This is a genomic window from Pseudomonas sp. 05N431 (genome assembly GCF_056397005.1).
The window spans coordinates 1-54,172 of record NZ_JBFTMN010000009.1; the positions used below are offsets into that span (position 1 = coordinate 1).

61 protein-coding genes (1 of these 61 cut by a window edge) are annotated in these 54,172 nt (G+C 58.2%); 31 read left to right on the plus strand and 30 right to left on the minus strand.

Translation table 11 applies throughout. The features are described from left to right. Positions 1-449 precede the first annotated feature (449 nt). Complete coding sequence (locus tag AC1DIG_RS16440) at positions 450-1,109, plus strand: methyltransferase family protein (RefSeq protein ID WP_477768139.1); 660 nt, start codon at positions 450-452, stop codon at positions 1,107-1,109. 37 nt (positions 1,110-1,146) lie between these two features. Here AC1DIG_RS16440 and AC1DIG_RS16445 read toward each other — a convergent pair whose 3' ends face one another. Further along, positions 1,147-2,244, minus strand: coding sequence for a DUF1615 domain-containing protein (locus AC1DIG_RS16445; protein WP_477768140.1), 1,098 nt, complete (start codon positions 2,242-2,244; stop codon positions 1,147-1,149). A gap of 144 nt (positions 2,245-2,388) precedes the next feature. Between AC1DIG_RS16445 and AC1DIG_RS16450 the strand changes: the two genes are divergently transcribed. Continuing rightward, complete coding sequence (locus AC1DIG_RS16450) at positions 2,389-3,918, plus strand: FAD-dependent oxidoreductase (RefSeq protein ID WP_477768141.1); 1,530 nt, start codon at positions 2,389-2,391, stop codon at positions 3,916-3,918. Between the two features lie 19 nt (positions 3,919-3,937). Here AC1DIG_RS16450 and hemB read toward each other — a convergent pair whose 3' ends face one another. The 3 genes from hemB to AC1DIG_RS16465 all read right to left on the minus strand — a co-directional run bounded on the left by hemB (position 3,938) and on the right by AC1DIG_RS16465 (position 6,665). After that, on the minus strand, positions 3,938-4,912 hold the full coding sequence (gene hemB / locus AC1DIG_RS16455) for a porphobilinogen synthase (RefSeq protein WP_477768142.1): 975 nt from the start codon (positions 4,910-4,912) through the stop codon (positions 3,938-3,940). A gap of 163 nt (positions 4,913-5,075) precedes the next feature. After that, positions 5,076-5,918, minus strand: coding sequence for a PhzF family phenazine biosynthesis protein (locus AC1DIG_RS16460; protein WP_477768143.1), 843 nt, complete (start codon positions 5,916-5,918; stop codon positions 5,076-5,078). A gap of 48 nt (positions 5,919-5,966) precedes the next feature. Further along, positions 5,967-6,665: a glutathione binding-like protein gene (locus AC1DIG_RS16465; RefSeq protein ID WP_477768144.1), complete on the minus strand. Its 699-nt coding sequence runs from the start codon at positions 6,663-6,665 to the stop codon at positions 5,967-5,969. A 328-nt stretch (positions 6,666-6,993) separates the two neighbouring features. On the opposite strand from AC1DIG_RS16465, the gene AC1DIG_RS16470 reads away from it, so the two are divergent. Both AC1DIG_RS16470 and AC1DIG_RS16475 read left to right on the plus strand, forming a co-directional pair. Beyond that, entirely contained in the window at positions 6,994-7,668 is a 675-nt protein-coding gene (locus AC1DIG_RS16470) for a histidine phosphatase family protein (RefSeq protein ID WP_477768145.1), read from the plus strand. Positions 7,669-7,759: 91 nt separating this feature from the next. Further along, the gene (locus AC1DIG_RS16475; protein ID WP_477768146.1) at positions 7,760-8,815 is read left to right on the plus strand and encodes a permease; all 1,056 of its coding nucleotides are present in this window, start codon (positions 7,760-7,762) and stop codon (positions 8,813-8,815) included. A gap of 43 nt (positions 8,816-8,858) precedes the next feature. Here the strand turns inward: AC1DIG_RS16475 and mnmH are convergent, their stop codons facing one another. Further along, positions 8,859-9,956, minus strand: a complete 1,098-nt coding sequence (gene mnmH, locus AC1DIG_RS16480; protein ID WP_477768147.1) for a tRNA 2-selenouridine(34) synthase MnmH — start codon at positions 9,954-9,956, stop codon at positions 8,859-8,861. Further along, a complete protein-coding gene (gene selD / locus AC1DIG_RS16485) occupies positions 9,956-10,990 on the minus strand; it encodes a selenide, water dikinase SelD (RefSeq protein ID WP_477768148.1) in 1,035 nt (344 codons plus the stop codon). Before selD ends, mnmH begins: the two co-directional genes overlap by 1 nt. A 267-nt stretch (positions 10,991-11,257) precedes the next feature. Here selD and AC1DIG_RS16490 point away from each other — a divergent pair, with 267 nt between their 5' ends. After that, positions 11,258-12,214 carry a nucleoside-specific channel-forming protein Tsx gene (locus AC1DIG_RS16490; RefSeq protein ID WP_477768149.1) on the plus strand — a complete coding sequence of 319 codons (957 nt, stop codon included), beginning with the start codon at positions 11,258-11,260 and terminating at the stop codon, positions 12,212-12,214. 42 nt (positions 12,215-12,256) lie between these two features. Continuing rightward, positions 12,257-13,291 carry a purine-nucleoside phosphorylase gene (locus tag AC1DIG_RS16495; protein WP_477768150.1) on the plus strand — a complete coding sequence of 345 codons (1,035 nt, stop codon included), beginning with the start codon at positions 12,257-12,259 and terminating at the stop codon, positions 13,289-13,291. Between the two features lie 139 nt (positions 13,292-13,430). Here AC1DIG_RS16495 and AC1DIG_RS16500 read toward each other — a convergent pair whose 3' ends face one another. The 4 genes from AC1DIG_RS16500 to AC1DIG_RS16515 all read right to left on the minus strand — a co-directional run bounded on the left by AC1DIG_RS16500 (position 13,431) and on the right by AC1DIG_RS16515 (position 15,757). Then, positions 13,431-14,387, minus strand: a complete 957-nt coding sequence (locus AC1DIG_RS16500; RefSeq protein ID WP_477768151.1) for a quinone oxidoreductase family protein — start codon at positions 14,385-14,387, stop codon at positions 13,431-13,433. Between the two features lie 30 nt (positions 14,388-14,417). Continuing rightward, positions 14,418-14,591: a DUF1427 family protein gene (locus AC1DIG_RS16505; protein WP_081013678.1), complete on the minus strand. Its 174-nt coding sequence runs from the start codon at positions 14,589-14,591 to the stop codon at positions 14,418-14,420. A gap of 93 nt (positions 14,592-14,684) precedes the next feature. Further along, positions 14,685-15,473: an AraC family transcriptional regulator gene (locus AC1DIG_RS16510; protein ID WP_477768152.1), complete on the minus strand. Its 789-nt coding sequence runs from the start codon at positions 15,471-15,473 to the stop codon at positions 14,685-14,687. Positions 15,474-15,589: 116 nt separating this feature from the next. Beyond that, positions 15,590-15,757 (minus strand): metallothionein, encoded by a 168-nt coding sequence (locus AC1DIG_RS16515; RefSeq protein ID WP_019689605.1) that lies wholly within the window; start codon positions 15,755-15,757, stop codon positions 15,590-15,592. Positions 15,758-15,991: 234 nt separating this feature from the next. On the opposite strand from AC1DIG_RS16515, the gene AC1DIG_RS16520 reads away from it, so the two are divergent. Then, positions 15,992-16,804 (plus strand): hypothetical protein, encoded by an 813-nt coding sequence (locus AC1DIG_RS16520; RefSeq protein WP_477768153.1) that lies wholly within the window; start codon positions 15,992-15,994, stop codon positions 16,802-16,804. A 167-nt stretch (positions 16,805-16,971) separates the two neighbouring features. Continuing rightward, the gene (locus AC1DIG_RS16525; protein ID WP_477768154.1) at positions 16,972-17,550 is read left to right on the plus strand and encodes a DcrB/PsbP domain-containing protein; all 579 of its coding nucleotides are present in this window, start codon (positions 16,972-16,974) and stop codon (positions 17,548-17,550) included. Between the two features lie 9 nt (positions 17,551-17,559). Here the strand turns inward: AC1DIG_RS16525 and AC1DIG_RS16530 are convergent, their stop codons facing one another. From AC1DIG_RS16530 to AC1DIG_RS16545, 4 genes are all read right to left on the minus strand, one after another. Further along, positions 17,560-18,270, minus strand: a complete 711-nt coding sequence (locus tag AC1DIG_RS16530) for an alpha/beta hydrolase (RefSeq protein ID WP_477768155.1) — start codon at positions 18,268-18,270, stop codon at positions 17,560-17,562. A gap of 134 nt (positions 18,271-18,404) precedes the next feature. Next, entirely contained in the window at positions 18,405-19,235 is an 831-nt protein-coding gene (gene nadE, locus AC1DIG_RS16535; protein WP_477768156.1) for an ammonia-dependent NAD(+) synthetase, read from the minus strand. Between the two features lies 1 nt (position 19,236). Beyond that, positions 19,237-20,466, minus strand: coding sequence for a nicotinate phosphoribosyltransferase (gene pncB / locus AC1DIG_RS16540; RefSeq protein WP_477768157.1), 1,230 nt, complete (start codon positions 20,464-20,466; stop codon positions 19,237-19,239). 10 nt (positions 20,467-20,476) lie between these two features. After that, a complete protein-coding gene (locus AC1DIG_RS16545) occupies positions 20,477-21,124 on the minus strand; it encodes an isochorismatase family protein (protein ID WP_477768158.1) in 648 nt (215 codons plus the stop codon). Between the two features lie 189 nt (positions 21,125-21,313). Here AC1DIG_RS16545 and AC1DIG_RS16550 point away from each other — a divergent pair, with 189 nt between their 5' ends. From AC1DIG_RS16550 to AC1DIG_RS16560, 3 genes are read left to right on the plus strand one after another with little or no spacing between them, the layout of a single operon-like run. Next, on the plus strand, positions 21,314-21,859 hold the full coding sequence (locus tag AC1DIG_RS16550; RefSeq protein WP_427530972.1) for an adenylyltransferase/cytidyltransferase family protein: 546 nt from the start codon (positions 21,314-21,316) through the stop codon (positions 21,857-21,859). A 1-nt stretch (position 21,860) separates the two neighbouring features. Beyond that, positions 21,861-22,568, plus strand: coding sequence for an NUDIX hydrolase (locus AC1DIG_RS16555; protein ID WP_477768159.1), 708 nt, complete (start codon positions 21,861-21,863; stop codon positions 22,566-22,568). Positions 22,569-22,576: 8 nt separating this feature from the next. Continuing rightward, a complete protein-coding gene (locus tag AC1DIG_RS16560; RefSeq protein WP_477768160.1) occupies positions 22,577-23,089 on the plus strand; it encodes an NUDIX hydrolase in 513 nt (170 codons plus the stop codon). Between the two features lie 135 nt (positions 23,090-23,224). On the opposite strand, the gene AC1DIG_RS16565 is transcribed toward AC1DIG_RS16560, so the two are convergent. Next, complete coding sequence (locus tag AC1DIG_RS16565; protein WP_477768161.1) at positions 23,225-24,745, minus strand: nucleobase:cation symporter-2 family protein; 1,521 nt, start codon at positions 24,743-24,745, stop codon at positions 23,225-23,227. A 223-nt stretch (positions 24,746-24,968) separates the two neighbouring features. Here AC1DIG_RS16565 and AC1DIG_RS16570 point away from each other — a divergent pair, with 223 nt between their 5' ends. Together AC1DIG_RS16570 and AC1DIG_RS16575 are read left to right on the plus strand one after the other, a co-directional pair. Continuing rightward, the gene (locus AC1DIG_RS16570) at positions 24,969-25,250 is read left to right on the plus strand and encodes a BrnT family toxin (RefSeq protein ID WP_477768450.1); all 282 of its coding nucleotides are present in this window, start codon (positions 24,969-24,971) and stop codon (positions 25,248-25,250) included. Between the two features lie 3 nt (positions 25,251-25,253). Beyond that, a complete protein-coding gene (locus AC1DIG_RS16575; RefSeq protein ID WP_477768162.1) occupies positions 25,254-25,634 on the plus strand; it encodes a BrnA antitoxin family protein in 381 nt (126 codons plus the stop codon). 8 nt (positions 25,635-25,642) lie between these two features. On the opposite strand, the gene AC1DIG_RS16580 is transcribed toward AC1DIG_RS16575, so the two are convergent. From AC1DIG_RS16580 to AC1DIG_RS16590, 3 genes are all read right to left on the minus strand, one after another. Continuing rightward, positions 25,643-26,482 (minus strand): arylamine N-acetyltransferase family protein, encoded by an 840-nt coding sequence (locus AC1DIG_RS16580; RefSeq protein WP_477768163.1) that lies wholly within the window; start codon positions 26,480-26,482, stop codon positions 25,643-25,645. Between the two features lie 14 nt (positions 26,483-26,496). After that, a complete protein-coding gene (gene bla, locus AC1DIG_RS16585) occupies positions 26,497-27,396 on the minus strand; it encodes a class A beta-lactamase (protein WP_477768164.1) in 900 nt (299 codons plus the stop codon). A 63-nt stretch (positions 27,397-27,459) separates the two neighbouring features. Beyond that, positions 27,460-29,031 (minus strand): sensor domain-containing diguanylate cyclase, encoded by a 1,572-nt coding sequence (locus AC1DIG_RS16590; protein WP_477768165.1) that lies wholly within the window; start codon positions 29,029-29,031, stop codon positions 27,460-27,462. Between the two features lie 207 nt (positions 29,032-29,238). Here AC1DIG_RS16590 and AC1DIG_RS16595 point away from each other — a divergent pair, with 207 nt between their 5' ends. Next, positions 29,239-29,775: a demethoxyubiquinone hydroxylase family protein gene (locus tag AC1DIG_RS16595; RefSeq protein ID WP_477768166.1), complete on the plus strand. Its 537-nt coding sequence runs from the start codon at positions 29,239-29,241 to the stop codon at positions 29,773-29,775. Positions 29,776-29,828: 53 nt separating this feature from the next. Beyond that, on the plus strand, positions 29,829-30,482 hold the full coding sequence (locus AC1DIG_RS16600) for an HAD family hydrolase (protein ID WP_477768167.1): 654 nt from the start codon (positions 29,829-29,831) through the stop codon (positions 30,480-30,482). A gap of 220 nt (positions 30,483-30,702) precedes the next feature. Here the strand turns inward: AC1DIG_RS16600 and AC1DIG_RS16605 are convergent, their stop codons facing one another. Next, positions 30,703-31,365, minus strand: coding sequence for a ribonuclease T2 family protein (locus AC1DIG_RS16605; protein WP_477768168.1), 663 nt, complete (start codon positions 31,363-31,365; stop codon positions 30,703-30,705). 129 nt (positions 31,366-31,494) lie between these two features. Between AC1DIG_RS16605 and AC1DIG_RS16610 the strand changes: the two genes are divergently transcribed. From AC1DIG_RS16610 to arsH, 4 genes are all read left to right on the plus strand, one after another. Next, entirely contained in the window at positions 31,495-32,106 is a 612-nt protein-coding gene (locus AC1DIG_RS16610; RefSeq protein WP_477768169.1) for an RBBP9/YdeN family alpha/beta hydrolase, read from the plus strand. Positions 32,107-32,195: 89 nt separating this feature from the next. Then, a complete protein-coding gene (locus tag AC1DIG_RS16615; RefSeq protein ID WP_477768170.1) occupies positions 32,196-32,684 on the plus strand; it encodes a hypothetical protein in 489 nt (162 codons plus the stop codon). Between the two features lie 210 nt (positions 32,685-32,894). Further along, positions 32,895-33,365, plus strand: coding sequence for an arsenate reductase ArsC (locus AC1DIG_RS16620; protein ID WP_477768171.1), 471 nt, complete (start codon positions 32,895-32,897; stop codon positions 33,363-33,365). A 13-nt stretch (positions 33,366-33,378) separates the two neighbouring features. Further along, on the plus strand, positions 33,379-34,074 hold the full coding sequence (gene arsH, locus AC1DIG_RS16625) for an arsenical resistance protein ArsH (RefSeq protein ID WP_477768172.1): 696 nt from the start codon (positions 33,379-33,381) through the stop codon (positions 34,072-34,074). A 50-nt stretch (positions 34,075-34,124) separates the two neighbouring features. Here arsH and AC1DIG_RS16630 read toward each other — a convergent pair whose 3' ends face one another. Next, the gene (locus AC1DIG_RS16630; RefSeq protein WP_477768173.1) at positions 34,125-35,690 is read right to left on the minus strand and encodes an alpha/beta hydrolase family protein; all 1,566 of its coding nucleotides are present in this window, start codon (positions 35,688-35,690) and stop codon (positions 34,125-34,127) included. A 715-nt stretch (positions 35,691-36,405) separates the two neighbouring features. Here AC1DIG_RS16630 and AC1DIG_RS16635 point away from each other — a divergent pair. Continuing rightward, positions 36,406-36,534, plus strand: a complete 129-nt coding sequence (locus AC1DIG_RS16635) for a hypothetical protein (protein WP_347929516.1) — start codon at positions 36,406-36,408, stop codon at positions 36,532-36,534. Between the two features lie 303 nt (positions 36,535-36,837). Here the strand turns inward: AC1DIG_RS16635 and AC1DIG_RS16640 are convergent, their stop codons facing one another. Then, the gene (locus AC1DIG_RS16640) at positions 36,838-37,098 is read right to left on the minus strand and encodes a hypothetical protein (RefSeq protein ID WP_477768174.1); all 261 of its coding nucleotides are present in this window, start codon (positions 37,096-37,098) and stop codon (positions 36,838-36,840) included. Between the two features lie 35 nt (positions 37,099-37,133). After that, positions 37,134-37,433 (minus strand): DUF6124 family protein, encoded by a 300-nt coding sequence (locus AC1DIG_RS16645; protein WP_477768175.1) that lies wholly within the window; start codon positions 37,431-37,433, stop codon positions 37,134-37,136. Between the two features lie 483 nt (positions 37,434-37,916). Here AC1DIG_RS16645 and AC1DIG_RS16650 point away from each other — a divergent pair, with 483 nt between their 5' ends. Continuing rightward, positions 37,917-38,750, plus strand: a complete 834-nt coding sequence (locus AC1DIG_RS16650; RefSeq protein WP_477768176.1) for a DUF3313 domain-containing protein — start codon at positions 37,917-37,919, stop codon at positions 38,748-38,750. 154 nt (positions 38,751-38,904) lie between these two features. On the opposite strand, the gene AC1DIG_RS16655 is transcribed toward AC1DIG_RS16650, so the two are convergent. Continuing rightward, positions 38,905-39,372 carry a cupin domain-containing protein gene (locus AC1DIG_RS16655; protein WP_477768177.1) on the minus strand — a complete coding sequence of 156 codons (468 nt, stop codon included), beginning with the start codon at positions 39,370-39,372 and terminating at the stop codon, positions 38,905-38,907. A gap of 293 nt (positions 39,373-39,665) precedes the next feature. On the opposite strand from AC1DIG_RS16655, the gene AC1DIG_RS16660 reads away from it, so the two are divergent. Continuing rightward, positions 39,666-40,280, plus strand: a complete 615-nt coding sequence (locus AC1DIG_RS16660; protein ID WP_477768178.1) for a hypothetical protein — start codon at positions 39,666-39,668, stop codon at positions 40,278-40,280. A 102-nt stretch (positions 40,281-40,382) separates the two neighbouring features. Here the strand turns inward: AC1DIG_RS16660 and AC1DIG_RS16665 are convergent, their stop codons facing one another. Next, a complete protein-coding gene (locus tag AC1DIG_RS16665; RefSeq protein WP_477768179.1) occupies positions 40,383-41,045 on the minus strand; it encodes a hypothetical protein in 663 nt (220 codons plus the stop codon). A 241-nt stretch (positions 41,046-41,286) separates the two neighbouring features. Here AC1DIG_RS16665 and dusA point away from each other — a divergent pair, with 241 nt between their 5' ends. The 4 genes from dusA to tal all read left to right on the plus strand — a co-directional run bounded on the left by dusA (position 41,287) and on the right by tal (position 44,668). Next, positions 41,287-42,288, plus strand: a complete 1,002-nt coding sequence (gene dusA / locus AC1DIG_RS16670) for a tRNA dihydrouridine(20/20a) synthase DusA (RefSeq protein WP_477768180.1) — start codon at positions 41,287-41,289, stop codon at positions 42,286-42,288. Between the two features lie 256 nt (positions 42,289-42,544). Then, positions 42,545-43,015, plus strand: coding sequence for a type II RES/Xre toxin-antitoxin system antitoxin (parS, locus tag AC1DIG_RS16675; protein WP_019692710.1), 471 nt, complete (start codon positions 42,545-42,547; stop codon positions 43,013-43,015). Further along, positions 43,015-43,512 carry an RES family NAD+ phosphorylase gene (locus AC1DIG_RS16680; RefSeq protein WP_019692711.1) on the plus strand — a complete coding sequence of 166 codons (498 nt, stop codon included), beginning with the start codon at positions 43,015-43,017 and terminating at the stop codon, positions 43,510-43,512. The genes parS and AC1DIG_RS16680 overlap by 1 nt, the downstream gene beginning before the upstream one ends. A gap of 229 nt (positions 43,513-43,741) precedes the next feature. Then, entirely contained in the window at positions 43,742-44,668 is a 927-nt protein-coding gene (gene tal / locus AC1DIG_RS16685; RefSeq protein WP_477768181.1) for a transaldolase, read from the plus strand. A gap of 242 nt (positions 44,669-44,910) precedes the next feature. Here tal and rssC read toward each other — a convergent pair whose 3' ends face one another. Next, entirely contained in the window at positions 44,911-45,393 is a 483-nt protein-coding gene (rssC, locus tag AC1DIG_RS16690) for an anti-sigma factor antagonist RssC (protein WP_054593158.1), read from the minus strand. After that, positions 45,393-46,574: a two-component system response regulator RssB gene (gene rssB / locus AC1DIG_RS16695; RefSeq protein WP_477768451.1), complete on the minus strand. Its 1,182-nt coding sequence runs from the start codon at positions 46,572-46,574 to the stop codon at positions 45,393-45,395. Before rssB ends, rssC begins: the two co-directional genes overlap by 1 nt. A 276-nt stretch (positions 46,575-46,850) precedes the next feature. On the opposite strand from rssB, the gene AC1DIG_RS16700 reads away from it, so the two are divergent. After that, positions 46,851-47,150, plus strand: a complete 300-nt coding sequence (locus tag AC1DIG_RS16700; protein ID WP_477768182.1) for a PilZ domain-containing protein — start codon at positions 46,851-46,853, stop codon at positions 47,148-47,150. Positions 47,151-47,213: 63 nt separating this feature from the next. Here the strand turns inward: AC1DIG_RS16700 and AC1DIG_RS16705 are convergent, their stop codons facing one another. Further along, a complete protein-coding gene (locus AC1DIG_RS16705) occupies positions 47,214-47,903 on the minus strand; it encodes an MlaA family lipoprotein (protein ID WP_477768183.1) in 690 nt (229 codons plus the stop codon). Between the two features lie 203 nt (positions 47,904-48,106). Between AC1DIG_RS16705 and AC1DIG_RS16710 the strand changes: the two genes are divergently transcribed. Both AC1DIG_RS16710 and AC1DIG_RS16715 read left to right on the plus strand, forming a co-directional pair. Then, a complete protein-coding gene (locus AC1DIG_RS16710) occupies positions 48,107-48,727 on the plus strand; it encodes an HAD family phosphatase (RefSeq protein WP_477768184.1) in 621 nt (206 codons plus the stop codon). Positions 48,728-48,850: 123 nt separating this feature from the next. Next, the gene (locus AC1DIG_RS16715; RefSeq protein ID WP_054593163.1) at positions 48,851-49,114 is read left to right on the plus strand and encodes a DUF4404 family protein; all 264 of its coding nucleotides are present in this window, start codon (positions 48,851-48,853) and stop codon (positions 49,112-49,114) included. 170 nt (positions 49,115-49,284) lie between these two features. Here AC1DIG_RS16715 and queF read toward each other — a convergent pair whose 3' ends face one another. Continuing rightward, the gene (gene queF, locus AC1DIG_RS16720) at positions 49,285-50,115 is read right to left on the minus strand and encodes an NADPH-dependent 7-cyano-7-deazaguanine reductase QueF (protein WP_477768185.1); all 831 of its coding nucleotides are present in this window, start codon (positions 50,113-50,115) and stop codon (positions 49,285-49,287) included. A 61-nt stretch (positions 50,116-50,176) separates the two neighbouring features. Continuing rightward, the gene (copI, locus tag AC1DIG_RS16725) at positions 50,177-50,734 is read right to left on the minus strand and encodes a copper-resistant cuproprotein CopI (RefSeq protein ID WP_477768186.1); all 558 of its coding nucleotides are present in this window, start codon (positions 50,732-50,734) and stop codon (positions 50,177-50,179) included. 155 nt (positions 50,735-50,889) lie between these two features. On the opposite strand from copI, the gene AC1DIG_RS16730 reads away from it, so the two are divergent. Together AC1DIG_RS16730 and AC1DIG_RS16735 are read left to right on the plus strand one after the other, a co-directional pair. Beyond that, the gene (locus AC1DIG_RS16730) at positions 50,890-51,570 is read left to right on the plus strand and encodes a heavy metal response regulator transcription factor (RefSeq protein ID WP_477768187.1); all 681 of its coding nucleotides are present in this window, start codon (positions 50,890-50,892) and stop codon (positions 51,568-51,570) included. Continuing rightward, positions 51,570-52,931, plus strand: coding sequence for a heavy metal sensor histidine kinase (locus AC1DIG_RS16735; RefSeq protein WP_477768188.1), 1,362 nt, complete (start codon positions 51,570-51,572; stop codon positions 52,929-52,931). The genes AC1DIG_RS16730 and AC1DIG_RS16735 overlap by 1 nt, the downstream gene beginning before the upstream one ends. A 125-nt stretch (positions 52,932-53,056) precedes the next feature. On the opposite strand, the gene AC1DIG_RS16740 is transcribed toward AC1DIG_RS16735, so the two are convergent. Continuing rightward, on the minus strand, positions 53,057-54,172 hold the 3' portion of the coding sequence (locus tag AC1DIG_RS16740; protein ID WP_477768189.1) for a lipoprotein-releasing ABC transporter permease subunit. It continues 129 nt past the right edge of the window; only the last 1,116 of its 1,245 coding nucleotides appear in the window; the start codon falls outside the window, past its right edge; the stop codon is at positions 53,057-53,059.

Here is a 54,172-nt window from a genome sequence, read left to right on the forward strand (position 1 = left end):
CGCATTCTACAGCAGCCTCTGTTGCTGTCAAGYGGTTATTTTCAGAAGTTTTCAAAGTTTCCTTTGCAACTTCAACCACTTGCGCTTCCGATCTCTCGTTAGCGGGAGGCGAATTCTACAGCGTTACTCGCTGCTGTCAACACCTCTTTYTCTCCGCTTTCGACCGAGATGATCGAACCGTCAATAAGGCGAAAACACACTGCCTTACCAACTCCTTCAGGCTTCGATGAACTGAAGCGTAACCGCTGTCGAAAACTGCGTAACTCTTTGTTTACCAAGGAGTTTTCCGTTTCGACTGCGCCGGAAGTGGGGCGAATTATAGACTTCCAGAATCTGCCGTCAACACTTAATTTAGTTTTTCTATCCTGACGGGTGAAAGCAGCCGATCAGGCACCGTAATCCGTCTGGTCCCACTACTCTTAATAGAGTCGACCCAACGAGCACCCGCCATGAAGATCTCCCTGAAGCTGGCCGTGTTCAGCATTGCGGCAATCCTGATCTATCTCGGACTCGCCATTCTGGGACTGGGTAGCTTTGCTGCATTCTTCTCACATCCGGCCCTGGTGGTCATTGCCCTTGCGACGCTGGTGATGGTGGGACTTTCGCTGCTCACCGAAGCCAACTTGAGCTCCGGGGTACGTGAGGACCGGGCCAACCGTTGGGTGCTACCGGTATTTGGGGTGATCGGTGTGTTGTCCGCGTTTATTCCGGCCTATACCGACCGAATGGACTTCTGGACCTTCGGTGGCGAAGGCATACGCTGGGTCGGTGCGATCCTATTCATTGCAGGCGGGACGTTGCGGATCTGGCCCGTGTTCGTACTTGGCAAACGCTTCAGTGGCCTGGTCGCCATTCAGCCTGGGCATACGCTGGTGACTGACGGTATCTACCGAAGACTGCGTAATCCGAGTTATCTCGGTTTGCTGATCAACGCGCTGGGCTGGGCGCTGGCCTTTCGCTCCGGTGTCGGGATCGTGCTCATCATCCTGCTACTCCCCGCGCTCATCGCCCGCATAAACGCCGAAGAAGACCTGTTGCGCAGTGAGTTTGGTGCTGAGTACGAGGCTTACTGCGCGAAGACCTGGCGGTTGATCCCCGGGCTCTACTGAGATCAGCGCCCGGTACTTGCACAGCCAACGCTTACCTCTACCCCGCCGAAGCACGTGTCATGCAGCGCTGATAACGCTCATCGACGCGCTTGGCGAACCAGGCCGTGGTGAGCTTTCGAGTGATTTTCGGGCTTTGCAACTGGATACCCGGCAGGATTGCCCTGGGCAAAGGTTTGCCTTCAGCCGTTTCCGCCAGCTCAAACACCTTCTTATATAGCTTGCTGTCTTCAAATTCGAGGCGGTTACCCAGCTCCAGCTGATCCCTGATCGTCGTATTGCGCATGTCCAGCCGTTTACCCAACGCGCGCACCGCCAATTCCGTCGAACCCGGCATGATCGAGTCGTAGCGGATCAGATCACCATCCAGTGCCAAACTGCTTCCCGAAGCGCGATTGAGTGCACTCTGAAACGCGGCATTGCGACTGGCGTACCAGCCGGCATTGAAATCGGCGAAGCGGTACAACGGTTGGCGGTAACTCACCGGGTAGCCGAGCAAATGCGCAATGCCGAAGTACATGCCGCCACGGCGACTGAACACCTCATGACGAATCGAGCTGTCTACCGGATAGGGATAGTGCTGTGCGTGCTGCTCGGCAAACGCGACGCTGACCTGCATCGGGCCGGCGGTATGCACCGGATTGAAGCCACTAAACAGAGTCTTGCCCATCGGCACCCGGCCGATGAAATCGTCAAATATCGCGCTGAGTTCTTTCTCGCTGCGCGCCGCATTCAAGCGCTCGCTGTAACTTTTGCCGTTGGTTGAACTGACCTGCAAGGCTCCGCGCACCAAAAGATCGGGAATGTGTGCCCTGGCAGCACGTCGATCGATTTCATCCCGGGCGATCTTGCCCAGCCCCGGCACCGTCGGGTCTGTTTGAAAGGTCGACTCCTGCTCGGTTACCGCCAGCACCGAACACAGGTTCTGTGTGGTGGGCGGGATCGCTTGTGCCGCAAACGCTGCATAAATGTCGGTGGCCCAGCCTTCACGGTCTACGGTGTTGCTCGGCAACAAACGGGCAATCTGCGCTTTCACCTGTACGGGCGTCGATTGAGCCGCTTGCCGCGCAGCCTGATTCGCGCAACCGACCAGTACCAGCAGCGTAACTACACTTATGATCAATCGATGGGATCGCATTTTTTACATGGGTCCTTTTAAGCGCCCTGACCGCCGAGGATATCGCTTCTTGAGCCATTGCACCGGGGGAACAAGTACCTCGGTCAATCGGAACTAAACTGGATACACCCCTGTTCAGCGGGACTCTCGACCGAGGGCAACGACATGAACCGCAGCGATGTACTGATCATTGGCGCCGGCCCCACAGGACTGGTCCTGGCGCTTTGGCTCAGCAAGCTTGGCATCCGGGTGCGCATCCTCGACAAGACCAGCGCACCCGGCACCACTTCTCGCGCCCTGGCGGTTCAGGCACGTACGCTGGAGCTGTACCGCCAACTCGACCTCAGCCAAGCCGTGGTGCAGAACGGCCACAAAGTACCGGCAGTGAATCTGTGGGTCAAAGGCGAACCGGTTGCCCGGCTACCCTTCGAGGATATCGGCAAGGACCTGACCCCTTACTCGTTCCTGGAAATCTACCCACAGGACGAGCACGAGCGGTTATTGATCGAACGCCTGGAGAAGTTCGGCGTGGTGGTCGAGCGTAACACCGAATTGACCGGCTTTAGCGAACATGGCGGCACCATCACCGCGCAGTTACTCATGCCCGACGGGCAGGAGCATACCTGTCAGACCTGCTACCTGGCGGGTTGTGACGGTGCTCGCTCTACCGTGCGCAAGACACTCGACATCGATTTTCCCGGTGGCACCTACCAGCAAGTGTTTTATGTCGCCGACGTCGAGGCCTCCGGTCCAGTGTTCAATGGTGAATTGCATGCAGACCTTGATGAGGCAGACTTTCTGGCGATTTTTCCGTTGGCCAGCGAAGGCCATGCACGACTGATCGGTACGGTACGCGACGAACGCGCAGAGCAGGCCGAAACCCTGAAGTTTGAAGACGTCAGCAGCCGGGCCATCGAACACCTGAAAGTTCAGGTACACAAGGTCAACTGGTTCTCTACTTATCGGGTTCATCACCGGGTCGCAGATACTTTCCGTTTCGGGCGTGCGTTTTTGCTGGGCGATGCCGCACACGTGCATAGCCCAGCAGGTGGCCAGGGCATGAACACCGGCATTGGTGATGCGATCAATCTGGCCTGGAAACTCGCCGCGGTACTCAACGGCGCAGCCAACGACAAACTGCTCGACAGTTATGAAGTCGAACGCATGGCCTTTGCCCGGCGACTGGTGGCAACCACCGACCGGGTGTTCAATTTCGTCTCTGCTGAAGGCCCGATGGCCGACGTGATACGCACCCGCATTGCACCGTTCCTGTTATCAAAAATGGTCTCATTTGAATTGGCGCGCGAGTATCTGTTTCGTACGGTGTCGCAAATCACCCTGAATTATCGCGGGATGCCTCTGAGCGAAGGCCACGCCGGCCATGTTTTCGGCGGTGATCGACTGCCTTGGGCGCATGACAGTGAGACCGATAATTTCGACAGTCTGACAAGCCTCAACTGGCAGGTTCATGTGTACGGCGACACCAGCGAAGAAATGCTTGCCTGGTGCGCCGAGCATCACCTGGCACTGCACGTTTTCGACTGGCATCCGACTCACGAAGCCGCCGGACTGGCGCGCAACGGCTTCTATCTATTAAGGCCCGACAGTTACGTGGCCGTTGCCGACCTGTCCGCCGACCCGAAAGTCATCGAGCGTTACTTCCGGGACCACGGGATCAAACCGTTCCTCTGGTAGCAACGGCACGCCCGGCGGCTTAGATTCCGCTCAACGCCAGGTCCATCGCAAAGTAGGTGAAGATCAGGTCCGCGCCCGCCCGCTTGATCGCCCCCAGGCTCTCGCGCACCACGCGGTCCTCATCGATCGCACCGGCGGCGGCACCGAACTTGATCATCGCGTATTCGCCACTCACCTGATAAGCCGCCAACGGCAAACGCGATGCTTCGCGGATATCACGGATGATGTCCAGGTACGCACCGGCCGGTTTGACCATCAGCGCATCGGCACCCTCCTGCTCGTCGAGCAATGATTCGCGAACCGCTTCGCGGCGGTTCATCGGGTTCATCTGGTAACTTTTGCGATCACCTTTGAGCGCACTGCCGCCGGCTTCACGGAACGGGCCGTAGAGCGACGAGGCAAATTTGGTCGAATAGGCCATGATCGAAGTCTGGCTAAAGCCGGCTTCGTCGAGCGCCCGGCGAATGGCCTGGACCTGCCCGTCCATTGCCGCTGAAGGCGCAATCACGTCCGCCCCGGCCCGCGCGGCGGCGACGGCTTGCTTGCCGAGATTGATCAGGGTTTTGTCGTTATCGACTTCACCCGCATGCATCACCCCACAGTGACCATGATCGGTGTACTCGCAGAAACAGGTGTCGGACATCACGATCATCTCCGGCACCGCGTCCTTGCAGATCCGCGCCATACGCGACACCAGACCGTTTTCATTCCAGGTGTCGCTGCCGCTGCCATCCAGATGATGGGAGACCCCGAACGTCATCACCGACTTGATACCCGCCCGCGCATAGCGCTCGATTTCGCCTGCCAGCTTCGACTCTGGAATCCGCCGCACGCCAGGCATGCTGGTAATCGGCACGAAATCGTCGATTTCTTCTTCGACAAAGATCGGCAGCACCAGGTCATTGAGGGTGAACTCGGTTTCCTGAAACAGACTGCGCAACTGCGGATTACGGCGCAAACGGCGTGGACGGGCTTCGGGGAATTGGCTGGACATGGGGTTTCCTGGCAGGAGGCCAACGGCCTGGACAAGACAAAAGTCATAAAGGAAGGGAGCTTATGCCCCTCTCCCCCATCGACACAAACGTAAGTTGCGGAACAATTTGTTTCCGATTCGGTAACAGTATGGCGGCGAGCAACGGTTAAGAAACTCGCCAGCGCTACAGGTTCAAGCTGCCGTCAATACAGGTCACGGCCGAACCACCGATCCAGATGTCATCGCCGATCCGTTCGACCTGAATTCTCCCGGCGCGCCCCATCGTCAGGCCCTGGCTGACCACGTAAACATCCGGCGCCAACCCCTCGGCCAACAACCATTGGGCAATGCCGGCATTCAAGCTGCCGGTGGCCGGATCTTCGGGCATGCCGTCCCCGGAAATGAACGCGCGCACCTCAAACTGGGCCTCGTCGCCATCACGTTCGGGGTGCCACGGCGCAATGACGCCAACCGCCAGCCCGAGCATCTGTGAATGATCGGGCTGCAGCGCCAGCACTTGCTCACGGTCAGCGAGCATCACAGCCAACCAGTCCGCGCCGTTATCAACCCAATGCGCCCGGATAATCGCGCCGGCTTCCAGCCCGAGCCCAAGGCGCACCCGCTCCACCAGTGCCGCGTCCAGCGGGCCGGACTTGAGCAACGGTGGCGCGAGGAACGCAAGGTCGGTGCCACGGCGGCGGATGCGCACCAGGCCAACGCCACACTCCTGAATGATCTCCTCACCCTTGGGAATCCCGCCGGCTTCCAGCCAGGCATGACAACTACCCAGGGTCGGATGACCGGCAAACGGCAGTTCCTTCAAGGTGGTGAAGATTCGGACCCGATAATCAGCCCGCGAATCGCCGGGCTCCAGCAAAAAGGTGGTTTCGTTGAGGTTGGTCCAGATCGCAAACGCCGCCATGCGTTCGTCACTCAGTCCGTCGGCCCCCAAGACCACGGCCAACGGGTTGCCCTTCAGTGCAACACGGCTGAAGACGTCCACTTGTTTGAAGTCGTATCGAGGCATTGCTCTTCCTTAAGCGTGGTTTCGGCGAGGGAGTGGCATTGTTTGCCGTTACTTGGGAATTTCCAGCCCGCGAATCACTGCCGGCCGTGCCAGGAAGCGCTCCAGTACACGCAATACGTTCGGGAAGTTGTTGATCCCGACCAGGTCCCCTGCTTCATAGAAGCCGATCAGGTTGCGCACCCACGGGAACGTCGCGATATCGGCAATGGTGTAACGCTCGCCCATGATCCAGTCGCGGCCTTCCAGGCGACCGTCGAGCACTTTCAGCAAGCGCTTGCTCTCTTCGACGTAACGATCACGCGGGCGCTTGTCCTCGTAATCCTTGCCGGCAAATCTGTTAAAGAAACCCAACTGACCAAACATCGGTCCGATACCGCCCATCTGGAACATCAACCACTGAATCGTCTCGTAACGCGCAGCCGACTCCTGCGCCAGCAGTTGCCCGCTTTTGTCGGCGAGGTAGATCAGAATCGCTCCGGACTCGAACAACGCCAGTGGCTGATCATCCGGCCCGTGAGGGTCCAGGATCGCCGGAATCTTGTTGTTAGGGTTCAGCGACAAGAATGCTGGAGACAGCTGATCATTGGTGTCGAAACCCACCCGGTGTGGCTCGTATGGCAAGCCGGTTTCTTCGAGCATGATCGAGACTTTGACGCCGTTGGGTGTCGGCAAGGAATAGAGCTGTATCCACTCGGGAAACTGCGCAGGCCATTTCTCAGTAATCGGGAATGCAGACAAATCGGTCATGGTGAACATCCAGTGACAGTTGAATGGCGATGATGGGGATTGGTCGAGGCAGATGCCCGGCCTTCAAGGCGGTTAGATTATAAGCACGACGCTGATCGGGCCAGGTCAATTCAGAAACATTCTGTCGATAACCTTCCCGTCAGCCAACCCGATCCGCAGATAAAGTAATGCGCGCCGATTCGAATCGAACCAAAGGGTGCCCTTGGACTCCAAGGCTGCCCTTGCGTTAGACGAATCGACCCCACGACATGAAAAGCACTTGAAGCCGCGAGCTCCCGGTGTGATGTTTTGTCAGCCTTAAACGAATGCGCTGAAGAATAATAACTCAATGAAAAAGCTCCTGAACTTCGTTAAAACCCTGAAGCCACGCACCCTGGTGTTCTGTGTGGCCTTGCTCATGACCTGCGTCCTGTTCCTGGTGCTGGAAGCCCGCGAGAGGCGCGCCCAATCGGCTGACGGCACCCAGACCCTGGTGTTTTTACGCCACGCAGAAAAACCCGCCGGAGGTCTCGGTCAGTTGAACTGCCAGGGTCTGAACCGCGCGATCAAACTGGCAGAGCTCCTGCCAGAAAAGTTCGGCAAGGCCAATTATGTGTTTGCCGCCAATCCGACGCGCAATGTCGAGGAAGGCGAGTTCGACACCTCCTACAGCTACCTCCGACCGCTGCTGACCATCAGCCCCACCGCAATCAAACTCGGGCTGCCGGTGAACATCGAGTTCTCTGCCAACGACATCAGCGATCTGGCCGACGAACTGCTTCACAACAAGTACCGCAACTCGATCATCTACACCGCCTGGTCCCACGGCTATCTGCCGGATTTGATCAACAAGGTGGCGCAAGAGGCCACCGGCGAAAAACGCGCCCTTCTCGACGACTGGCCATCCAACGATTTCGATTCGCTGTACGTACTGACTCTGACCTGGCACAACGGCAAGGTCACCTTGCTCAGCCATAGCTACAAACAAGGGCTGAGCAATGGCCCGCAGACGTGTCCGACATAACGCGTCGGCTTGTGCCCACCGTTTCCAGACCTCTGGACTAAACTGCACTGGAGTATGATGCCCCACTGTCCTTATTGTCCGGAGCCTCTGTATGTCCAACTCCCTAGCGGTCCCCAACCGGGGCCTGGCGCTCTGGTGGAAACCCGCCCTGTTCCTGCTGGTTGCCTGTATCGGCCTCTACTACGTCAAGTGGTCGCCCTACTACCTCAAGGCATTCGTGGCTGCCGACAGCCACAGCATCGGTACCTCGATCCTCAACGATGAACAAACCTCGCCGCTCACCGCTGCACTGGTGTATGCCAAGGTGTACTTCCTGGCAATCTGGAAAGCGGCCGTACTGGCGGTGATTCTGGGTTCGCTGTTGCAGGTATTGATTCCGCGAGACTGGCTGCTGCGATTGTTCGGCCGCGCCGGTTTTGCTTCGACCTTGCGCGGCGGGTTGTTCGCCTTGCCAGGCATGATGTGCACCTGCTGCGCTGCGCCCGTGGTGTCCGGCATGCGCCGTCAGAACGTCTCGGTGGGGGCGGCGTTGGCTTTCTGGATTGCCAACCCGGTACTCAACCCGGCAACGCTGGTGTTCATGGGTTTCGTACTCGGCTGGGGCTTTACCGCACTGCGGCTGGTGGCGGGAATTGTGCTGGTACTGGGTGTTTCGTTGATCGCCCAACGCATCTCGCGACCCGATTACATGCCGGAGGCGGCGCTGGAAGCGGTGGCCGAAGTAACCCGCACAACCGATGAAAAACCCTTCCTGAGCCGCTGGGCACTGACCTTGTGGCAACTGTTCTGGACCACTATTCCGATCTATGTGCTGGCAGTACTGGTTCTGGGCGCCGCCCGGGTCTGGCTGTTCCCGCATGTTGACGGCGCGATGGCCAACAGCTTGCTATGGCTGATACCGCTGGCCATCGTCGGCACGCTGTTCATGATCCCCACCGCCGCGGAAATCCCCATCGTGCAAACCATGATGACCCTGGGTTTGGGCACCGCACCGGCCGTGGCGCTACTCATGACCTTGCCGAGCATCAGCCTGCCGTCGTTGCTTATGCTGCGCAAGGATTTCGATACCCGGGTGCTGGTGACCGTGGCTGTGCTGACCATGCTGGTTGGCGTGATCTGCGGCCTGATCGGCGCGATGGTGCTCTAACGGAAATTGCAGGCGCTGGTTAACCAGCGCCCGCGTCTCGGTCTTAACGATTACCACGCTCACGCAAGTACTCGAGCACCGCAGCTTCCTCGCCCACAAACTCGATTCGGTCGCCTTTCTTCTCGCGCTGGAAGGCGTACATCGGGTCGTAATACTCGTTCAACAAGCCTTCAATCCAGCCACGGTGCAAGTCCACTGCACCGCTGCGTGCCTGCTCGGCCAACGCAGCCTCCATCAAATCGAACATGCGCTGATGACGCTCGCCACCCAGGCGTTTGCTGATGTTGTTGAGGCTTGCCAGCATACGCTCGGAGAACTGTGCGAACCCCTCGTCGCCATGTACCGCGACGAATTCCGCGCAGAGATTCACCACGTAATCACGCAGGATCCGCTCGACCCGGTCTTGCAGGCTGTCTTCGAGCCAGACCATCGGAAAACGTTGCATGCCCTGATACAGCGGCAGCGGCAAGGCACAGCTGCCGACCATACGGCTTTCATCTTCGAGCACGAACTGTTCAATGCCACGGGCTCTCTTTTTCAACACGTCCACCGCCAGGCGGTTCTCGAAGTCGATGTTGCCGGGCTGACCGGTCGCACGCTTGCCAAAGCTGGAGCCGCGATGATTGGCGTAACCTTCAAGGTCCAGACCATTGCTCAATTGAGTGAGGACATCGGTTTTGCCGGTGCCGGTCATGCCGCCGAGCAAGACGAAGTCGCACTGCTCGACCGCCTGGTCGACCGTTTCCAGCAGGAAAGTCCGCATCGCCTTGTAGCCGCCACCGACCCGAGGGTAGTCGATGCCCGCCTCGTCCTTGAGCCATTGCTGGACGATCTGCGAACGTAAACCGCCGCGAAAGCAATACAGGTAACCGTCGGGATTGGCCCGGGCAAAATCAGCCCAGGCCTGGATGCGCGCGGTCTTGATCTCGCCCGAGACCAACTGATGCCCGAGCACTATGGCGGCCTGCTGACCGTGCTGTTTGTAGCAGGTGCCGACCCGCTGGCGCTCGTTGTCCGTCATCAGCGGCAGGTTGATCACCCCTGGGAACGAACCCTTGGTGAACTCGACTGGCGCGCGGACATCCATCATCGGCCGGTCGTTGAGAAAGATGTCGCGGTAATCAGTGAAATCGATAAGCATCAAATCACCTCTACCGCGCTGCTCTGTCGCTCAACCAGTTCACCGATCGGCGCCAGGTTCAGGCCCAGTTCGGCAGCAACGGCAAGAAACTGCTCGTTGCCCTCAGGCGTCACGGCAACCAGCAAACCACCGCTGGTCTGTGGATCGCACAGCACGCGCTTGTGCAGTTCCTGTATGCGTCCAACCTTGTTGGCGTAGCTGTCGAAGTTACGCAGAGTACCGCCCGGCACACAGCCTTGATCGAGGTAGTACTCAACGCCCGGCAGACGTGGCACGCGGTCGTAATCAATACGCGCGGTCACACCGCTGCCATCGGCCATTTCCACCAGGTGCCCCAGCAACCCGAAACCGGTGACGTCGGTCATGGCGGTCACGCCGTCGAGTTTGCCGAAATGGCTACCGGGTTTGTTCAGGGTGCACATCCAGTCACGGGCCAGGCCGATGTCGCTGGCGCGCAGTTTGCCCTTCTTCTCGGCGGTGGTGAGGATGCCGATACCCAGCGGTTTGGTGAGGTACAGCAAGCAACCGGCGGTGGCCGTGTCGTTGCGCTTCATGTGGCGCTTTTGCACCAGCCCGGTAACCGCCAGGCCGAAGATCGGCTCCGGCGCATCGATCGAATGCCCGCCGGCCAATGGAATACCCGCTTCATCGCAGACCGAGCGGCCGCCGCGAATCACTTCCCGGGCAATCTCTGGCGCCAGCACGTTGACCGGCCAGCCAAGGATCGCAATCGCCATCAACGGATCACCGCCCATCGCGTAGATATCGCTGATGGCATTGGTGGCGGCGATGCGACCGAAATCGAACGGGTCATCGACAATCGGCATAAAGAAGTCGGTGGTCGACACCACGCCACGCTCGTCGTCGATGGCATACACCGCTGCATCGTCGCGCGATGCATTGCCCACCCAGAGTTTTGGATCGAGATTCTGCGCGCCGCTGCCGGCCAGAATCACCTCCAGCACCTGAGGTGAAATCTTGCAGCCACAACCTGCGCCGTGGCTGTACTGGGTCAGGCGAATCGGCTCGCTCATGGGTGCACCTCCGGAATTCAAGTTCAACAATTCTAACAGAGCACGACGCAAGCGCTGGCAGAGCCTGCCCCGCTTTCGAGCAGACACGCTCGCCGAAGGGGCAAATTGCTAACCAAAACGTCAGCTAATTCACAAAATCTCCCTTTATTTCAATCGCCTGTTCCAAGTTGGTCCGCAACATGCAAACGTTTGCGTCAGTAACGTGAACGCTTGATCGATGCATGAGCGCTCACGTTCGGCCAACCACTGCACGAACAGGGATTTTCAATGCACGCTACTTCCAGACGCACCGCGTCCTGCCCCACCGTTGCTGTTTCCTTGCTACTAAGCGCCGTTACGGGACTACTCAGCCCGTTTGCCCTGGCGCAGGAAAAAACCATTGATGAATCCGCCCAGGGCGAGACCTTGAGCGCTGAAGCCAGCCCACCGAAAAAAGGCGCGTACCTGTCGGACTGGTTCAATCAGGACCTGACGCTGATCGGCAGCAAGGACATCAGCTTCGGCCCGCAACCGGCCGACGACGTTTACCTGGAATACGAGTACTTCGGGCGCAAGGGGCCGTTCGAACTGTATGGCTATATCGACGCCCCGAAGATCCTCGGCATCGGCAACAGCCATGACAAAGGTGCCTGGGACCACGGTTCGCCGTTGTTCATGGAGCACGAGCCACGTATTTCCATCGACTACCTGGCCGGTCGCAGCCTGGCGGTCGGGCCGTTCAAGGAATGGTATGTCGCGTTCGACTGGATCTATGACCACGGCAGCAGCACCGCCAATCGCGCCAACACGCTTTACAGTGGCCTGGGCACCGACATCGACACCCATTCACGGGTCAACCTGTCGGCCAACTTCTACGGGCGCTATCAGTGGGAAAACTACGGCGCCAGCAACGAGTACTCATGGGACGGGTATCGTGCCCAGTTGAAGTACATCGTGCCTATCGACCACTTCAGCAATGGCGCGTCACTGACTTACATCGGCTTTACCAACTTCGACTTTGGTTCGGATCTGCATAAAGACAACCCGGCACGCACGGCCAACGCCACCGTGGCCACCAACGTATTGCTCTATTCATTCACGCACCTGCGCTTCACCCTGGTCGGGCGTTATTTCCATAACGGCGGCAACTGGGAGGATGGCAGCGAGTTGAACTTCGGTGAAGGCAACTTCCGCGCTCGCTCCAATGGCTGGGGTTACTACGCGGGTGTCGGGTATCAGTTCTGAGTGGCAAGCTGCTTCGCTATCAATATCTACCAAGGAGGTTCCATGCACACCGTCACACGCCTTTCTCTATCAGCCGGTCTGGCCTGCAGCGCCCTGCTCTCTTCCAGTGCCTGGGCGGTAGAAGCGCCGATCACGCCGAAAGTCATGCTGATCAGCATGTTCGCCCCGGAAGCGCAAACCTGGATCGATCGCCTGGAGCTCAAGCAGGAAGTCCGCGTACCGGGGCTTTCTGCCGAGTACCCAAACATTCGCTGCAATACACAGCAGGTGTGCCTGATGGTCACCGGCATGGGCCAGACCAACGCCGCAGCCTCCACGCTGGCATTGGCCCTGTCGCCGAAATTCGACCTGCGCAAAAGCTATTTCCTGATCGCCGGAATTGCCGGCATCAACCCGCACCGCGGCACTATCGGCACCGCCGCATGGGCGCATTATCTGGTGGAGTTCGGCACGCAATGGGAACTGGATTCGCGCGACGCTCCCAAAGAGTGGCCGACCGGTTACATCGGCATCAACACCAAAGGTCCGAACGAAAAACCACCGCTGGACTACAAGACTGAAGTCTTCGAGCTCAACCCGAAACTGCAAGCCAAGGCCTTCGCCCTGAGCGCGAAAGTCGCACTGAGCGAAAGCAAAGAGTCCGCCGCGTGGCGGGTGAAATACCCCTACGCCCCGGCCAACCAGCCGCCAGTGGTCACCCAGTGCGACACGCTGGCGGGCAATACCTGGTTTTCCGGAACACGCCTGAGCGAACGCGCCGAAGTCTGGACCCGCTTGCTGACAGACAGCCAAGGCGTTTACTGCACGACTCAACAGGAAGACAACTCGACGTATGAAGCGCTGCTGCGCGCCAGCCGTGAAGGCCTGGTGGATATCCAGCGCCTGGCAGTGGTGCGCGCCGGTTCCGACTTCGACCGCCCGTATCCGGGTTACAGCGAAGTCGACAACCTGCTCAAGTACGCCGACCAGGGTGGTTTTGTGCCGGCCCTGGAAAACCTCTTCCGCACAGGCAACCCGCTGGTGCAGGAGATTCTGAAGAACTGGTCAGCGTGGGAGAACGGTGTGCCTGAGGTGTAAATCAGCGCGGTCTTCGATGACGCCAATCGCGGGCAAGCCACGCTCCCACAGGTATTGCGTAGATCTTGTGGGAGCGTGGCTTGCCCGCGATCGACTGCGCAGCAGTCGCAAAGTCCACCAACACCGCGCTATCGATTGATCACGGCAACAAAATCACCTTGTCGCCGCCGCCCCGATTGACCTCGGCATAACGCTCAAGCCCCTCAGCCAGTGGCGACTCCAGCAGTCCTTCCGGCAACGGCAACAACCCGTCATCGAAGAACCGACCGAACTGCTCAAGCATCGCCGCGCAGGCTTCGACGCCGTACAGCAACGAGTTGATCCCGACCACCGAACCGCCACGGCGATACAACGCCAGCGCCGGCAACTGCACCAGGCCGTCGACCGGCGCGGCGATGATTGCGATGCGACCAAAGGTGGCCAACGCCGCTACCGCCGCAGGCAGCCAAAAACCGGTGGTGTCAAAAATCACGTCGGCACCGCCCGCGAAAACCGCATTGACCTGAGCGCCCAGCGCTTCCGGGGTTTCCAGTTGAATCGTGTTATAGCCCTGGGCCTGCAAGGCCTTGACCTGCTCGGGACGTCGCGCCGCCGCCAATACCTGGGCACCGCGAATTTTCGCCAGCGCCAGCGCCGCACTCCCTACCGCGCCACCACCGATCACCAATAAACGGGTTTGCGCGGTCACCAGGCTGCGCTCCAGCGCATCCCAAGCCGTGGTGTAGGGCACGCCAAGGCTCGCGGCCTGGGCAAAGCTCAAATGCGTTGGTTTGAGAGCAACGCCCTTGGCCGGCAACTTCACGTATTGCGCATGCGAGCCATCGGCGAAAAAACCCAACTCGCGGCCCGTGCCCCAAACTTCCTGACCGATCAGCGCCTGCGGGCCTTCAACCACCACGCCGGCGAAGTCGCGACCGGGAATCCGTGGCAGCGTGGTGTAGGGAAAACGTCCAAGTACGTTCTTCACGTCGCTGGGATTCAGGCCCGCAGCCTTGATCTGCACCAATACCTCGTTGGCGCCCGGAACCGGGGTTGGTACCTCAACGTAACGCAGCGCCGCCAGATCACCGGTTTTATCGAATTGCAGTGCTTTCATGGGAGTTTCCATCTGACAAATGAAGGGATTTCAGGAGATCCAGCCAGCGACCAGCTGCCGCCCCATCGGCCACAGCTGTTCGCCGGCCAACATGCCCAGCAACCCCACCAGTGCAATGGCCGGTGGCGCGGGCGAACGAAAATCCAGCGCGCCGTAGAGCAGGCCGACGCCAAGACCAATAGCCACTGAAATGAGGTAGTTCATGCTGAACTCCGTGTAATTGGGGATACACAGAGTCTAGAGAATGGTCGCCACAGCGATCGGCCAAGTACTTCAGGATTTCGGCCAAATGCCCTGCTACGGCGCTGAGCTGAAATCGCCTTCGCGGGCGAACTGTGAGGGTGGAACACCCAGCTCGCGGCGAAACATGTCGCTGAAGCTGCTCGGCGAATAGCCCAGTTCACGGGCGATTGTGCTGACCGGCACGCCCTGGATCAGCTCGGCGACTGCAATCGCCAATTGCACCTGACGCCGCCATTCGGCAAAGCCCATGCCCAATCCATCCTTGAACAACCGCGCCAGGGTGCGCACGCTGGCGCCGGCATTTTCGGCATGTTGTTCGAAGGGGATGTCCAGCGACGGTGCGGCCATGACTGCCTGACAGAGATTGACCAGCCGCCGCTCGGCGTTGTCCGGCATGGGAATCTTCAACAGCGAACGTTTCGCCCGTTTCAGCTCCAGCAACGCCAGCCCCACCAGCGCTTCGTAGTACTCCGCCGGTCCACTGTCACCCTGCTCCACCAATCCGAGAATCAACTCGCGCAGCAAACCGCCAACCTCGATCACCTGAACGCTGCTGTCCAGCGTCGCGGCCAACGCGGGGCGCAGGTAGATATTGCGCATCTGCAGGTCCGAGACCACCCGAATCCCGTGCACCACCCCCGGTGGCAGCCAGACCGCCCGTTGCGGCGGCACGACCAGTGCTTCGTCGGGTGTCTCGACCCACATCACCCCGCTCATCGCATACAGCAACTGGCCCCACACATGCTCGTGCGGCTCGATGTACAGGCCGCGCGGATAGGTGCGCGCCAACGGTTGCACCGGCACATCGGTGTCGCTGAGATCAGGTGGAGCGGCAAGGGCCATGGACGGGATCGTTAATAAAGGAGAAGGCCTCATGGTAACGAGGCACCACGAATGCCGCCAGTTGACGCACCTGCCCAACGTGGAGCACAAACGGCTCCACGTTCAGGCAGATGTTTTCAGCCGTGAGCCCCCTTGGCGCATTGGCAACCCGCCGAGGTGCAGGCTTCGCCGTGCTCATGATGCTTGGCGCAACCCTCACAGCAATAGTGTTTACCGTGGCGGACGATAGAGTGCTCACCCAGTTTACAGTTGCAGTTGGGGCAGGCGCAGGTCGTTGCTTTCATCTAACTGACTCCATATGTGTGGTCGTCCAGAGGCGGCACCAATGCCGCACCTGAAGCAATGACCGCACATTGAAAACCGGTTCCGATGACGTGACAGGCGGCCTTCGCTCATTTCTTAGGGTAGTCGATGCACTCGCAACCATGACCTGCGATTGCAATCTGCGTACCCAAGCCCGAAATGGCATGACGAAGCCGGGTATGCTGTGGCGCCTGCCATAGACCAAGGATTTGTCCGTGCTGCTTCTGAAACTGTCGCTGATCCCCGGGTTTCTTTTACTGATTTCTCTCGCTGGCAAACGCTGGGGACCGAGCGTAGCCGGTTGGCTGTCGGGATTGCCGGTGGTGGTGGGGCCGATACTGTTTTTTCTGGCCGTCGAACAAGGCCCGGTCTTTGCGACACAAGCAGCGACCGCAGCCCTGTCGGCAATGTTTGCGATGATCACCTTCTGCGTGGTTTACGCCCAGGCGGCACAAAAACTCGACTGGCCTGCAGCGATATCGATCGCCCTGCTGAGCTGGGCCACGGCGGCCGTGGTGTTGTCGCTGATTCCGGCGTCGCTAGTGTTTTCGACCCTCGCTGCGGCCACGGCGTTGCTCGCGGCACCTTATCTGTTCCCGCAGGTTCAGCCCTTGGCTTCAGGCCCTGCGCCGAAGTCCGACAAACTCTTGCTGCGCATGCTGGCCGGGGCCCTTCTGACCCTGGCGGTGACTTTGCTCGCCAGCACCGTCGGCGAACGCTGGAGCGGCTTGCTCGCGGTGTTTCCGGTGCTCGGCAGTGTCATGGCAGTGTTCTCTCAACAAACCCGGGGCCCCGCATTTACCGCCGCGTTACTGCGGGCCACGGCCACCGGCATGTACTCGTTCGCGGCGTTCTGCCTGACGCTGGCATTGGCACTGCCGCATTGGGGGTGGGGCGCATTCGTCCTCGGCGTGGCGGTGTCCCTTGGCATGTTGCTGATCACCAAGCGGCTGGCCGCACCATCGCGTGGTAATGCCCGGCAAACGCCTGAAGTGACGATCGAGCCAAGCGACCCGCAACCACGGTAGCCCGCGAACGCCCAGCCGATTGTGCCGGGCAAGGATCTTCGAACCCACGCTCGCGGGTCACATGACCTCACGTCGCCTCTCGCGCCCTGACTCAAGATCGCGCTGGAGTGATCAAGGTTGGCCGTGGGATGATCGCCGCCACTGCGCGATTACCCCGGAGAGTTTGCATGTCGTTGAGTAAGAAAGCCGTTGTCCTGATCCTGACAGCGGTCACCAGCTTCGCTGCCGTGAGCGTTTACGCCGCCAAGCAACCGGCCGCCAAAACCGCACCCGCGCAAAAAATCTCGGCGCTGGGCGGGAAATTCGCGTTCACCCTGCCCCAGGGCTTCATCGCCAACCCACTGCCCGGTGGTGATGCCGCCAAGGGCACCGCTGGCGCAACGGGCACCATGTACACCAATCAGGCGAGCAAAACAGTCCTGATCATTGCTGAAAACACCCTGCCCAATGGCCTGAATGTCAAAGACAACGACACTGCGTTTCTGGATGAGTCAGTGTCCGGTTTCGCCACTCAACAACGCGAAGCCTTGCCTGACTTCAACAAGCAAAGCGAAAAAAGCCTGACCGTCAAAGGCCTGGGCCTGCGCCAAATCGACAGCACCGCCACCCAGGGCGGCGGTCTGACGCTCGACACCAGCCTGCTGGCCGGTTCCGGTACGCGCATGATGCTGATTCAGATCATCTCCCGCGCCGACGACAAGGCCGGGCATGCGGCACTGGTCAAACAGATCCTTGGCGATAAATAAGCCTTCAGGCTACTGATTGATCCGCAGCAACCAGGCGTTCAAATCCTGCATTTCGGCCGCACTGATGGTGTGGCCGACGCCTGGATAGGCATGAAATTCCGGCGTGAGCGCAATGCTCTGCAACAGGCTATTGGCCTCGCTGCCATCGCTGTAGGGCAGTTTCATGTCGGCCGTCCCGTGACCAATGAAAATCGCCAACGGCTCAAGCGCCTTGTCGGCCTTGAGCTGCGACCTCAACACAGGCAAAACCTTGCCGCTCAATGCCGCAATCCCGCGTACCGTCTCGGGATGACGCAAGGCAACTTCATACGACATGATCGCGCCCTGGCTGAACCCCACCAGAAATACCTTATCGGCCTCGGTGTGATACTTCTTCGCCGCCTGCGCCACGAAATCGACAATCAGCGCGCTGCTGCTATTCAGGTCATCGGTATCACCGTCATAAGCGCCTTCGCCCTTCTTGCGAAACCACTGATAACTGTCCGCCTCCACCGCCTGCGGCGCCCGCACCGACAGGTACGTGTACTGCGCCGGCAACTCGTCCTTGATGTCGAACAGGTCCTCTTCGTTACTGCCGGAGCCGTGGAGAAAAATCACCAACGGCTGGTTGCGTGAATCAGGGTTGGACTGCTCAAGGTACGGCAACGGCAAATCATCATTGAGCGCCGCATGGGCAACGGAGGACACCATCAACATCAACACAGCAAAAAATCGCAACATGGGCCTTCCTGGAAATACATCGAATTCGCGCCAAAGCCTAACACCACAAGACGCCCTTTCGAAAACCAACCCCAACCGTTCAGACCGGCTGTCAAGCCGCCAAGATCAAAAGATCGCAACCTGCTGTAGCTCGTCTATGGCTGGGGGACGCGAGGCAACTCGCGTTTGTGAGCGGTTTTGATGTAGGCACTTTCGATGATCTGCTGCGCCTGCAGCGACACCGCTTCGCCCATCAGATACGCGTCGATTTCCTCGTAACTGCAACCATACGCCGCCTCATCCAGCTTGCCCGGTGCCAGGTCTTCCAGGTCTGCGGTCGGCGCCTTGTGCACTAGATGCGTCGGCGCGCCCAGGGCGTCGGCCAGCAGCCGCACCTGGCTTTTGATCAGCCCGGACAGCGGCGCCAGGTCGCAGGCGCCGTCGCCGAATTTGGTAAAGAAACCCATCAGCGCTTCCGCACCATGATCGGTGCCGACCACCAACCCGTTGCAGAAGTTGGCGATGGCGTATTGCGCCAGCATCCGCGCCCGGGCCTTGACGTTGCCTTTGGCAAAGTCGGTGAGCTCGGCCGAAGGTTGCAAGCCGTCGATGGCGATATTGGCCATCAGGCCGTCGACACAGTCGGCGATGTTGCTGGTGGTGATCAGGTCCGGCTGGATGAAGTCCAGGGAGGCCTGGGCGTCGTGCTCATCGGCCTGGGTCTTGTACGGCAGGCGCACGGCGATAAAGCGCGCCTCATGGTCCTCGGCGCGCAGTTGCTCCACCGCCAACTGGCACAGGCGGCCGGCGGTCAAGGAATCGACACCGCCGCTGATACCGAGCACCAGGGCCTTGCAGCCCGACTCGCGCAGCACCTGTTTAATGAAATCGACACGACGGACGATTTCAGCGACCTCGCCGCCCCGGGCGAGTTGCCGGTCAATGCCCAGTTCCCGGGCGATGCGTTCTTGCCGTTGCATAGTCATATCAGGCTCCCAGTTGTGGATTGATCAGGCTGACGTTGAATACCTGGGCCGCGTACCGCAGGAACGAGGCGTCTTCACAAACGTTCTTGATCGGGTCGTCGGAGAACTTCACCACCGGCTCGCCATGCACCCGCACCAGCTTCATGACGATGCTCAGCGGCTCGACGCCCTCGACATCGCAGGCCAGGCTGGTGCCCATGCCGAAACCGAATCTGGCCTTGCCACGCACATGGCGCAGGATCGGCAGGCACTTCTCGAAGTTGAGACCGTCGGAGAACATCAGGTCCTTGGCTCTTGGATCGATGCCCAGTTCCTTGTAACGCCCCAGCACCTTGTCGGCCCAGACGATCGGGTCACCGGAATCCTGACGCAGGCCGTCATAGAGCTTGGCAAAGTACAGGTCGAAATCCCTGAGGAAGAAGTCGGTGCTGATGCAGTCGGTGAGCGCGATCCCCAGCCTGCCACGGTACTCGCGCACCCAGTTTTCCAACGCGGCGTTCTGGCTCTCGCGCAACCGCCCGAGTTGTTGGTGGACCATTAGCCATTGGTGGGCCATGGTGCCGATCAGCGGCAGGTCGAACTCGTAGGCCAGGTGAGCATTGCTGGTACCGACGAACACCCCGGGGAAGTCACTGCGCATCACATTGACCACTTCGCGCTGGGCCCTGAACGACAGGCGCCGGCGGGTGGAGAAGTCCGAAACCCGAAACTCGGCGAGCTCTTCGCGGCTGGCGTTTTTTTCCAGCCATTCGAACTTCTGGTACAGCTTGCGGGTAACGTCGGCCAGCTCGACTTCCGGGTACTTCTCGCGGTTGCGCAGTTCACTGACCATCGCCAGCACCGGCTGCTCGAACATGATGCAGTGCAACATCGGACCACGGACGCGGATGTGCAGTTGGCCGTCGACTTCCGACACGTGGATGTAGCGCAGATTGAAGCGAAACAGACCGAGGAACTGTTCAAAGTCCGGTGTCAGGTATTCACGGAAACGCTTGTTGAACAGAAACCGCTGCTCACCTTCGCGCAACTGCAGGCCGGCGAGCTTTTCCAGCTCATTGCGAATGTCCGGGATCAGATGCCCGAGCCGCTCTTTTGAGCGCACGATGAACTGGTATTCAACCTCGACGTTCGGGTGCTGGTGCAGCACCGCCTGCATCATGGTGAAGGTGTAGTAGTCGGTATCCAGAAGACTCTGGATGACGCCGTTGCTGCTATCGAATGCACTTTCCATGTTTTCTTCCTTATGCGCTTGCCAGACTGGCGGTTTCTTCGCGGGTCGCGGTCACCGAGATTCCCGCTTGCTGCATGTCTTGAATGGCTTGAGTGGCGCCCTCTTCACTGATGGCCCGGCAGGCTGGCAAGTGGATGATTACCTTGAAACCGGCGGCGGCCAGTTGCAGGGCGGTGGTCTTGACGCAAAAGTCCAGCGCCAGACCGCCGACGATGACCTGCTTCACACTCTGACTGTTCAGGTACTCGATCACGCCGGTGGACAGCTTGCCGTGCAGGTCGTGGTAGCAGGCGCCGTACGGGTGCAGATCCGGCTCGACGCCCTTCCAGACGAAGTAGTCGTAGTCGTACGGAGTCGGCAACTCGTCCAGCAGGGTGAAGCCTTCGGTGCCGGGGACACAGTGACTGACCCAGGTGAGGTCGGCGTGTTCGAGGCCAGTCGACTGGAACATTTGCGAGTGCTCGGTCACCACCCACGGGGCCTGAGCCGTATGAGCGTCCTTGCTGCCGACACGCAGGCTGGCGAGGGTGGCCATGAAGTTCAGCTCGCTGCCGATCTGCTCACCGCCCGCCACGGGCAGCTCATCAGGGCACAGCGGCGTGAAGCTCTTTTGCGCATCGACATCGAAGGAAGCGGTTTTCAGGGTCTGGCTGCTCATGTCAGGTCTCTCCTCTGCATGGATCTAAAAGTACATGTCATGTACTTTTGTTGCAATACCTGACCATACAAATATTTCTTCCGGACACTAATCCGCTTTAACACTATCGATACAGGGTCTTAGGCGATTGTTTCGTCTGAACGATTTCGATGATAAGGTACACGTCATGTACCAATAGGGAGATCAGCCATGTATGAAATAGCCCTCTATGGCGGCGCCTTCAACCCTCCTCACGCCGGGCACGCCCAGGTGATGATCGAGGCTTCATGTCAGGCCAGGCGTCTGCTGGTGGCCCCCAGCTTCAGGCACCCTTACGGCAAACGAATGGCCGACTATGAACTGCGCCTGAACTGGCTGGAATCGATCGTCGAGCACGTACAACCCCTGTGCTGCGCCGAAGTGCGTGCCAGCCGGGTCGAACAGATCGTGGCGCGCGGCGTCGAAGGGCCGATCTACAGCTACACCCTGCTCGCCCATCTCGCCGACAGCCTGGCCATGGACGGTAAACAGATTGCTCTGGTGGTCGGTCAGGATGTGGCGGACCTGTTGCCGACCTTCTATCGCGGCCCGGAGTTGCTGGAACGCTTTTCCATCATCTGCGTCGAGGAACAGATCCATGTCCGCAGTACGGTGCTGCGCGAACGGCTGGCCTTGGGCGAACCGCTGCCCACCCACTGGATGGCACCCGGCATGGATCCGGTAAACTATGACCTCTACGCTGCCCACGGAAGCTGACATGCCAGACCGCACTCCCCATCCAAGCGCCTACCTGCACACCATCGACCTTTGTGTGCTGCGCTACTGCCGGGAAACCCAGGCGCTGGAAATCCTCCTGAACCGCCGCGAAGCCGAACCGTTCGCCGGCCATTGGGCGCTACCCGGGATCGTGGTCAATGGCGGGGTCGAAGACCTCACACTGAACGACGCCGTGGAGCGCCTGCGCGCCTCGAAAAAAGTCGGCATGCCGCTGGCATGGATCGAGCAGGTCGGCACTGTCGGCGACGCGTTCCGCGATCCGCGCTGCTGGTCGTCGTCAACCTTCTACCTCGCCATCGTCAGCAATGCGGTCCAGCCGGCCGCACACCAGGGATTTTTCCCGCTCAAGGACGTGGCCGAAGCCTCGACCAAACTGCCCTTCGATCACAACAGCCTGGTGGCCTCGGTGCAGGAGCGCCTGTTCTCCAAATCGCTGTACAGCAGCCTGCCGCTGATGTTCCTCGGCCTCGAATTCAGCGCGCCAGAAGCGGTGAGTATTTTCTCCCTGGTGCTTGAACGACCGGTGCTCAAGACCAGCATCCGCCAGCGCCTGCTGAAGATGATCGAGGCCGGCTACCTGCAAGAGACCGGGCGCAAGAAAAGCGGCGACGGCGGCCGCCCGCAAGCCACGGTGGAAAACCTCAAACCCGCTAACCTCTACCTTTTCGATCGCTGCTTTCTGGAGTAATACCGCGCATGAAGCCTGTCACCGAATCCCAGTGCCTGCTGGAAACCCCATACTTCAACGTGGTCCGCGAGAACGGCTACTTCATCATCAAGGAAGCCCGGGCTATCAATGGCGTGGTGGCCGTACCGACCCTGGAAGACGGCCGGTTGATGCTGGTCAACCTCAAGCGCCGGGCCATTGGCGGGATGTCCATCGAATTCCCGCGGGGCGCCATCGACGAGGGCGAATCCGCCTGCGATGCGGCGGCCCGCGAGCTGCTGGAGGAAACGGGCTGGCAGGCGCTGGAGGTCAAGGAGTTGGGCTTGCTGCACAGCAACACATCGCTGATTGCCAGTGCGGTTGCGGTGTGCCAGGTCTACCTCGATACACAGGCCACCGACGCAACCGATGGCGAGGTGGATGATCTTTTGTTCATCACCCGCCAGGAACTGATGGCAATGATCACCGCCGGCCAGATCACCGACGGCCATACGCTCTCGGCGGCAATGATGCTGATCGCCAGCGAGGCCGGCCGCCCCTAGCGCCACCACGGCGGTTTGTCGACAGTCAGTCGGAGCGCGCCATGCAAAAAGGGCAGAAGGGATGCGATCCCCTCTGCCCTTCTGTTTATCGCTTGTGAGCGTGCCGTCGGTCAGACGCCGCTCTGCGCAGTGTCGTCAGACATGCTCACTGCTTTTGGCATGCCCCGCATGATGCTCCGCCGGCCCGTGAGACGAATCCACCAGCACCGGAACCTCATTCCCGTCACAGTCATGCAGTTTGCCGTGACTGAAGTAATCCCCTTCGCGCAACGCCGCCAGATCCTGGAAGCGCAGGGTCCGTTCGGTGCCAGCGGCGAAGACCGATTGCTGGTCCGAGTTGCCGGCGGTGAAGTGGTTGAAAGTCAGGTTGAGCACGATCGCCATGATCGCCGACGAGCTGATGCCGGAATGGAAGATGGTGGCGAACCAGCTGGGGAAATGATCGTAGAAGTTCGGTGCTGCGATGGGGATCATGCCGAAGCCGATGGAGGTGGCAACGATGATCAGGTTCACGTTGTTGCGGTAATCGACTTTGGACAGGGTACGAATACCACTCGCCGCCACGGTGCCAAACAGCACGATACCGGCACCGCCGAGGACGGAAGTCGGCACGGCGGCGATCACTCGCCCCATCACCGGCAACAGGCCTAGCACCACCAGGAACACCCCGCCCGTGGCCACCACGTAGCGACTCTTGATCCCGGTCACCGCCACCAGCCCGACGTTCTGCGCGAAGGCACTTTGAGTGAAGGACCCGAAGATCGGCGCGATCATGCTCGACAGCATGTCAGCTCGCAGCCCATTACCCAGGCGCTTGGAATCAACCTTGGTACCGATGATTTCACCGACCGCCAGGATATCCGCGGAGGTTTCCACCAGCGTCACCATGATCACGATACACATCGACAGGATCGCAGCGAAATGGAAGGTTGGCATGCCGAAGTGGAACGGCGTCGGGAAGCCCAACATCGGCCCTTGAGTCACCGTCGAAAAGTCAGCCATGCCGAGGAACACCGCAATCACGGTGCCGATCACCATGGCCAACAGGATCGACAAACGGGAAATCGTGGCGCTGCCGATCTTGCTCAGCATCAGCACCAGCACCAACGTCAATCCCGCCAGACCGATATTCGCCATGCTGCCAAAGCTCTCGGCGTGGCTGTTACCGCCCATGGCCCAGCGTGCCGCCACTGGCATCAGTGTCAGGCCGATGGTGGTAATCACAATACCGGTGACCAACGGCGGGAAGAACTTGGTAATTCGGGAGAACACCGGCGTGATCAGCAGCCCGATCAACGAGGCTGCAATCACTGCCCCCAGAATCGACTGAAAACCACCCTCACCACCGCTGCTGACAATCGCCACCATGGTTGCGACGCCCGAGAACGAAACGCCCTGTACCAGCGGCAGCTGACAGCCGAAAAACGGTAATCCGAGGGTTTGCAGTAATGTCGCCATGCCCCCCGCAAACAGTGACGCCGCAATCAACAGACCGATGTCGGCCGGAGAAAGCCCGGCCGCCTGGCCGATGATCAGTGGTACCGCAACGATACCGCCATACATGGTCAGAACGTGTTGCAGGCCGTAAGCCATATTCGCGCCGACCCCGAGGTTTTCATCCTCAGGCCGTTGGTGTGAAACAGAGGGCGTTTTCATCGTGGGGGGTTCCCTGGTTTTTTGTTATGCGCACACTGTATTCAATACTCAAGACAAATGTCCATAGAGTTGTATACAGTTTTCCGACCAGTATTTGCAGCCCCACATCAAAACCTTGAAATAGTTCTTCCCTCGGCCCCTCCCCCACGACGACTAACCTTCAGGTCTCTCCAGCGATCAACGGTTCACTCGCTGCCTTTTTTATACATATAAAGTATGCATAATTAAGACGTTCGACATTCAGTACGACGAAGTAAAAAACGCTGCAAACAAAAGGAAACACAAGGGCATCAGTCTCGCCGACACAGAACCGGTGTTCTACGACAACAATGCCCTGACGCCCCCGGACAGCGACCATGATGAGCAACGGTGGATCGTTATGGGTAAGGATGCTGTGGGCCGGGTACTGGTGGTTGTCTACACCTACCGCGATCCGGACTTCGTTCGAATCATTTCCGCTCGCATCGCCACCCACAATGAGCGCCGCCAATACCTGGAGGCTTGAACCATGAAAGAAGAATACGATTTCAGCAGCGCCAAACGTGGGCCGGTTGCCGCCAGCAAAGGCAAGACCCGCATCACCATCATGCTCGATGACGCCGTGATAGAGGCAGCACGCGAGCTCGCAGAGAGTGCGGGATATGGCTATCAGACCGTGATCAACAATACCTTGCGCCAAGCCTTGCTGAACGCAAAAGGTCAGGGTTCGACGCCTGCCTCCGCCATTGACGCAGGCATCAAACACCTGAAGAAGGGAATCACCGCTACTGAACTGAAATCACTGGAGCAGACGTTGAGTGCCGCAGCCAGTGAAATCAACCGGATGCTCAAAGCCGAGCACAGCCCGAAGGCAAAACCCAAAACGACTCGAACACTGAGCCATGCCTGACGCACCGCTCAGTCAGGCCTTTCGCTTGAGCCGACCAACTGCGCCAGCACCCGCTTCAACTGCGGATGCTGCGGCACGCGAATGTCAAACTCGCGCTCCAGCACCGCAATGATTTCATCAGCGTCTGCGAGCTGCCGACGTTCACTTTCCTGGCCCATCCGGTGAATCGCATAGCTGCCGTTGTTGAGCGTGCGGCGCATCCCGGGCCCGGTGCGTGCCACCTTCAATTGCCCCCGAAACGGAGAGTCGGGGTGGGTCGAGACGTACCAATTGCCGATCTGATAGTCGATGTCTGACTGAACCTGCAGATCGAACACATACATCGGCCGCCACTCGTCCGCGACCTTCGCACGCAAAGCGTAGCTGCTGTCCTTGCGAACGATGCGGTACGGTTCATGGCCGGTCGGCTGCTCCTCTTCAGTATCAAGGCGCAGCGGCGCCGTGGGCACCATGCCACCGAAGCCGACATCCGCGATGTAACGAACCCCGTCCAGGGTGACCAGGCTCAAGCGGTGAGTGCGCGCAGTCAACGCGTCTTCAGGACCGCCCATCACCACCCGCCCGCTGATCCCTCGGGCTTCGAACCCCAGTTGCTGAAGCAGGGCAAGGAACATGTTGTTGAGTTCGTAACAGTAACCGCCTCGCCCCTCGTGCAGGACTTTGCGCTCGACCGAAGGCAGGTCGATGGGCACCGGGACCCACAGCATCGTCGACAGGGTTTCAAAAGGGAACGTTGCGGTATGACGCGACTGCAACTCGCGAAGGGTGTCGAGCGTGGGCGACGGCGGCGTGTCGTAACCGAGGCGCTTCAGATAGAGCTCAACATTCGACAGTTCAGTCTGAATCATCAATGACTCCTTGCTCAGGACACGTGCGCGATCACCAAACGGGTGGCAGCCGCCAGCACATCACGCCGCGCTTCAGCGTCTTTTTGATGTTGAGTGAAGTAAACCGCGAGCACCACGGGTGCGCCTGTCTGTGGCCAAAGCACCGCCACATCGTTTGTGGTGCCGTAGTCGCCGCTACCGGTTTTATCGCCAACGACCCAACCCTTCGGCGTGCCGGCCCGAATGCTCGCATCGCCAGTGGTATTGCCCTTGAGCCAGGTCGCCAATTGCTCACGCTGCGGCGCTGCCAATGCATCACCCAGCACCACTTTCTGCACACTGGCGGCCATCGCGGCCGGGGTCGTGGTGTCACGAGGATCATCAGGAATCGCCGTATTCAACTCCGGCTCCTGGCGATCAAGCCGGAACGCCGGATCACCCAGGCCTTTGGCGAACTGGTTAACCGCTGCCACTCCACCTAACGCCTTGATCAACAAGTTGGCGGCAGTGTTATCGCTGTATTGCAACGTGGCGGCGCACAGCTGCGCGATGCTCATGCCCTGTTTCAAATTCTGTTTGGCGATGGGCGCGTAAGAAAGCAAGTCAGCTTCAGCATAGGCAATATGCTTTTCCAGCAACCCCGGCTCAGCCATACTTTTGTGCAGCACGGCTGCAGCCAACATCAACTTGAAAGTACTGCAGAACGGAAAACGCTCCCCGCCCCGATACTGAATCTCGTGACCATTGGCAGTGTTGATCAAGGCAACGCCCAATCGACCTTTTGCACCGTCCTCCAACTCGGCAAGTTTCTTGTACAACTCGGCCAGCGGTTTATCCGCAGCTGAAGCGTTAGCCCAGGCTGGAACTACCAGTGTGATCAATGGCAGTGTCAGACCTGCCTTCAACAATGAACGTCGCGAAGGTGAATATTTCATGCGGTGCCTCGTAAAAAAATAAACATTACAGACGGGGCCGCTCTGCAACCGCGCCCCCCCTCATCACACTTCTGGATGCACGACCACTTCAGGACTTCCTTCCATCGATACCACCACCGTACGGTTTCGACCAAAATTCTTCGCCTGATACAACGCCGCGTCTGCCCGCTCGATGAACACTTCGATGCTATCCCCGTCCTTGGGCACAAACGCATAACAGCCCAGACTCACCGTCAGATACCCCGAAGGCGCGCCTGAATGGATGATGTGCTTGTCCTTGACGCTGTGGCGGATCTGCTCGGCAATCGTAAAGGCACCGTGAATGTCAGTGTCGGGCAACAGCACCGCGAACTCTTCACCGCCGTAACGCACCGCCAGGTCGGACTTGCGCAGACAACAACTTTTTACCACGCGCGCCACTTCCGCCAGGCACTGATCCCCTGTCACGTGACCGTAGGCGTCGTTGTAGCGTTTGAAAAAATCGATATCGAGCAGGATCAGGCCCAACGAACTCTGTTGGCGGGCACCCCGTGCAAACTCGATGTCCAGCGCACGTTCGAACAGCCGACGATTCGCCAACCCGGTCAGGCTATCGTGAGTCGCGATCACTTCCAGCTGCTCTTGCGCCGTCCGCAAATCCGCCTCGATAAGCTCACCATTGCGAACCTGCAGCACAAATACCCAACCGAACAAGCCCACACCGAGCACCACCAGCGCGACGACGACGCTGGATTGATAGGCGTTGGCGTACCAGCCCCGAAGAATCGTCTCCTTCGGGGTCGCCGCGGCAACCACCAGCGGGTAGGCGTCCAGCTGACGATAGCCATACAGCCGGACCACGTTATCCACCACCGAACGGATCATCCCATTGCCGAAACAGGCATTAGGCAGGTACTTCTGGAAAATATCCCCGTGTGCCAGCGACTCGCCTATTCGCGCTTCCTCGAACGGTCGCCTGGCCAGTAACGTACCGTCTGACAACGCCAGAAACATCACGCCATTGTCATCGAGGCTGAAGCTTTTGAAGAACTGATCGAAGTACGACAGCTTGATCCCGGCCAGCAGAACGCCCTGGAACTCGCCATGCTGGTCGTTTATCCGCCGGGAAATCGGAATGATCCACTCGCCATTCTGCCGGCTACGAATCGCCGGCCCGATGTGCGCGAGTAACGAAGGGTTTTGCTGATGAAACATGAAGTAGTCGCGATCAGCCACCCCCCCGCGACGCGGCAAGTCGTCAAACGATGTCACCACCCATTGACCGTTCTTATCGAACAGAAACAGCCCGTGTAACTGCTCAAGCGCCTGCACCCGCCGCGCGAAGGTCTGTTGCAGCCGCGGGTTCTTCACCACGCCAAAACCTTCTGCCTGAATCCAGTCGACCAGGCTGGTCATCACCAGGTCCGCGCTCAAAAACGTGTCCTGCGCCTGCTGCGCCATCGCCCGGGTCAGGTTCGACGACGCCACCTCAGCCAACGACAAATCGTAGCGCCGGGACTGTTCCAGTTGCAGATAAAGCAAGCCACACAAACACAGACAAACCGCCGCAACAAACATCACTGCAGCCTTGCGCAGCGGCAAGCGTTTAAGAGGGCCGCCGGGGGTGTAATGAGGGTCGTGAATGGGGGTAGGCAAAAGCGTCATCCTTGAAGGGTAAGGCATGAGCAAAAGCCCAAATCCCTTAATGCCGGGGAGCTTAGCTTACGGGGTGATGAGGGGCAATTGTGCTGCGAGTCATAAACTCGCTGCGCCTTTTCTCCTGTAAGGTTCAACACACTCGTTGATGCTCGTTTGAAACGTCAATGTTTCCCGTCAATACAGCCCTGTGAATGTCCACATCCAATGAAATACCAAGACAGCACCGCATCGCTGGACACCGCCAGAAAGATTCTCAAGGTGAACCACGCCGGGGAATTCGGCGCTATCAACATTTACCGATCGCAGATCTTTGTATCCCGGCTGCTGCGCAAGGAGTACGTCCCCCTTCTGGAAAGCTTCATGGAAGACGAAAAACGTCACATGAACCGGTTCTGGGAAGAGATACAGCGCCGTAACGGCATCAAGTGCAAGAGCTATTGGCTCTGCGGCGCCGGGGGCTGGTTCATGGGTTTTATCTCGGCGCTACTCGGGAAAAGCGGCGTCATGGCCTGCACCTGGGCCGTGGAGTCGGTCGTGGTGAGCCATTTGAAAAACCAGCTTGCCTACCTTGAAAGCCGGAACGATTCGGCGGCCTGGGAAACGGTCCAGTCGATCCTGGAAGATGAGGAAAACCACCGCGATACCGGTCGAATCGAGGGCGGCAGCACGCTGCTGTATGGGCCGTTCAGATGGATGATCAGTTTGTTTACGGAGGGTGTTATTCGGTTTGGGATGCGGTAAAAACAGAGGGCTCCCTAAAACCGTCTACACAAGCCAATCCATGGAGGAAAAGCATGAACACTCTGAACCGCCCGACAACCATCGACACCGTTGTGTTCGACCTCGGTAACGTCCTGATTCGCTGGAACCCAAGAAACCTTTTCCGAAAGATCTTCGGCAATGACGTACAGGCCATGGAGACCTTTCTGTCCGAGGTCTGTCCTCCCGAGTGGAACGAACGCCAGGACGCGGGCCGGTCGTGGCGGGAAGGCGTTGAGGAAGCCATCGCGCGGCATCCGTCACAAGAGGCGCTGATTCGTGCGTACCACGAGCGCTGGGAAGAAACACTCGGCGGAGTGATAGAAGAGACCGTGCAGGTCCTCGATGAACTGCACGCCAAAGGTGTTCGCCTGCTCGCCCTGACCAACTGGTCCGCCGAAACCTTCCCGATTGCCCTTGAGCGCTTTCCCTTTTTGCACACGTTCGAGGGCATTCTCGTGTCCGGCGAAGAAGGCCTGATCAAGCCTGACCCGGCGATCTTCCAGCTACTGAAATCGCGCTATCGGTTTGAGGGCAGCCGTGCGGTGTTTATTGACGATCACGCGCCGAATATCGAAGGTGCACGCAAGGAAGGTTTCAATGCGCTGCAGTTCACCAGTGCGGCGCAACTGCGCAAAGACCTGGCAGCGTTGGGGTTGCCTGTGCAGGCACTGAGCGAGCCGGCGTAACGAACACACAAAAATGGGCGACTTCGGTCAACACCAGTCAGTTAAGCGAAATCCATGTGGGAGCGAGCTTGCTCGCGAAGGCGGAGTGCCCGGCAACACTAATGTCGACTGACACTCCCTCTTCGCGAGCAAGCTCGCTCCCACAGGTTCCGCACCTAAACTGACTGGTGTTGACCGAAGTCGCCCATTTTTTATGCCAATAGATCTACAACGATCCCCATCAACGCATTGGCGGAACCCGAATATCCCCCGCCCGACACTGACTCTTCACGCCCTTACCGCAAGACCCGAACGACAAGTCCTTACCCAGGCACACGCGAACTTCCGACAACTCAGGTCCGCTGCAGACAATCGCAATACCATCCTCTGGAATCCCGGGATTGCTCTGACGGAACATCTGCGCAATTTCCTGCGCCGGGAAGTAGATCTCGGTGCTCAAGGGCTTCAGCTTGTCCGGGATTTTCACCGTACCAACCGCCTTGTCCGCCAAATCCAGATAACCCGAGGCGCCAAGGCCACTGCACGTGCCGTGCTTGGACCATTCGTGCTGAAGCAATTTTGGCGTCACAAACAGTGTCAGCCCTTGCTTCTGCTCCGCGGGCGACAACGGCACCATCGGCGGACACGATTCCGGCCAACCGCCCTTGGCGTACTGCGGCCAGAGACCGTGAAGGACAAAGCCGTAACCTTTGCCCGAGCATTGCGGGTTGTTCTGATGAGTCAGGCAAAACGTCGGTGACCAGGACAGTGTCAGCAGGTAGTAATCAAACACCCCCGCCACCGACTCGGTCTGCTGCTTATCGCGATGGGACCGAGCGTCGCTCATACCGACGCTGCCAATCGTCAGCGCAAAGAGCGCAACCAGTGCATACAGTTTTTTCATAATCCCTCTCCTTTGGGGCAAATCGGCTGGTTGTCTCATTCTGGTGATTGGCCGGTCAAGTACTGTCTGAGGCGACCTTGCTGAATCCGCGTTGAGGCTTCTATGCTCAATAGCTTTTGAGGTTGCCTTATGTTCTCTGTTGATCAACGAAGCACCCCAAACGCCGGCGATATTCAGGTGTATGTCGTCCATGGCTACAGCGCCTCGCCGCAGGCCCATTGGTTTCCCTGGCTGAAAGACCGCCTGGAAACCCAAGGGATACGGGTCGACATCCTGGAAATGCCCAGCCCCTTGCAACCGAACGTCGAGGAGTGGGCGCATTACCTCGACGAGCACATCAACCGTCACGACCCAAACACCTATTTCGTCGCCCACAGCCTGGGCTGCATCAGCCTGCTTGCGCACTTGGCCAAACAAGCAGCGTCGACCCGATTGGGTGGGCTGGTGTTGCTCTCGGGCTTCGTAGAAACGCTGTCTGTGCTGCCAGGCCTCAATGGCTTTGTGGAACAGGGTTTCGATCCTCATCAGATCATCCAGATGTCGGCGCAACGCTCCGTCATCGCCGCGAAAGACGACACGATTGTGCCATTCAGCCACACTGAAAAACTGAGCCAGATACTGGAGGCGCACTTCCACGCGCTAGAGCATGGCGGACACTTCCTGGCCAGTGACGGGTTCACCGAACTGCCGCTGGTGGAAGAGATTCTGCTGGCCATGATGAACGGCAAAACGAACCGCTGATGGCAAAGGATTGCGACTGGTCATCACCCGCCAAGGTGAATTTCCTTGAAGTCGCTACGCTTACACTCACGTCACGATAGGACATCGAAATGAGTAAGGCAGATGAGCTCGCTGCAAAACTGAAACAGAAACAACAAACCCGTGCGGACGCGGCAGCCTGCGCAGACACGGCGATTGAGCATTGGCCGATACAGGTCTATGAGATGTACCACCAGCTTGAAACATGGCTGGAGCCACTGACCGAAGCCGGCTTGAACATTCGCCGCATCCCCACACACGTTTTCGAAAGCCTCCCCTCCGGCGAGACCTTCAACTACGCCATCGACAAACTACTGATCGAGGGCAATCACCACAGCATCACCCTCGACCCGATCGCTCGCTTCGTCATTGGTAGCATGGGCCGTGTCGATATCCTCTCAAAAGGCCAAGAGCGGTATTTGCGCCGGACCGAGACCGAACACGGTGAAACGCATTGGCAGATGCAGACGATCCCGCGCAGCGGACAACCTCGACCGGATCCGGTCGAGCTCGATGAGGACAACTTTCTCTCGGTGATACAGGAAGGCCTGGAGCTCTAAAGCAGAGCGCCACGCGGGGAAGCATCGTGGTGTGTCACCCTTCCCTGCCAATCCCGAAAAATGGGCGACCCGTTACGGTCGCCCATTTTCGTTTCGGCCATGAAGTCCGCCCCCCATGCCACTCACCGCGCTTTACCTGATATCCGACAATCCGTATATTCGACAATCCATATATCTATCCCCCCGGCCCGGCGCCCTACGGAGAAATCGATGAAAGTCCTGTTCATGTGCACGGCCAACAGCTGCCGCAGCATCCTGTCCGAAGCCATGTTCAACCACCTCGCCCCGGCCGGTTTCGAAGCCGTGAGCGCCGGCAGCTTTCCCAAAGGCCAGGTCCTGCCGCGCAGCCTCACCACCTTGCAGGCCGCTGGCATTGCCACTGACGGGCTGAGCAGCAAGGGCAACGACGCCTTTGCAGACAGCCCGCCAGACATCGTCATCACCGTGTGCGACAAGGCGGCCGGTGAAACCTGCCCCGTCTATTTCGGCCCCGCGCTCAAGGCCCATTGGGGGCTTGAAGACCCGTCCGACGTCAAAGGCAGCGAGGAACAAATCAACGCCGCCTTCAACGCCACACTGGCGACCATCGAAACCCGTTGCCGCGCCTTCCTCCAGCTGCCTTTCGAACGCCTCGACGCCGCTGCACTCCAGCGCGAACTCGAGCGCATCGCCACCCTTTAGCCTGGAGCGCCGCATGAGCGATCATCTGCCAAACCTCGACACACTGCTGTCCGACACCCTGCACCGCGCCGCAGTCGACAACCCCAAGCCGCGCATATTGCTGCTCTACGGCTCGACCCGACCGCGCTCGTTCAGCCGCCTGCTGGTGGAAGAAGCGGCCCGGTTGCTGGAGCACTTCGGCGCCGAAACGCGCATCTTCAACCCATCCGGCCTGCCGCTGCCGGATGACGCCCCAAGCGACCACCCGAAAGTCCAGGAACTGCTGACCCTGATGCAGTGGTCCGAAGGCCAGGTGTGGTGCTCGCCCGAACGCCACGGCTCGATGTCCGCCGTGTTCAAGGCGCAAATCGACTGGGTGCCGCTGGCGATGGGCGCCGTACGCCCGACCCAAGGCAAAACCTTGGCTGTGATGCAGGTCTCGGGCGGCTCGCAGTCGTTCAACACCGTCAACCAACTGCGCGTGCTCGGGCGCTGGATGCGCATGTTCACCATCCCCAACCAGTCCTCCGTGCCGAAGGCCTTCTTGGAGTTCGACGATCAGAACCGCATGAAACCTTCCGCGCTCTACGACCGCGTGGTCGACGTGATGGAAGAACTGGTGAAATTCACCCTCCTGCTACGCGACCGCCCCGACCTCGTCGACCGCTACTCGGAGCGCAAGGAAAGTGCGGAGGAACTGAGCAAGCGGGTTAATCAGCGTTCGATATAACTGGCTTACGGAAGCCCCCTACAATACGAATATGTTGTGGCCTTTTTTATTTACTTTTTCGACCATACGACCTCATCGTCGACCGCGTAAGGCCGACAATCTCGATGGGCTTTTTTACATTCATCCAAAGAAACTTGCAGTGGTTCGTTGCCGCCGGCCGCGGCATACCACGCGCCATCGGGGGCAATGGTAAAAGCGCGCGGTTTTTTAAGTGCCAGAAACTTTCGATACCCCTCTCGAGCCGCTGTGCTGAGGTACGGAATAGCCGTCGCATCCTCTAGTGCCGCAAAATGTGTGGGTGGTGGAGTTTGTGCGGGTTTAACCCAGACCACGTCATTGTCCACGGCGTAGGGCCGGCAGTTCCGCCTCATTTTTTTACATTCGGCTAATCCCCTGCCAAGCGGATCAATACCACCTTGCGTTGAAACCGAGGTGCCATCGCCAGCAATCAGAAAGGCGCGAGGAGGCCGTTTTGTTAAAAACTGCTGATAGGTTTTACGGCCCTGATCGTTGATATATGGCACGGCATTCGCATCATCGAGTGCCGCGAAATGCGTCGGTGGCGGAACGGGTGTCGATAATGGCTTCACCCAAACCACCTCGTTATCCACTGCATAGGGGTAGCACTTAGCGCCTTTATTTTTACAGGCGCGATATCCGGCACCGAGCGGATCGAACCCTCCATGCATAGACGCGATGCCACCGTTTTCGCCGATAAAAAAGGCGCGCGGCAAGGGCTTGGTCAAGAACTCCCGGTATTGCTGTCGCTCCTGATCATTCATAAGCGGCACGGCGCCTACATCCTCAATGGCGGCATACTGAGTTGGCCGCGGCGCAGGTACTGGCAGGTACTCGGGATAGACCAGATTGTTAGGTAGCCCCAATTTGGCCAGGAAGGTGTCTACTTTAGCCCCCCAAATCGCCAGACCCTCCGGAAAACCCAGTAGGTTATGCGAGTCCTCCATGAAGTTTCCATACGCCACTAGCTCGGCCGCACCACCTGCTGCGGTATACGCTGCATATGTGGCGCGCCAGGTCGGTTCAGAAAAGACTTTGTCATTACTGCCATAAAACCAGATGGACGGAATGGTGGTATGTGCGCCGTCGTAGGCGGCGGCAACGGTAATGCTCTGCTCCGAGGTGGCACAATCAGATGCTTTGAGCCCTCCTGCAAAGTTAATCAAGCCTTTGACGTTGGGGATGTTGAGCGTGCCGAGTGCTAACGTGTTGAAGCCACCGAAACTTTGGCCTGCAACAACAATACGTTGACCATTGATATAGGGCTGCGCCGTCATATATTGGATGACTGCGCGGATGTCCTTGGCATTGTTGAGACCGGTCAATATAAAGTCGCAACCATGGTGCTCGAGTTGCCCGCCCGACCCGGCAAAGCCACGCATCATGGGCAGCGCCACGGCATAACCGCGCGACAGAAAATAATAGGCGGAAAAAGTCATGTGATAGCGGGGATTATCCTTCGGCTTTTTGTTGCCGTCGGAGCCGTGATTCATCACCACCAAGGGAAACGGGCCTGGACCACTTGGAGTCAATACCGTCAGTTGCAGGGCAACAGGGCGCTCGCTATCACCAGGAATATTGAGCACACGCTCATTCATGGATGCCTCAGGCATCTTGCTAGCGTCAGACTCCTCATTCGCGGCGTAGGCAGGATTTGGTCCTTGTAAAAGGACATAAAACAAAATGACTATTATTTGCTTAAATCGTGCTGACATAAGTTACTCACCGCATCGTCCTGAGCGAAAGAGCCTCAGCACTTCCAAAGGGTAGTCAATGAATGCTGAACTAGCGGATGCCAAAACTGGCGCATCCGCACCCAGCGATCAAGTGCGAGGACAAATCGCCGCTTTGCCCATTCTTCCGAGTGAAACTACCATCATCGAATGGCGCATTGCCATTACTTTTGATATCGACAGGAAACCCATTCAAATCGATAGACGTAATACCCGGTTGACCGAGCGCATACAAATTACCTGCTTGAAATTGGGCCGCGCCGGTCGCGTCCCTTGCTGTCGGCTCCTGTCAATTTGCCTTCGCCCTGGGCCTTGATTCAGCTGAACAATGTTTGGTCAAAAATACCCAACGGGCGGGAAGCCCCCCGCTATTGTCTGACCCGTTTCGATCAGACGTACGGCTTCCTGCTTGGGCTCAAGGGATACGTTTTTCAGATCACCCCCCTCCTCCGATCACATTCTTTTACATCTGAGGTACACATTCTTAACAATTGCATTCCTTTCGTTGATTAGCATGGACAAACCTTATGCGAATTCAGGGACGTCGCTACTCCAACGGATGCCTTATGAAGGAAAGCAAATGCCTACTGAACAAATCATCATCCTTGTTGCCGTTACAATCATTGGCCTTGTATGGGCGGCCAGAAGAGATTTAAAAAACCGAAAGAAAGAACAGGCCACAAAAGAGGCTAATGAGAGCGTAGATTGACTGTCGGTCACTTTCAAAAATAAGTGGGCAAATAAAGTTGGTTATTAAAAAATCAACCCGCCCCCCCACTGACTGCACCGATACATATCTACGCAAAGCTGAAACACTGAAAAGAACCATGTCCGTAGCAGCTGCCGAGCCCGCGAGGCTGCGTTCGAGGACAAAGTCCTCGCAAATCCTGAGTACGCGGCTCACCTGAAGAAACGCATTGCCTGACACAGCCCGGGCCTGACGCGGAGTCGACAGCTTTACAGAACGGATAACCCAACCAAAAAGGGGCAACCTCACGGCCGCCCCTTTGCTTTACCTCTGCAACCGCCGCCCAACCACATCCATCAAATCACACCCATCGCGCAGCGGAATCGCCAACACCCGCGCAAAGTCCCGCAACAGCAACGCATCACGACCAAGCCCCTCGCCCAGGGAAAGCGTTTCCAGCAATTGCGTCACGCTGCGAATGCGGTACGCCGCCGTATCGTGCAACACATCGACCGGCGCTTCTGTATCGATCAGCAGCGACGCAATTGTGCAGTCAATGCCGGTGATCGGCATGTATCGAGCCATGGCAAAACCTCCAGTGAATGAACCAGCGTGAGCACTCAGTGACGAGCAGCAGACGAAACCCCGGACACTCCATCCGGCGTGTCGAAGTGCTCCAAGGCGCGGTTCACCAACAACTCGCTGAGTACCACCAGTTGCTGCATCGCCAACGCCACATGGCGCCGCGAACCTTCGAGTTCGAAGGCCAGGTCGGTGGTCATGGCGTTTAGGGATGCCAGGGTTTCGGAGGCGTGGATTAGCAGGGTTTCGGTGTCGATGTTGGGGGCGATGGTGAAGACGTGGGTGGTGGGGTCGGAAACGGTTGGGGTTTCGGGGGGATTGGGGGGGATTTTTTTCATGAGTGAAGCTCCTTTAGCATTTATGGGTGCTTGGGCTCCTTTAGCGATAGAACGGACTTCCACATCCGGCCGCTGATTTTGCAGCGACGGGGGAAGGCTATATGGTGAGGTGAATGGCGGTAAAGCGGCTGAAACCGATGCGGGTTGCGGGAAATGTCCGATGCAGGTGTGGTGTGTTGGAAGCTGGATTCAATCGTAAAAATTTTCCCTGCTTGTTCGCCGTCGCCTTGATGATGGACTGGGTGTAGCAGTCAACCAGCGCCCCGGCCAGACGGGCTAATCCTCTACAAGTTCTTCGCTTTGTAGCAATTTCTGAGCAAGCCACAATTTGTGTAGTCCTGAAACAGGTGTAAACCTTATTCGGGACGGGACATCCAGCTCACGCCAATTTCCAATTAAAGAACGCCCCCCCGAAAAAATCCAAAACAAGTGTGCAACGGTGGATTGGGGTGCTGTTTTTTATCGGTTGATGAACTAGCATTTTTGCGTGGCATTGGCCTCGGAATTGCCCCCTCACGTCAAACCCAGACTTCAGCAAGGACGATTTGTATGAAACCGCTCATGAGTTCATTGGCACTGTCTGTCGCAATCATCACGTTGGCCGGTTGTTCAACGACTTCGCAACCCGACAGAAACACACCTCTGGGCGAAGAAAACCTCAATGGCTCGGGTTTTCTTTCCGACGTCTACCCGCTGATGAAAGAAGGCAAGGACGGCGAAGCACTGCGCGTGTACCGCAATCCGAAATATGCCTCCACGGCGAGCTTTACTCGCTTCACCAAAGTGCTGCTCGATCCGGTCAAGCTGTATGCCGGTTCCAAATCGAAATTGAAGGATGCCCCACAAGACGAGGCCAAAGCGATTGCCCAAGGCTTCTATAACCAGTTGCATGAGCAATTCGGCAAGGACTATCAGATGGTCCAGACTCCCGGCCCGGATACCTTGCGGATCTCTGTAGCGATCGTCGATGCCGAAGCCTCCGACACCTCGCTCAAGGCCGCCTCGTACATTCCGCTAGGCCTTCCGGGAGCAAAAGCAGTTGCGATGAAAGCGGCAACGCAAACCACCGGCCAACCGCTCGCCACAGGTCAAGTTACCGTCGAAGGCAAGATGTACGATTCACAAACAGGTGAAATCGTCGCAGCCGTAATCGACCGCCGCACAGGCTCGCGTCGCCCAATTATCGGTCTGTTTGAAAGCAGCACATATGACAAGTGGAGCGACGTGACGGCGGCAGAAAAGTACTGGGCGGAAAAAATGCGTTATCGCCTGTGCACGCGCCGTGCAGCGACCAACTGTGTTGACGCTGTCGAGTAAGTCAGCTCACCAGCATGCCATAACCCGCAATCCGGCTATCGCCGGGTTGTGTAGAAGCAATAAAGGGGACACCCATTGACTTAAGCAAGGAAAAAATACACAACGGATCCTTATTTAACTGACTGACCACTCAAACTGCTTGTCTGAATGAACGCTATTTTTTTCTTGGATCGTCTGCAGGGTTGACGTAGTCAATCCCGGTTGGGCCTGGGCCATCTACCTGAAGGATTACCTCTGTGCCTTTGCTTGCCCCAAAGTGCCTCACGTGACCCTCGCCATAAATACTTCCGGCCGGAAATTCATGCAGTTTTGTCGCATCGAACTTATCCCCATCGCCGTGATACCACGTACCCGAGATCACGGTGACTGTGCGCTCGTCAGGATGAGTGTGGGCGGGAAGAATATAGTTCGGCGGAAGTTTTACTCGCACGATATATGGGCCTGTGTTGGGGTCGCCCTGGATGACGGCGGTTTTTGCCCCCTTTGGTAAAGCAGGGTTATCGGCCCACTTGATGTCTTTTGGGGTAACCATGATGTAAGCGCCAGGCTCAGCCCACCCCGTTGATGACCCAAGGCAACCAATCGCAAAGACAACAGATAACGTCGCGAGATTGTTGTTCATCGTGTTCTCCTCAGAGCGGTTGGAACGAGGTCGGAGATATTGAGCACACCGGCATTGGCCTACCAAGACTCTCTGCCTAACTGATCATAAGAGTCTAGAGCTGGTTGGACAGACCGCCATTGCCATTCCTTCCTGCGCCTGCTCTCCAAGGAGGAATTTCGAGGACAGACCACAATTAATTTGGCACCGGCTTAATCACTCAAGCCAAAAATCGTTATATCTCCCCGCATTACTGTGATTGACGGCCCCCACAGCTTCGTCAAACGCTGGATCTGCTGACGCCGAGTAAACCTGTGGGCAAGCCAGTGATATCATTGCGCCTTCAGCGCCGTATGCTGGAAACGGCGCGTTCAATCACAGGGAATCCCATGAAAAAAATCATGATTAGTGCGTGCCTGCTATCGCTGGTCGGTTGCGTCAATTCGCCTGACGCTGCCTTCACCCATGCCACTCCAGGTTGTAAGTTGGCAACTGCCACGGTCAATAACCAGCCGGTCACGACCCGTTTCTGCATCAAGTCCCTTGCCTTCCAGCCATCGCAATACCGAGTCAGCGTCAACGATCAAGCTGTCTTCACCGGCACCGATTACGAACGCGTTGCCTTTGAAAAAACCGTCAAGGAGGGTGCGGTCAGCGGTGGTTGCAATGAGCTGATCGAAGTTCAGGAGAGCAGCACCCAAAAGCCTCTGCCGTTAAAAGACCTGTCTGCCGAACTGATTGCCGGCTGCCATATCACTGCCGACGCAGAGGGCAACTCCCAAGCCTTCAGCAAGGATGTGGCCTGTGACAAAGTGTTCTACAAGGGCATGTTGCCGTTGCTGGGCAAGGTGATGCCCGTCGAAATCGCACGCCAGTGCACCGTCAAGGTGGGGCCGCAAACAGTATTTGAAGAACGCTTCAACTTTTGAACATTAACCGCCCGTGATTCTTAAGGGACAGACCACGATTAATTTGGCACCGGCTTAATCACTGAATCCAGAAATCGTGGTCTGTCCCCGAATTACGCGATATCAGAAAGACTCGACAGGCTTCTTGGCTTCCTGAATGAACTTCTGTCCATCAAGCCCTGGGAAAGAAAACCTGATCACGATACTGGATTCCTCGCCTTCGCCACTAATAAGCAACTCAGCGCTGCGAGTATTGGCGGGAACCGATGTCATCAAATTGTGTACGCTGGAATACGCCTTCAGTGAGGTAACGCCTTCGAAAAAGGTGTAGGTCAAATCGTTCGAGCTCAAACCAACACTTTCGTAGTTTTTGATCTTGGTAGTGTACTCGTCCTTGCTTTTTGCCTTACCTGCAAGCTCAACGAGATCCAGCACGGATTTCCCGTCGGACAAGGCTACCAATCCAAAGCTTTTGGCAAGTGCCACAAAGGCACGTCCATATAGATCCCGATCAAAGGGCGCTAACAGCGAGACCATCGATAGCTTGTCGCTGCTGAAAATCAAAGCCGCTGTGAATTTCTCGCCAATAAAATCGACGTCATCAATGCATCTCGCAGGAACACCCAAATCCGCCGAGCAGTCGTAGTAACCCGCAGCTTCGGTGTAACTCGCAATCGAGGTGTCATAAACGTAGCTTTTAAACAGGTTGTCAGCCGCCTGAGCATTTTGCACACCCGCAAAAAAACTAGCGGTGGCCAGTACTGCAGCAAGAATTTTTTTCGACATGGAATCCCTTCCTGAAACGGGTATAGACATTGATAGCTAGATGCTATCAGCCATCAGTCAGATTTGTCTGCCTCAATCCCAAAGCATTACGACCACATTTGTGCACTAAGGTGACAGACCACGACTTTCAAACCGTAGCCTCCGCTGACCATCCTACAGACAGCTATATACTCGCTCCTTCAGCCATCCCACCCCATTCCTGATAAACTGCCATCCCTCGCCTTACCCACCTAGATACCCAATGCTCCCATCATCTGCTCAGAAAACCGCACCAGCCCTCTCCCGCCGCTTCAGTGTGGCGCCGATGATGGATTGGACTGACCGCCATTGCCGTTTCTTCCTGCGCCTGCTCTCCAAGCACGCGCTCCTCTACACAGAAATGGTCACCACCGGCGCGCTGCTCAACGGCGATCACGAACGCTTCCTCCGTCACAACGAAGCCGAGCATCCACTCGCGCTGCAGTTGGGCGGCAGCGTCCCAGCCGACCTGGCCGCCTGCGCGCGCATGGCGCAGGAGCACGGTTACGACGAGGTGAACCTCAATGTCGGCTGTCCGAGTGATCGGGTGCAGAACAATATGATTGGTGCGTGCCTGATGGCGCATCCGGTGTTGGTGGCGGACTGTGTGAAAGCAATGCGCGATGCGGTGTCGATTCCGGTGACGGTGAAGCATCGGATCGGGATCAATGGGCGCGACAGTTACGCTGAGCTGTGCGATTTCGTCGGGACGGTTCGGGATGCCGGGTGCACGAGTTTTACGGTGCATGCGCGGATTGCGATTCTGGAGGGGTTGTCGCCGAAGGAGAATCGGGACATTCCGCCATTGCGCTATGACGTGGCAGCGCAGTTGAAGACGGATTTTCCGGAGTTGGAGATTATTCTCAACGGCGGGATCAAGACGCTGGAGGCCTGTCACGAGCATTTGCAGACCTTTGACGGCGTGATGCTGGGCCGTGAGGCGTATCACAATCCTTATGTGATGGCGGAGGTCGATCAGCAACTGTTCGGCAGCACGGCGCCGGTGATTTCGCGGGCCGAGGCGCTGGCGCAGTTGCGGCCTTATATCGCCGCACATCTGGATGCGGGCGGTGCGATGCACCATATCACTCGGCATGTGCTGGGCCTGGGCACCGGTTTTCCGGGGGCGCGCAAGTTCCGGCAGTTGTTGTCGGTGGATATTCACAAGGCTAAAGAGCCTTTGGCGTTGCTGGATCAGGCGGCGGAGTTGCTGGAGGGGCGCTAGCCCGCGACGGCAAGCTGATCATTACACGATGGTAGTCACGTTTACTGCCACGTAAGTCAGATCACGCGGACAGACGCGGTAGGAATCAGCCTTCGCCGGGCGGCTTCCTCCAACATTATCGAAAATTGGGCCGTAGTCAGCCGCTGGCAGCTTGCGGCCCTATCTCGGCACTCTTGGTTCCCTCAATCCAAAAATTCGCCACTCTCGCCATATGGCCCTATACTTTCGCCAAATGGCACGCGCGAGGTAGCCTCCCATGACAGCTCAAGTCGAAACACATCATTACCAATCTCAGGATCCAACCAAGCCGCTGCAGCTATTATTTGGTAGCCGGCCACCCCACGCGCGAACTGCATTCGAGGTTCATGAGCTCATCGAAAAAGGGTTTCCTTCAGATGTGGTGATCAGCTTCGTTCAGTCCATCAATCGATTCAAAGACAAGCAGGTTTTCGTCAAAATCATTGGAATTTCTGATCGCACCCTTCAACGCCGCATCAAAAACCCGGAACCGCTGACGTCCGAGCAAAGCAGCAGTGCCTGGCGGTTGGCCAAGATATTCAGTAAAGCAGAGGAGGTTTTTGGCGACCGGCAGGAATCGGCGAACTGGATGGTAACGCCCGCGCTTGGGCTTGAGGGGCGCGCACCAATGGATTTACTGACCACTCAGGTGGGCTTTGAGTTGGTCGATGACTTCCTGACCCGTATGGAATATGGAGTCTATTCTTGATGGACTTACCGCTTGGGAGTAAGGAGGTATACCTCTGGAGACTGGACCGTAAGGAGCACTCTGCGACATGGTTCAGTGGGATCGGCGCAGAACTGGGTGGTGGTCGATGGAATTCGAAGGGAGTAAAAGCGGTATATAGCTCTGCCGATCCTTCTACGGCCATCCTTGAAGTCGCCGTCCATAAAGGCTTTCGCGCGCTCGATGCGGTCCCCCATGTACTGACTGGCGCACGCGTCATCGATCTATCCCATGTGCATCGCGTGACTCCTGACGATGTCCCAAACCCGAACTGGCTGGTACCGGGCACACCTAGCCTTGACCAACAGAAATTCGGAGATGATCTACTGGCGCTACACCCGTTCATCCTGATTCCATCGGCAGTCTCTCGACATAGCTGGAACATCATAATGAATCCAGATTTGGCTGAAGGGTTGTTTGAGGTTGTCCGGCAAGAAAGGTTTGCCCTCGATACGCGCTTGAACCCGCCAGTTCGCTGACTAGCCTCCCATTAGGGACAACTCGGATCGGCAGCTTCTCTCTTGCCGCTACCCGTCACCTCCTTTGAACCTGTAAGCCATTTCAGCATCGTATTTAACGGATAGCGCCAGGCCTTTCAAACGCCTGTTCTCAGGTTGTTGCCGCCCTGGCCGTTGTTACGCATTTACACCCTTGAGTGGCTGTCAGCGCTCGGGTAATGTCAACAGACCCACAGGATAGAGCACGCTCATGACTTCCAAGCTGGAACAACTCAAACAATTCACCACCGTAGTGGCCGATACTGGCGACTTCGAGGCAATCGCTCGCGTTAAACCGGTAGATGCCACCACCAACCCTTCCCTGCTGCTTAAAGCGGCGGCCATTCCTGCTTACGCCGATTTGCTGAACGCTTGTGTCAGCGACTGCAAAGGCGACGTAGGCCTGGCCAGCGACCGCTTTGGTGTCGCGGTCGGGCAAGAGATTCTGAAAGTGATTCCGGGGCGTATTTCCACTGAAGTGGATGCGCGCCTGTCGTTCGACACTGACGCCGTATTGAAGCGCGCGCACCGTCTGATCGAGCTGTACGAAAAGGCCGGCATTGGCCGCGACCGCGTGCTGATCAAGATCGCTTCCACCTGGGAAGGTATTCGCGCCGCCGAGAAGCTGGAACGCGAAGGTATTCAGACCAATCTGACGCTGCTGTTCTCTTTCGCTCAGGCGGTTGCCTGTGCCGAGGCCGGAGTGTTCCTGATTTCGCCGTTCGTGGGCCGTATCTACGACTGGTACAAGAAGGCCAACGGCAACGACTACACCGGGGCCGATGATCCGGGCGTGCAGTCGGTGACGCGCATCTACAACTACTACAAGGCCAATGACTACAAGACTGTGGTCATGGGTGCGAGCTTCCGTAACCTCAATCAGATCGAGCAACTGGCCGGCTGTGATCGCCTGACCATCAGCCCGGACCTGATCGAGAAACTGGCAGCCGACACCGGCAAGCTGGAACGCAAACTGGCGCCAGGCCACGCTGGCGAAGCGCGTCAGAGCCTGACTGAAGCACAGTTCCGCTGGGCGTCGAACGAGGACGCCATGGCCACCGAGAAACTGGCTGAAGGTATTCGTCAGTTCGCTCGCGACCAGGAAAAGCTTGAGGCGTTGCTGCAAGCCAAGCTGTGATTTGATTCAGCGTGATGCAAAAAGGGCGAACCCTCACAGGTTCGCCCTTTTTTGTGCGGCTGGCCGCGGAAATTGTATGAGCTTCGCGCCAGAGTAACGGGTGGCAGGTCTGGCCCCATCGCGAGCAAGCTCGCTCCCACAGGGGATCTGTGTCAGACCATGCAAATGTAATCGACGCAAGACAAGTGTGGGAGCGAGCTTGCTCGCGATGGGGCCGGTAAGGCCCACCCCCATTCAGAGGATCAGTGACGCTCCAGGGCGTTCACCAAGTCATGGAATGCTTCGCGGTTGGAATCGTTCAGGCCCATGAGGATCTTGTGCGCTTCCAGCACCTTGATCCGCACCACTTCTTCGGACTGATCCTGGTCAGGCAAATCGGTCAGGCATTCCGGGCACGGAATCGGGCGGTCAACGATGTTGAACACCTGCTCGAAGCCCATGGACTCCAACAGCCGCGTGATGTCTTCGTGGGTGGTGACGACGGTCGGCAGCAGGCCGACCTTTTGCCGCGACATGATCGACAGCTTGGCCAGCAGGCCCAGGGTGGTGCTGTCGATACTGCGGGTTTCGGTCAGATCGATCACGATCGCGTTGAAATTCAACGCGCTGAAGATCCGCTCAATAGTCGCATCCAACGCCGAACACAGGGTCAGGCGAACTTCACCGACGAACTTCAGGACGAAGGTGCCGTCCTGCTCGGCGAACTGGATTCTACCGGTACTCATTAAAGATTCCTGCTCAACACCAACAGGGCGATATCATCCGGCATCTCCCCTAGCGTGGCCAATCCAAAAACCTGCCGCAAGCCATCCAGGCTGCCGCCCGCCGTTCTTACCCGTTCAGGTAAGGCAGCCTCTTTCTCTTTGAGTGTAGGTTCTGGCAAAAGGTCCAGAATGCCATCGGACATCAGCGTCAGGCTGAACACCGGTGGCAGCTCGATAACGTGGTCTTCGTAGGTGGCTTCATTGAACAAGCCCACCGGCAGGCCGCGCCCTTCGAGATAACCCACACTGTCTGGCGTGTACAACACTGGCAACGGCAGGTGTCCGCCGATGCTATAGGTCAACAAACCCGTCTCCTCGTCGATGACTCCACCGACCATCGTGACATGTTTGCCCAGCTTACAGCTGATCAGGCCTCGGTTGATATGACCAAGGACCTCTGAAGGGGTGAATTCTGGCAAGGTGCCATTGCGCTTGGACTCAAACAGCAAGCGCGTGGTCATGAATTTCAGCAGTACGGTCACGAATGCCGATGAAGCGCCGTGACCTGAAACGTCCGCCAGGTAGAAGGCTACCCGACGCTCGTCGACCCGAAAGTAGTCCACGAAGTCGCCCGACAGGTACAGCGACGGGATGATCTGGTGCGCGAACTTGAACTCGTCGATCGTCCAGGGACTGACCGGCAGCATGTTCATCTGCACCTGGCGCCCGGCGTTCTGGTCTTCCTGCAACAGGTTCAGGCTGGCTTCGAGCTCGCGGTTGGCGGTTTCGAGTTTTACCCGATAACGCTGGTTTTCCAGCAGCAGGCGCGCACGATCCAGGGCCCGGCGCACGGAGTGCTCGAGCACGGCCAGATCTTCCAGCGGCTTGATCAGGTAGTCCGCCGCGCCCAGGCGCAAGGCCTCGACAGCGTCGTTCATCACGCCGGCACCCGACACCACGATCACCGGCGTTTGCGGCGAAAGGTCGGTGACCTGACGAATGAGTTCGAGCCCGCCCATCTGCGGCATGCGCAGATCGCAGATCACCAGATCGGGTTGGTTTTTCTTGAAGACCTGAAGCCCCTGCTGGCCATTACTGGCCTGAAGGACGCTGAACCCACTGTCTTCCAAATAGGCCGCGAGACTCGCGCGTACTACTTCGTCGTCATCGATTATCAGCAGCGTGGCACTGGTTTTTTGCATGTGGGCAAACGGCGCCAGAATTAGGTTGGCGTAGCTGGCAGGGCATTCGGCCCGGCACACACTACTGGATTCGCTTTCTAGCCTCTCTGTCGCACCGCTTTCGAGCATTTGCCCTACAAGCGTGTTCATCAGAGGTGCCCTTCTAAGGCGCAGACGGTACTCCCATCCGCGAGGCGTTTCAAGCTCACGCCGATGGTCATCAGGCGTCTTTACATCGCAAATCACCGGGAGTTATAAGAACAGCCAAAACCGCAACACAATGGAAGGATCGAGCCCATGAGCCAAACCGATCGTGACTACAGTGAAAAGCGCGATTACATCCGCATGCGGGTCGATGCGGATGTCACATTGATTCACGCCGGCGATTTGATTCCAGCCGTCTGTATCGACCTTTCCAGCAGCGGCATGCAGGTTCAGGCGGCCCGCTCGTTTCAGGTGGGCGACAAGCTGAACGTACGGATCGATTCCGAGCACGCGGCGCTCAAGGGCCTGGAAGCCGAGACCGAAGTGGTCTGGGTGACTCAACAGGAGGCTGGCGGCCAGAAACTTGGGCTTACAATCCTGAAAATGAATTGAGCACAGACACAAACAAAGAAGGCGGCCAAATGGCCGCCTTCTTGTTGTAGCGCGGGTGACGATTTAAAAATCGTCTTCCACCTTGCCGTCTTTGACCTTGAATTCGCGGTTCTGCAAATAAGCGTTGCGAATGAAGATGTATTTGTCGCCGGTGATCAGCTTCTCGCTCGACAACAGGCTGGCACGGGTGTCGATCACACTCATGCCAAGCGCCATATTGCGTGCCGGAATGTCGTTCATGTAGCGGTAAGGCTTGGTGTAGGTGTCGACGTACATGGACGGTGCATCACGCAGCGTGCTCGGGCCGAAGAACGGCAGCATCACGTAAGGGCCGCTCGGTACACCCCAGTGGCCAAGGGTCTGGCCAAAGTCTTCGTCGTTGCGTTGCAGGCCCATTTTGGTGCCCACATCGAAGAACCCGGCCAGGCCGATAGTGGTGTTCATCAGCACGCGAGCCGTATCGACGCCAGCGGCGCGTGGCTTGGCCTGCAAGATGTCGTTGGCCAGGTTGCCGACGTCACCGATGTTGCGGAACATGTTGTGAATACCGTCCGAGAGAAACGTCGGCGTAATGAACTGATAGCCCTGCGCAATCGGCTTCAAGGCGTAGGTGTCCAGTACATCGTTGAACGTGTAGATCGGACGGTTAATGCTTTCCCAAGGGTCATCTTCCGACGCCGCCTGGACGGCGAACGGAACCAGCAATACGCTGGCACACATACATAGTCGAGCTAGACGATTGCTCCAGCGCATAGCAAAAAACTCCTTGGACCGAACTGGCGCGGGCCTCAATACCCGGGCGATAAGCGCGCTAGTATAAGACGGATAAGCATTTTTAGGCAGCCACCCGGGAAACACCCTACGGCGAACCGGCCTTGGTGCGGCTGATTCATCCCGATGTCACTCAACTGTCATGGGGCCTCCCTACTCTCTGAGATTATTTCAGGGACGTTGAAATGCCCCACGCACAAGCCCTCCCCCAGAGCACTCCCAACCCGACCGCCGTGCTCTTCGGCCTCAGCGGCTGCCTGGTGGATTTCGGCGCCCGCAGCCGTCACAACGACCGCGACACCGCTGAACGAGCGCACCTGACACCGGGCGCCCTGGAAGCGCTGAACCGCCTGCAGCTTCAAGGCATTCCCTGTGCCTGGCTCGACGAGTTGCCACACGCACAAAGCCTTGCGCTGGCCACTTCGCTGCCGGACTGGATCACCGCCAGCCCGCACACGTTGAACAGAGGACAATGGCCCTCCCCCGATGCGTGCTGGCAAGCATTGATGGCGCTGAACATCGATCGCCTGGACGGTTGCGTGCTGGTCAGCGGCGAGCCGCGCTTGCTGCAATCAGGCCTCAACGCCGGGCTCTGGACCATCGGCCTGGCGTCCTGTGGTTCGCTCTGCGGGCTGACACCCAATGAGTGGCAAGCCTTGAGTCAGCAGGAGCGCGAGCTCAAGCGTGGCAAGGCGACCATGCAATTGTTCGGCCTTGGCGTGCACTCGGTGATCGATCATCTGGGTGAACTCGACACCTGCCTGTCAGACATCGGCCTGCGCCGACACAAGGGTGAAAAGCCCTGATCGGCCGTTCTTGATCAAGATCATGCACTTCGCTCGCCAGTGGATTAATCTAAAGGTCAGATGCAGACCTTTGGCCCATCGCTGCGGTCTATGCCAGTGCCTATCGATAAAAGGAAGAACGCCATGCCTGCCCGCGAACTGCAAGAACAGCTCAACGCCCTGCGCGAGCAACTGGAGCAGAACCCACCGCTCACGCTGGAAGAACGTGAGCACCTGCAAGAACTGATGCAGAAGATTGAGGCGCAGATCAAACTCGAAACCGCGACGCAGGACAGCAGCCTGGCGGACGGCGTCAACCTTGCCGTGGAGCGTTTTGAAGTGGACCACCCGGCGCTGGCCACCGTGTTGCGCAACATCGTGCAGACCCTGGGCAACATCGGAATCTGACCCCTCGAATGCAAAAAAGCCCCGCTAGCGATAGCGGGGCTTTTTCGTTTTATACGACCTGAAATACAACCCCTGTGGGAGCGAGCTTGCTCGCGATGGCGGCAGCACATTCAACATCAAGGTGATGGTCGGATCGCTATCGCGAGCAAGCTCGCTCCCACATTTGTTCTTTATTGACGGACCAACCGCAGGTTCGGCAGTTGCACTTCTTCAGTGCTGCGATACGGGTTGATGTCCAGCCCGCCGCGACGCACGTAACGCGCATACACGGTCAGTTTTTCCGGTTTCAGCAAACGTTGCAAATCGAGGAAGATCCGCTCTACGCACTGCTCGTGGAAGTCCGAATGCTGGCGGAAGCTCACCAGATAGGCCAACAGGCTCGCGTGATCCAGCGCCGCGCCACGATACTCGACTGCGACACTGCCCCAATCCGGCTGGCTGGTGACTGGGCAATTGGATTTGAGCAGATGGCTGTGCACGCTTTCTTCAACGATGCGCGAATCATCGCAACGCAGCAGTTCCGGGCGCGGATGCTCGTAGTTGCTGACGCTGATATCCAGATCATCGATGCACACGCCTGGCAGCGCGACAACGCCTTCAGCCTCGACCTCGCTCAAACTGCGAATGCGCACCCCAACCGGCTTGCCCGCGGCGGCCGACAGGTCATTCACCAGCGTGGCTTCAAGGCTATGGGTATCGGCGAACGGCGTCTGGTTCAGTGAGTTCAGGTACAGCTTGAACGACTTCGATTCGATGATGTTCGGCGAGTCCGCCGGGATGCTGAATTCGCCGATGGCCACCACCGGCTTGCCCGATGGCAGCAGCCAGGACAGTTCGAAGCAGTTCCAGAAGTCCACGCCCTTGTACGGCAGGGTTTCAGCCGTCAGGCCCAGCTCGGCCCATTTCGCGGTGCGCGGGATCGGGAACAGCAAGGACGGCGTGTACGTGGCGATGTATTCGCTGGATTTGCCCAGCGGCGAATGTTCGGCTGCGGGATGCATGGCGGAAACCTGACTGAAGAATCAGCGGATTCTAACAGCCTTTGCTCCCGCCTTTGAGTGCTTACTGACTGACAGTCAATTTGCCGACCATACCCGCCTGATAGTGGCCGGGGATGTTGCAGGCGAATTCCAGACTGCCGGCCTTCTTGAAAGTCCAGGTCAGCTCGGCGGTTTTGCCCGGTTCCACCAGCACGCTGTTCGGATCATCGTGCTTCATACTCGCACCGTGATCCATGCCTGGCATCGAGTTGTGATCCATACCCGGCATCGAGCCGTGGTCCATGGAAGCGCTTTTCATCGCGGTCGGGGTGAGCATGCCGCTCTGCTGCATTTTCAGCATTTCCTGTTGATGCACAGCATGCATCGCCGCATGGCCCAGGTTGAATTCGTGCAGTAACTGGCCTTTATTGATCAGTATAAAACGCACCGTCTCACCGGCTTTGATGTCCAGCGCCTTGGGCGTGAACGACATATCGCCCATCACGATTTCGACACTGCGCGTAGCCTTGGCCGCCGGGGCTGGCGCGCCGAAGTCGTAGGTCTGTGCCGGCGAGGCCCATACGGAAAAGCTCAACGCCAACAAGCAGCCGGCAAGTACCAATCGATGACGCAAAAACATGATCACCCTCCAACAAGATAAGGTTCAGCTTGTGGGAAACTCTACTACTGCGCCACTGCCAGCCAGCTGACGGCCAGATTACAACTTTGTAAGGTTGCACTGCATCGCCGCCCGCCACGGTATAACGCACCTGTTCCATTGACCTCGAGTTGCCCATGAAATTGCTGATCGTCGAAGACCAACCGAAAACCGGCCATTACTTGCGCCAAGGCCTGACCGAGGCCGGTTTCAACGTCGAACTGGTGGCCGACGGCAACACCGGCCAGCATCTGGCGTTAACCGGTGATTACGCGCTGCTGATTCTCGACGTGATGCTCCCCGGCCGTGACGGCTGGCAGATATTGCATACAGTGCGTAGCGCCGGTCTGGACATCCCGGTGCTGTTTCTCACCGCCCGCGATGCCGTTGAAGACCGGGTTCATGGCCTGGAACTGGGCGCCGACGACTACCTGGTCAAGCCTTTCGCCTTTTCCGAATTGCTGGCCCGCGTGCGCAGCCTGTTACGTCGCGGCAGCACGACGCCGCAGGAAACCAGTCTGCAACTGGCTGATTTGCGGCTGGACTTGATTCGCCGTCGGGTCGAGCGCAGCGGCCAGCGCATCGACCTGACCGCCAAGGAGTTCGCCCTGCTGGAAATGCTCCTGCGCCGACAGGGCGAGGTGCTGCCCAAATCGCTGATCGCTTCGCAGGTCTGGGACATGAATTTCGACAGTGACACCAATGTCATTGAAGTGGCGATCCGCCGTCTGCGCCTGAAGATCGACGACGACTTCACGAACAAGTTGATTCATACCGTACGCGGCATGGGTTATGTGCTTGAAGAGCGCCCCGCCTGATGCGCCGTCTGTCCCTGAGCGGCCGTCTGGCACTGTTGTTTGCCGCTTGCACGGCGGTGGTTTCCTTGTTTGCCGGCGTGCTGTTCAGTCGCGCCAGCGAGACGCACTTCATTGAACTCGACCAGCAATTGCTCGATGGCAAGTTGATCGCCCTGCGCAGTGTCTTGGCCGGCGCCGACGACCCGCAATTGTTCGCTGAGCGAAAAGACGGTTTGCAAGATGAAATGAGCCATCAGCCAGACCTGGCGTTGCGGGTTCGCGGCGCCGATGGCCGCGTGTGGTTCGAAAGTGCGGCGAACCTGCCTGCCGACTTGCCAACCCAGCCCGGTCTTCACAGTTTGCACAGCACCGGCACGGAGTATCGGGTCTACAGCGCCGCGTTGGAGCCGGGCAAAGCCGACTCCGCACAGCTGATTCTGATGCTCGACATCACTCACCATCAGCACTTTTTGCAGCGCATGCAGCATTTGATCTGGCTGACCGTCGGACTGTCGGCGCTGGCCACCGCGCTGCTCGGCGCGTGGGCGGCGCGCAGTGGTTTACGGCCATTGCGACGCATGAGTGAAGTGGCCGCCGGGGTGTCCGCCAGTTCGCTGACCCAACGCCTGCCCGAAGATCAAATGCCCGCCGAACTCGCCAATCTGGCTCACACTTTTAACGCCATGCTCGGCCGTCTCGACGACTCGTTCCAGCGCCTGTCAGCCTTCTCTGCCGACATCGCCCACGAACTGCGCACGCCGTTATCAAACCTGCTGACTCACACTCAGGTCACCCTCACCCGCCCACGTGACCTGGAAGATTATCGCGAAGCGCTACACAGCAACCTCGAAGAGCTGCAATGGATGGCGCAGCTGGTCAACGACATGCTGTATCTGGCCAAGGCCGATCACGGCTTGCTGACACCAAAACGCGAACCGCTGCAACTGGCCGAGGAAGCGGATCTGTTGCTGGAGTTTTACGCACCGCTGGCCGAAGACGCACGGGTCAAGCTGACCCGCCTCGGCAGTGCCAACCTCAGCGGCGACCGCAGCATGCTGCGCCGCGCCCTCTCCAATCTGCTGGACAACGCGCTGCGCTTCACCCCGCCAAACGGTGAGATCCAGGTGCAGATTGTCGATGAGCCGAAGGGGTTGAGCCTGACCGTTGCAAACAGCGGCAACGGGATTTCTGAAGACCTGTTGCCACGTTTGTTTGACCGGTTCTACCGCGCAGACCCGGCGCGCCATGAAGGCAGTAACGAGCATGCAGGATTGGGGTTGGCGATCACTCAGTCGATCATCCGCGCCCATGGCGGGACGATTCGTTGCGAATCAGGCCAGGGGTGGACACGGTTTTTGATGGAGTTGCCGAAGGGGGGTTGAGGCCAGACTGGCTGGCCCCATCGCGAGCAAGCTCGCTCCCACAGTTGACCGAGTTAAACCACTAATTGGCGGTTAACACAGGTCCAATGTGGGAGCGAGCTTGCTCGCGATAGCGGTGTAACGACTTACGAATAGCGCAACGCGGTCGCCGGTTCGATCTTCGCTGCGCGCCAGGCCGGGTACACCGTGGCCAGGAAGCTCATGATGAAGCCCGCCGAGCAGATCAGCAGCACGTCACCGCCCTGCAATTCCGACGGCAAGTTGCTGACGAAGTACACGTCGGAACTGAAGATATGCTGGCCCGTCACACGCTCCAGCCAGCCCACCATCTCACTGACGTTCAACGCGGCGATCACCCCGAGGACGCCGCCAATCAGCGTGCCGACGATGCCGATCACCGTGCCCTGAACCATGAAGATCGCCATGATCTGCCGAGGCGTGGCGCCGATGGTCCGCAGGATCGCGATGTCGGCGCCCTTGTCGTTCACCACCATGATCAGGGTGGCGATGATGTTGAACGCAGCGACCGCCACGATCATCAGCAGCAACAGGCCGATCATGGTTTTTTCCATTTTCATGGCGCTGAACAGACTGCCTTGGGTGTGGGTCCAGTCATCGGCCTTGAAGTCGGCGCCCAGACCGCCAGCGATGTCTGACGACACCTTGGGTGCGGCGTACAAGTCCTTCACCGCCAGGCGCACGCTTTGCACCTGATTCGGTTCCCAATGCTGCATTTGCGCGGCATCGGCGACGTGGATCAGCGCCATCGAGCCATCCAGCTCCGCGCCGACCTTGAACACCCCGACCACATTCAGCCGCTGCATGCGCGGCGTGATGCCACCCGGTGCGGTGCTGACTTCCGGCACGATCAGGGTGATCTTGTCGCCGACGTTCAAGCGAAAACGGCGTGCAGTGATTTCACCGACCACCACCCCGAACTCGCCCGGCTTCAAGTCGTCCAGACGCCCCTGCACGATGTGCTGGGCGACGATGGACACTTTGCCTTCCTGTGCCGGATCAACGCCGCTGATCTGGATCGGCTGCATCGAGCCCTTGTAGGAGAGCATGCCTTCCATCTCGGTGAACGGCACGGCGGCGGTCACTTGCGGATTCTTCATGGCGGCAGCGGCGACAGGTTGCCAATCGTCAATCGGCTTGACGCCAACGATGGTCGCGTGGGGCACCATGCCGAGAATGCGCGAGCTCATTTCGCGCTGGAAGCCGTTCATTACCGACAGCAC

What these genes read in the sequence shown, in the direction of transcription:
- AC1DIG_RS16640 (WP_477768174.1), bottom strand. Translation starts at nt 37,098, where the DNA reads ATGGCTCGATACATGCCGATCACCGGCATTGACTGCACAATTGCGTCG.
- AC1DIG_RS16545 (WP_477768158.1), bottom strand. Translation starts at nt 21,124, where the DNA reads ATGAGCAGCCAGACCCTGAAAACCGCTTCCTTCGATGTCGATGCGCAA.
- AC1DIG_RS16610 (WP_477768169.1), top strand. Translation starts at nt 31,495, where the DNA reads ATGTTCTCTGTTGATCAACGAAGCACCCCAAACGCCGGCGATATTCAG.
- AC1DIG_RS16475 (WP_477768146.1), top strand. Translation starts at nt 7,760, where the DNA reads ATGTCCAACTCCCTAGCGGTCCCCAACCGGGGCCTGGCGCTCTGGTGG.
- AC1DIG_RS16715 (WP_054593163.1), top strand. Translation starts at nt 48,851, where the DNA reads ATGCCTGCCCGCGAACTGCAAGAACAGCTCAACGCCCTGCGCGAGCAA.
- AC1DIG_RS16595 (WP_477768166.1), top strand. Translation starts at nt 29,239, where the DNA reads ATGAAATACCAAGACAGCACCGCATCGCTGGACACCGCCAGAAAGATT.
- bla (WP_477768164.1), bottom strand. Translation starts at nt 27,396, where the DNA reads ATGAAATATTCACCTTCGCGACGTTCATTGTTGAAGGCAGGTCTGACA.
- arsH (WP_477768172.1), top strand. Translation starts at nt 33,379, where the DNA reads ATGAGCGATCATCTGCCAAACCTCGACACACTGCTGTCCGACACCCTG.
- AC1DIG_RS16605 (WP_477768168.1), bottom strand. Translation starts at nt 31,365, where the DNA reads ATGAAAAAACTGTATGCACTGGTTGCGCTCTTTGCGCTGACGATTGGC.
- AC1DIG_RS16440 (WP_477768139.1), top strand. Translation starts at nt 450, where the DNA reads ATGAAGATCTCCCTGAAGCTGGCCGTGTTCAGCATTGCGGCAATCCTG.
- rssC (WP_054593158.1), bottom strand. Translation starts at nt 45,393, where the DNA reads ATGAGTACCGGTAGAATCCAGTTCGCCGAGCAGGACGGCACCTTCGTC.
- AC1DIG_RS16710 (WP_477768184.1), top strand. Translation starts at nt 48,107, where the DNA reads ATGCCCCACGCACAAGCCCTCCCCCAGAGCACTCCCAACCCGACCGCC.
- copI (WP_477768186.1), bottom strand. Translation starts at nt 50,734, where the DNA reads ATGTTTTTGCGTCATCGATTGGTACTTGCCGGCTGCTTGTTGGCGTTG.
- AC1DIG_RS16505 (WP_081013678.1), bottom strand. Translation starts at nt 14,591, where the DNA reads ATGAACTACCTCATTTCAGTGGCTATTGGTCTTGGCGTCGGCCTGCTC.
- AC1DIG_RS16510 (WP_477768152.1), bottom strand. Translation starts at nt 15,473, where the DNA reads ATGGCCCTTGCCGCTCCACCTGATCTCAGCGACACCGATGTGCCGGTG.
- AC1DIG_RS16735 (WP_477768188.1), top strand. Translation starts at nt 51,570, where the DNA reads ATGCGCCGTCTGTCCCTGAGCGGCCGTCTGGCACTGTTGTTTGCCGCT.
- hemB (WP_477768142.1), bottom strand. Translation starts at nt 4,912, where the DNA reads ATGTCCAGCCAATTCCCCGAAGCCCGTCCACGCCGTTTGCGCCGTAAT.
- AC1DIG_RS16460 (WP_477768143.1), bottom strand. Translation starts at nt 5,918, where the DNA reads ATGCCTCGATACGACTTCAAACAAGTGGACGTCTTCAGCCGTGTTGCA.
- AC1DIG_RS16500 (WP_477768151.1), bottom strand. Translation starts at nt 14,387, where the DNA reads ATGAAAGCACTGCAATTCGATAAAACCGGTGATCTGGCGGCGCTGCGT.
- selD (WP_477768148.1), bottom strand. Translation starts at nt 10,990, where the DNA reads ATGAGCGAGCCGATTCGCCTGACCCAGTACAGCCACGGCGCAGGTTGT.
- AC1DIG_RS16665 (WP_477768179.1), bottom strand. Translation starts at nt 41,045, where the DNA reads ATGTCGAAAAAAATTCTTGCTGCAGTACTGGCCACCGCTAGTTTTTTT.
- AC1DIG_RS16730 (WP_477768187.1), top strand. Translation starts at nt 50,890, where the DNA reads ATGAAATTGCTGATCGTCGAAGACCAACCGAAAACCGGCCATTACTTG.
- AC1DIG_RS16705 (WP_477768183.1), bottom strand. Translation starts at nt 47,903, where the DNA reads ATGCGCTGGAGCAATCGTCTAGCTCGACTATGTATGTGTGCCAGCGTA.
- AC1DIG_RS16550 (WP_427530972.1), top strand. Translation starts at nt 21,314, where the DNA reads ATGTATGAAATAGCCCTCTATGGCGGCGCCTTCAACCCTCCTCACGCC.
- AC1DIG_RS16525 (WP_477768154.1), top strand. Translation starts at nt 16,972, where the DNA reads ATGTCGTTGAGTAAGAAAGCCGTTGTCCTGATCCTGACAGCGGTCACC.
- AC1DIG_RS16445 (WP_477768140.1), bottom strand. Translation starts at nt 2,244, where the DNA reads ATGCGATCCCATCGATTGATCATAAGTGTAGTTACGCTGCTGGTACTG.
- AC1DIG_RS16620 (WP_477768171.1), top strand. Translation starts at nt 32,895, where the DNA reads ATGAAAGTCCTGTTCATGTGCACGGCCAACAGCTGCCGCAGCATCCTG.
- AC1DIG_RS16560 (WP_477768160.1), top strand. Translation starts at nt 22,577, where the DNA reads ATGAAGCCTGTCACCGAATCCCAGTGCCTGCTGGAAACCCCATACTTC.
- tal (WP_477768181.1), top strand. Translation starts at nt 43,742, where the DNA reads ATGACTTCCAAGCTGGAACAACTCAAACAATTCACCACCGTAGTGGCC.
- rssB (WP_477768451.1), bottom strand. Translation starts at nt 46,574, where the DNA reads ATGCAAAAAACCAGTGCCACGCTGCTGATAATCGATGACGACGAAGTA.
- AC1DIG_RS16495 (WP_477768150.1), top strand. Translation starts at nt 12,257, where the DNA reads ATGCACACCGTCACACGCCTTTCTCTATCAGCCGGTCTGGCCTGCAGC.
- nadE (WP_477768156.1), bottom strand. Translation starts at nt 19,235, where the DNA reads ATGACTATGCAACGGCAAGAACGCATCGCCCGGGAACTGGGCATTGAC.
- dusA (WP_477768180.1), top strand. Translation starts at nt 41,287, where the DNA reads ATGCTCCCATCATCTGCTCAGAAAACCGCACCAGCCCTCTCCCGCCGC.
- pncB (WP_477768157.1), bottom strand. Translation starts at nt 20,466, where the DNA reads ATGGAAAGTGCATTCGATAGCAGCAACGGCGTCATCCAGAGTCTTCTG.
- AC1DIG_RS16465 (WP_477768144.1), bottom strand. Translation starts at nt 6,665, where the DNA reads ATGACCGATTTGTCTGCATTCCCGATTACTGAGAAATGGCCTGCGCAG.
- AC1DIG_RS16530 (WP_477768155.1), bottom strand. Translation starts at nt 18,270, where the DNA reads ATGTTGCGATTTTTTGCTGTGTTGATGTTGATGGTGTCCTCCGTTGCC.
- AC1DIG_RS16515 (WP_019689605.1), bottom strand. Translation starts at nt 15,757, where the DNA reads ATGAAAGCAACGACCTGCGCCTGCCCCAACTGCAACTGTAAACTGGGT.
- AC1DIG_RS16580 (WP_477768163.1), bottom strand. Translation starts at nt 26,482, where the DNA reads ATGATTCAGACTGAACTGTCGAATGTTGAGCTCTATCTGAAGCGCCTC.
- AC1DIG_RS16600 (WP_477768167.1), top strand. Translation starts at nt 29,829, where the DNA reads ATGAACACTCTGAACCGCCCGACAACCATCGACACCGTTGTGTTCGAC.
- AC1DIG_RS16450 (WP_477768141.1), top strand. Translation starts at nt 2,389, where the DNA reads ATGAACCGCAGCGATGTACTGATCATTGGCGCCGGCCCCACAGGACTG.
- AC1DIG_RS16565 (WP_477768161.1), bottom strand. Translation starts at nt 24,745, where the DNA reads ATGAAAACGCCCTCTGTTTCACACCAACGGCCTGAGGATGAAAACCTC.
- parS (WP_019692710.1), top strand. Translation starts at nt 42,545, where the DNA reads ATGACAGCTCAAGTCGAAACACATCATTACCAATCTCAGGATCCAACC.
- AC1DIG_RS16680 (WP_019692711.1), top strand. Translation starts at nt 43,015, where the DNA reads ATGGACTTACCGCTTGGGAGTAAGGAGGTATACCTCTGGAGACTGGAC.
- AC1DIG_RS16575 (WP_477768162.1), top strand. Translation starts at nt 25,254, where the DNA reads ATGAAAGAAGAATACGATTTCAGCAGCGCCAAACGTGGGCCGGTTGCC.
- AC1DIG_RS16630 (WP_477768173.1), bottom strand. Translation starts at nt 35,690, where the DNA reads ATGAATGAGCGTGTGCTCAATATTCCTGGTGATAGCGAGCGCCCTGTT.
- AC1DIG_RS16470 (WP_477768145.1), top strand. Translation starts at nt 6,994, where the DNA reads ATGAAAAAGCTCCTGAACTTCGTTAAAACCCTGAAGCCACGCACCCTG.
- AC1DIG_RS16635 (WP_347929516.1), top strand. Translation starts at nt 36,406, where the DNA reads ATGCCTACTGAACAAATCATCATCCTTGTTGCCGTTACAATCATTGGC.
- AC1DIG_RS16645 (WP_477768175.1), bottom strand. Translation starts at nt 37,433, where the DNA reads ATGAAAAAAATCCCCCCCAATCCCCCCGAAACCCCAACCGTTTCCGAC.
- mnmH (WP_477768147.1), bottom strand. Translation starts at nt 9,956, where the DNA reads ATGCTTATCGATTTCACTGATTACCGCGACATCTTTCTCAACGACCGG.
- AC1DIG_RS16700 (WP_477768182.1), top strand. Translation starts at nt 46,851, where the DNA reads ATGAGCCAAACCGATCGTGACTACAGTGAAAAGCGCGATTACATCCGC.
- AC1DIG_RS16490 (WP_477768149.1), top strand. Translation starts at nt 11,258, where the DNA reads ATGCACGCTACTTCCAGACGCACCGCGTCCTGCCCCACCGTTGCTGTT.
- AC1DIG_RS16655 (WP_477768177.1), bottom strand. Translation starts at nt 39,372, where the DNA reads ATGAACAACAATCTCGCGACGTTATCTGTTGTCTTTGCGATTGGTTGC.
- AC1DIG_RS16615 (WP_477768170.1), top strand. Translation starts at nt 32,196, where the DNA reads ATGAGTAAGGCAGATGAGCTCGCTGCAAAACTGAAACAGAAACAACAA.
- queF (WP_477768185.1), bottom strand. Translation starts at nt 50,115, where the DNA reads ATGCATCCCGCAGCCGAACATTCGCCGCTGGGCAAATCCAGCGAATAC.
- AC1DIG_RS16555 (WP_477768159.1), top strand. Translation starts at nt 21,861, where the DNA reads ATGCCAGACCGCACTCCCCATCCAAGCGCCTACCTGCACACCATCGAC.